General features: G+C 66.9%; 49 protein-coding genes and 14 pseudogenes (1 of these 63 only partly in view). 46 read left to right on the top strand and 17 right to left on the bottom strand.

Annotated elements, in window-relative coordinates; all coding sequences use genetic code 11:
- From IPG65_RS04010 to IPG65_RS03995, 4 genes and pseudogenes are all read left to right on the top strand, one after another.
- A protein-coding gene (locus IPG65_RS04010; RefSeq protein WP_293189934.1) for a polyamine aminopropyltransferase crosses the window boundary here: on the top strand, positions 1-1,251 show its 3' portion. 237 nt of this gene lie to the left of the window's left edge; 1,251 of the gene's 1,488 nt are visible here — the last part of the coding sequence; its start codon lies off the left edge, out of view; the stop codon is at positions 1,249-1,251.
- The gene (locus IPG65_RS04005; RefSeq protein WP_293187993.1) at positions 1,248-2,822 is read left to right on the top strand and encodes an FAD-dependent oxidoreductase; all 1,575 of its coding nucleotides are present in this window, start codon (positions 1,248-1,250) and stop codon (positions 2,820-2,822) included. The genes IPG65_RS04010 and IPG65_RS04005 overlap by 4 nt, the downstream gene beginning before the upstream one ends.
- Positions 2,823-2,843: 21 nt before the next feature.
- Positions 2,844-3,200, top strand: coding sequence for a hypothetical protein (locus IPG65_RS04000; RefSeq protein WP_293187992.1), 357 nt, complete (start codon positions 2,844-2,846; stop codon positions 3,198-3,200).
- A 6-nt stretch (positions 3,201-3,206) separates the two neighbouring features.
- Positions 3,207-3,620 (top strand): annotated as a pseudogene (locus IPG65_RS03995) (AAA family ATPase); the annotation flags it as partial.
- A 156-nt stretch (positions 3,621-3,776) separates the two neighbouring features.
- On the opposite strand, the pseudogene IPG65_RS03990 reads toward IPG65_RS03995, so the two are convergent.
- The 3 genes and pseudogenes from IPG65_RS03990 to speD all read right to left on the bottom strand — a co-directional run.
- A pseudogene (locus tag IPG65_RS03990) lies at positions 3,777-5,155 on the bottom strand (aminopeptidase P N-terminal domain-containing protein); the annotation flags it as partial.
- The gene (locus tag IPG65_RS03985) at positions 5,152-5,844 is read right to left on the bottom strand and encodes a nucleotidyltransferase family protein (protein ID WP_293189932.1); all 693 of its coding nucleotides are present in this window, start codon (positions 5,842-5,844) and stop codon (positions 5,152-5,154) included. The gene IPG65_RS03985 and the pseudogene IPG65_RS03990, both read right to left, overlap by 4 nt.
- Positions 5,845-5,867: 23 nt before the next feature.
- Positions 5,868-6,245 (bottom strand): adenosylmethionine decarboxylase, encoded by a 378-nt coding sequence (gene speD, locus IPG65_RS03980; RefSeq protein WP_293187991.1) that lies wholly within the window; start codon positions 6,243-6,245, stop codon positions 5,868-5,870.
- Between the two features lie 111 nt (positions 6,246-6,356).
- On the opposite strand from speD, the gene tkt reads away from it, so the two are divergent.
- The 3 genes from tkt (at position 6,357) to IPG65_RS03965 (ending at position 10,761) form a co-directional block, all read left to right on the top strand.
- The gene (gene tkt, locus IPG65_RS03975; protein ID WP_293187990.1) at positions 6,357-8,387 is read left to right on the top strand and encodes a transketolase; all 2,031 of its coding nucleotides are present in this window, start codon (positions 6,357-6,359) and stop codon (positions 8,385-8,387) included.
- Positions 8,388-8,428: 41 nt separating this feature from the next.
- Positions 8,429-9,427 (top strand): type I glyceraldehyde-3-phosphate dehydrogenase, encoded by a 999-nt coding sequence (gene gap / locus IPG65_RS03970; RefSeq protein WP_293187989.1) that lies wholly within the window; start codon positions 8,429-8,431, stop codon positions 9,425-9,427.
- A gap of 98 nt (positions 9,428-9,525) precedes the next feature.
- The gene (locus tag IPG65_RS03965) at positions 9,526-10,761 is read left to right on the top strand and encodes an adenylate/guanylate cyclase domain-containing protein (RefSeq protein ID WP_293187988.1); all 1,236 of its coding nucleotides are present in this window, start codon (positions 9,526-9,528) and stop codon (positions 10,759-10,761) included.
- Here the strand turns inward: IPG65_RS03965 and IPG65_RS03960 are convergent.
- The gene (locus tag IPG65_RS03960) at positions 10,694-11,266 is read right to left on the bottom strand and encodes a restriction endonuclease (RefSeq protein ID WP_293187987.1); all 573 of its coding nucleotides are present in this window, start codon (positions 11,264-11,266) and stop codon (positions 10,694-10,696) included. The two genes, IPG65_RS03965 and IPG65_RS03960, sit on opposite strands and share 68 nt — an antisense overlap.
- Before the next feature lie 346 nt (positions 11,267-11,612).
- Here IPG65_RS03960 and IPG65_RS03955 point away from each other — a divergent pair, with 346 nt between their 5' ends.
- Positions 11,613-12,989, top strand: coding sequence for an alkaline phosphatase PhoX (locus IPG65_RS03955; RefSeq protein ID WP_293187986.1), 1,377 nt, complete (start codon positions 11,613-11,615; stop codon positions 12,987-12,989).
- Here IPG65_RS03955 and IPG65_RS03950 read toward each other — a convergent pair whose 3' ends face one another.
- Positions 12,990-13,466, bottom strand: a complete 477-nt coding sequence (locus IPG65_RS03950) for a peptidylprolyl isomerase (RefSeq protein WP_293187985.1) — start codon at positions 13,464-13,466, stop codon at positions 12,990-12,992.
- Between the two features lie 73 nt (positions 13,467-13,539).
- Here IPG65_RS03950 and IPG65_RS03945 point away from each other — a divergent pair, with 73 nt between their 5' ends.
- Positions 13,540-14,235: a ProQ/FINO family protein gene (locus IPG65_RS03945; protein WP_293187984.1), complete on the top strand. Its 696-nt coding sequence runs from the start codon at positions 13,540-13,542 to the stop codon at positions 14,233-14,235.
- On the opposite strand, the gene IPG65_RS03940 is transcribed toward IPG65_RS03945, so the two are convergent.
- From IPG65_RS03940 to IPG65_RS03905, 8 genes are read right to left on the bottom strand one after another with little or no spacing between them, the layout of a single operon-like run.
- A complete protein-coding gene (locus tag IPG65_RS03940) occupies positions 14,232-15,002 on the bottom strand; it encodes a fumarylacetoacetate hydrolase family protein (RefSeq protein WP_293187983.1) in 771 nt (256 codons plus the stop codon). The genes IPG65_RS03945 and IPG65_RS03940 overlap by 4 nt on opposite strands.
- Before the next feature lie 5 nt (positions 15,003-15,007).
- Complete coding sequence (locus IPG65_RS03935) at positions 15,008-17,416, bottom strand: FAD-dependent oxidoreductase (RefSeq protein ID WP_293187982.1); 2,409 nt, start codon at positions 17,414-17,416, stop codon at positions 15,008-15,010.
- Between the two features lie 4 nt (positions 17,417-17,420).
- Entirely contained in the window at positions 17,421-18,263 is an 843-nt protein-coding gene (locus IPG65_RS03930) for an EamA family transporter (RefSeq protein WP_293187981.1), read from the bottom strand.
- Complete coding sequence (locus tag IPG65_RS03925; RefSeq protein WP_293187980.1) at positions 18,260-18,811, bottom strand: phosphonate degradation HD-domain oxygenase; 552 nt, start codon at positions 18,809-18,811, stop codon at positions 18,260-18,262. Before IPG65_RS03925 ends, IPG65_RS03930 begins: the two co-directional genes overlap by 4 nt.
- Entirely contained in the window at positions 18,802-20,256 is a 1,455-nt protein-coding gene (phnY, locus tag IPG65_RS03920; protein WP_293187979.1) for a phosphonoacetaldehyde dehydrogenase, read from the bottom strand. Before phnY ends, IPG65_RS03925 begins: the two co-directional genes overlap by 10 nt.
- Positions 20,253-21,491 carry a phosphonoacetate hydrolase gene (phnA, locus tag IPG65_RS03915; RefSeq protein WP_293187978.1) on the bottom strand — a complete coding sequence of 413 codons (1,239 nt, stop codon included), beginning with the start codon at positions 21,489-21,491 and terminating at the stop codon, positions 20,253-20,255. Before phnA ends, phnY begins: the two co-directional genes overlap by 4 nt.
- Positions 21,478-21,990: an FCD domain-containing protein gene (locus IPG65_RS03910; RefSeq protein WP_293187977.1), complete on the bottom strand. Its 513-nt coding sequence runs from the start codon at positions 21,988-21,990 to the stop codon at positions 21,478-21,480. Before IPG65_RS03910 ends, phnA begins: the two co-directional genes overlap by 14 nt.
- Positions 21,965-22,219, bottom strand: coding sequence for a GntR family transcriptional regulator (locus tag IPG65_RS03905; RefSeq protein ID WP_293187976.1), 255 nt, complete (start codon positions 22,217-22,219; stop codon positions 21,965-21,967). Before IPG65_RS03905 ends, IPG65_RS03910 begins: the two co-directional genes overlap by 26 nt.
- A gap of 185 nt (positions 22,220-22,404) precedes the next feature.
- On the opposite strand from IPG65_RS03905, the pseudogene IPG65_RS03900 reads away from it, so the two are divergent.
- From IPG65_RS03900 to IPG65_RS03845, 12 genes and pseudogenes are all read left to right on the top strand, one after another.
- Positions 22,405-23,494, top strand: a pseudogene (locus tag IPG65_RS03900) (putative 2-aminoethylphosphonate ABC transporter substrate-binding protein).
- A gap of 7 nt (positions 23,495-23,501) precedes the next feature.
- On the top strand, positions 23,502-24,554 hold the full coding sequence (locus tag IPG65_RS03895; RefSeq protein WP_293187975.1) for a putative 2-aminoethylphosphonate ABC transporter ATP-binding protein: 1,053 nt from the start codon (positions 23,502-23,504) through the stop codon (positions 24,552-24,554).
- Positions 24,555-24,556: 2 nt separating this feature from the next.
- Complete coding sequence (locus IPG65_RS03890; protein ID WP_293187974.1) at positions 24,557-26,272, top strand: putative 2-aminoethylphosphonate ABC transporter permease subunit; 1,716 nt, start codon at positions 24,557-24,559, stop codon at positions 26,270-26,272.
- Between the two features lie 17 nt (positions 26,273-26,289).
- Positions 26,290-27,416 (top strand): annotated as a pseudogene (locus IPG65_RS03885) (2-aminoethylphosphonate--pyruvate transaminase).
- A 3-nt stretch (positions 27,417-27,419) separates the two neighbouring features.
- Positions 27,420-28,787, top strand: coding sequence for a glutamine synthetase (locus tag IPG65_RS03880; protein WP_293187973.1), 1,368 nt, complete (start codon positions 27,420-27,422; stop codon positions 28,785-28,787).
- A gap of 586 nt (positions 28,788-29,373) precedes the next feature.
- Positions 29,374-30,507 carry an iron-containing alcohol dehydrogenase gene (locus IPG65_RS03875; protein WP_293187972.1) on the top strand — a complete coding sequence of 378 codons (1,134 nt, stop codon included), beginning with the start codon at positions 29,374-29,376 and terminating at the stop codon, positions 30,505-30,507.
- A gap of 4 nt (positions 30,508-30,511) precedes the next feature.
- The gene (locus tag IPG65_RS03870) at positions 30,512-31,288 is read left to right on the top strand and encodes a gamma-glutamyl-gamma-aminobutyrate hydrolase family protein (protein WP_293187971.1); all 777 of its coding nucleotides are present in this window, start codon (positions 30,512-30,514) and stop codon (positions 31,286-31,288) included.
- A gap of 5 nt (positions 31,289-31,293) precedes the next feature.
- Positions 31,294-32,217: pseudogene (locus tag IPG65_RS03865) on the top strand (aldehyde dehydrogenase family protein); the annotation flags it as partial.
- 34 nt (positions 32,218-32,251) lie between these two features.
- Positions 32,252-32,362 (top strand): annotated as a pseudogene (locus IPG65_RS03860) (hypothetical protein); the annotation flags it as partial.
- Positions 32,363-32,435: 73 nt separating this feature from the next.
- Positions 32,436-32,669, top strand: a complete 234-nt coding sequence (locus IPG65_RS03855; RefSeq protein ID WP_293189930.1) for an aldehyde dehydrogenase family protein — start codon at positions 32,436-32,438, stop codon at positions 32,667-32,669.
- Positions 32,648-33,343, top strand: coding sequence for an HAD-IB family hydrolase (locus IPG65_RS03850; RefSeq protein WP_293189928.1), 696 nt, complete (start codon positions 32,648-32,650; stop codon positions 33,341-33,343). Before IPG65_RS03855 ends, IPG65_RS03850 begins: the two co-directional genes overlap by 22 nt.
- Positions 33,344-33,400: 57 nt before the next feature.
- A pseudogene (locus IPG65_RS03845) lies at positions 33,401-34,292 on the top strand (type 1 glutamine amidotransferase).
- Positions 34,293-34,295: 3 nt separating this feature from the next.
- Here the strand turns inward: IPG65_RS03845 and IPG65_RS03840 are convergent.
- Positions 34,296-34,628 (bottom strand): metalloregulator ArsR/SmtB family transcription factor, encoded by a 333-nt coding sequence (locus tag IPG65_RS03840; RefSeq protein ID WP_293189926.1) that lies wholly within the window; start codon positions 34,626-34,628, stop codon positions 34,296-34,298.
- A 148-nt stretch (positions 34,629-34,776) separates the two neighbouring features.
- On the opposite strand from IPG65_RS03840, the gene IPG65_RS03835 reads away from it, so the two are divergent.
- The 9 genes and pseudogenes from IPG65_RS03835 (at position 34,777) to trxC (ending at position 43,343) form a co-directional block, all read left to right on the top strand.
- Positions 34,777-35,292 (top strand): biotin/lipoyl-binding protein, encoded by a 516-nt coding sequence (locus tag IPG65_RS03835; protein ID WP_293187970.1) that lies wholly within the window; start codon positions 34,777-34,779, stop codon positions 35,290-35,292.
- Positions 35,289-35,843, top strand: a complete 555-nt coding sequence (locus IPG65_RS03830; protein WP_293187969.1) for an efflux RND transporter periplasmic adaptor subunit — start codon at positions 35,289-35,291, stop codon at positions 35,841-35,843. The genes IPG65_RS03835 and IPG65_RS03830 overlap by 4 nt, the downstream gene beginning before the upstream one ends.
- A 17-nt stretch (positions 35,844-35,860) precedes the next feature.
- Positions 35,861-39,099 (top strand): annotated as a pseudogene (locus tag IPG65_RS03825) (efflux RND transporter permease subunit).
- Between the two features lie 57 nt (positions 39,100-39,156).
- Positions 39,157-39,365, top strand: a pseudogene (locus tag IPG65_RS03820) (DUF2892 domain-containing protein).
- Between the two features lie 20 nt (positions 39,366-39,385).
- Positions 39,386-40,933, top strand: a complete 1,548-nt coding sequence (locus IPG65_RS03815) for a TolC family protein (RefSeq protein ID WP_293187968.1) — start codon at positions 39,386-39,388, stop codon at positions 40,931-40,933.
- Positions 40,934-40,977: 44 nt separating this feature from the next.
- On the top strand, positions 40,978-41,217 hold the full coding sequence (locus IPG65_RS03810) for a rhodanese-like domain-containing protein (RefSeq protein ID WP_293187967.1): 240 nt from the start codon (positions 40,978-40,980) through the stop codon (positions 41,215-41,217).
- A 21-nt stretch (positions 41,218-41,238) separates the two neighbouring features.
- The gene (locus tag IPG65_RS03805) at positions 41,239-42,549 is read left to right on the top strand and encodes an FAD/NAD(P)-binding oxidoreductase (RefSeq protein ID WP_293187966.1); all 1,311 of its coding nucleotides are present in this window, start codon (positions 41,239-41,241) and stop codon (positions 42,547-42,549) included.
- A 15-nt stretch (positions 42,550-42,564) separates the two neighbouring features.
- Positions 42,565-42,903: a hypothetical protein gene (locus IPG65_RS03800; RefSeq protein ID WP_293187965.1), complete on the top strand. Its 339-nt coding sequence runs from the start codon at positions 42,565-42,567 to the stop codon at positions 42,901-42,903.
- A complete protein-coding gene (gene trxC / locus IPG65_RS03795; RefSeq protein ID WP_293187964.1) occupies positions 42,900-43,343 on the top strand; it encodes a thioredoxin TrxC in 444 nt (147 codons plus the stop codon). The genes IPG65_RS03800 and trxC overlap by 4 nt, the downstream gene beginning before the upstream one ends.
- Positions 43,344-43,400: 57 nt before the next feature.
- Here trxC and yjjJ read toward each other — a convergent pair.
- Together yjjJ and IPG65_RS03785 are read right to left on the bottom strand one after the other, a co-directional pair.
- Positions 43,401-44,687: pseudogene (yjjJ, locus tag IPG65_RS03790) on the bottom strand (type II toxin-antitoxin system HipA family toxin YjjJ); the annotation flags it as partial.
- A gap of 88 nt (positions 44,688-44,775) precedes the next feature.
- Positions 44,776-45,111, bottom strand: coding sequence for an NIPSNAP family protein (locus IPG65_RS03785; RefSeq protein WP_293189924.1), 336 nt, complete (start codon positions 45,109-45,111; stop codon positions 44,776-44,778).
- 83 nt (positions 45,112-45,194) lie between these two features.
- Here IPG65_RS03785 and IPG65_RS03780 point away from each other — a divergent pair.
- Positions 45,195-45,769, top strand: a pseudogene (locus tag IPG65_RS03780) (helix-turn-helix transcriptional regulator).
- A 3-nt stretch (positions 45,770-45,772) separates the two neighbouring features.
- On the opposite strand, the gene IPG65_RS03775 reads toward IPG65_RS03780, so the two are convergent.
- Positions 45,773-46,063 (bottom strand): zf-TFIIB domain-containing protein, encoded by a 291-nt coding sequence (locus IPG65_RS03775; RefSeq protein WP_293187963.1) that lies wholly within the window; start codon positions 46,061-46,063, stop codon positions 45,773-45,775.
- A 73-nt stretch (positions 46,064-46,136) separates the two neighbouring features.
- Here IPG65_RS03775 and IPG65_RS03770 point away from each other — a divergent pair, with 73 nt between their 5' ends.
- From IPG65_RS03770 to IPG65_RS03700, 15 genes and pseudogenes are all read left to right on the top strand, one after another.
- Entirely contained in the window at positions 46,137-46,712 is a 576-nt protein-coding gene (locus tag IPG65_RS03770) for an ATP-binding cassette domain-containing protein (protein ID WP_293187962.1), read from the top strand.
- A gap of 128 nt (positions 46,713-46,840) precedes the next feature.
- Positions 46,841-48,568, top strand: a pseudogene (gene atzF, locus IPG65_RS03765) (allophanate hydrolase).
- Between the two features lie 41 nt (positions 48,569-48,609).
- Positions 48,610-49,608, top strand: coding sequence for an ABC transporter substrate-binding protein (locus IPG65_RS03760; protein WP_293187961.1), 999 nt, complete (start codon positions 48,610-48,612; stop codon positions 49,606-49,608).
- A gap of 25 nt (positions 49,609-49,633) precedes the next feature.
- Positions 49,634-50,479 carry an ABC transporter permease gene (locus IPG65_RS03755; protein WP_293189922.1) on the top strand — a complete coding sequence of 282 codons (846 nt, stop codon included), beginning with the start codon at positions 49,634-49,636 and terminating at the stop codon, positions 50,477-50,479.
- Positions 50,476-51,297 (top strand): ABC transporter ATP-binding protein, encoded by an 822-nt coding sequence (locus IPG65_RS03750; protein ID WP_293187960.1) that lies wholly within the window; start codon positions 50,476-50,478, stop codon positions 51,295-51,297. Before IPG65_RS03755 ends, IPG65_RS03750 begins: the two co-directional genes overlap by 4 nt.
- A 78-nt stretch (positions 51,298-51,375) precedes the next feature.
- Positions 51,376-51,498, top strand: a complete 123-nt coding sequence (locus tag IPG65_RS03745; RefSeq protein ID WP_293187959.1) for an AtzG-like protein — start codon at positions 51,376-51,378, stop codon at positions 51,496-51,498.
- Positions 51,495-52,649, top strand: coding sequence for an AtzE family amidohydrolase (locus tag IPG65_RS03740; protein WP_293187958.1), 1,155 nt, complete (start codon positions 51,495-51,497; stop codon positions 52,647-52,649). The genes IPG65_RS03745 and IPG65_RS03740 overlap by 4 nt, the downstream gene beginning before the upstream one ends.
- 185 nt (positions 52,650-52,834) lie before the next feature.
- A pseudogene (gene hpxZ, locus IPG65_RS03735) lies at positions 52,835-53,228 on the top strand (oxalurate catabolism protein HpxZ).
- Between the two features lie 124 nt (positions 53,229-53,352).
- Positions 53,353-53,550, top strand: a complete 198-nt coding sequence (locus IPG65_RS03730) for a hypothetical protein (protein ID WP_293187957.1) — start codon at positions 53,353-53,355, stop codon at positions 53,548-53,550.
- A 258-nt stretch (positions 53,551-53,808) separates the two neighbouring features.
- A complete protein-coding gene (locus IPG65_RS03725) occupies positions 53,809-54,099 on the top strand; it encodes a hypothetical protein (RefSeq protein WP_293187956.1) in 291 nt (96 codons plus the stop codon).
- Entirely contained in the window at positions 54,096-54,383 is a 288-nt protein-coding gene (locus IPG65_RS03720) for a hypothetical protein (RefSeq protein ID WP_293187955.1), read from the top strand. The genes IPG65_RS03725 and IPG65_RS03720 overlap by 4 nt, the downstream gene beginning before the upstream one ends.
- 106 nt (positions 54,384-54,489) lie before the next feature.
- A complete protein-coding gene (locus IPG65_RS03715) occupies positions 54,490-54,621 on the top strand; it encodes a hypothetical protein (RefSeq protein WP_293187954.1) in 132 nt (43 codons plus the stop codon).
- Positions 54,618-54,863 (top strand): annotated as a pseudogene (locus IPG65_RS03710) (hypothetical protein); the annotation flags it as partial. The gene IPG65_RS03715 and the pseudogene IPG65_RS03710, both read left to right, overlap by 4 nt.
- A 496-nt stretch (positions 54,864-55,359) precedes the next feature.
- The gene (locus tag IPG65_RS03705; protein WP_366932119.1) at positions 55,360-55,548 is read left to right on the top strand and encodes a hypothetical protein; all 189 of its coding nucleotides are present in this window, start codon (positions 55,360-55,362) and stop codon (positions 55,546-55,548) included.
- Between the two features lie 14 nt (positions 55,549-55,562).
- Positions 55,563-55,727 (top strand): hypothetical protein, encoded by a 165-nt coding sequence (locus IPG65_RS03700; protein WP_293187953.1) that lies wholly within the window; start codon positions 55,563-55,565, stop codon positions 55,725-55,727.
- The last annotated feature ends 91 nt before the right edge of the window (positions 55,728-55,818 follow it).

The following is a 55,818-nucleotide window of genomic DNA, read 5'->3' as shown; positions in this document are numbered from 1 at the left end:
CTGCTGTTCATTGCCAATGCGTGGGCGCCCGGTGCATTCCGCCTGCTGCTGTACGGGCTGGTGCTGGTGGTGGGCACACTGGTGGGGCTGGAGATACCGCTGGTCATGCGCATCCTCAAGCGCAATGTGGCGCTGCGCGACCTGGTGTCGCAGGTGCTGACGTTTGACTACCTGGGGGCGCTGGCCGTGTCGGTGGCGTTCCCGCTGGTGCTGGTGCCGCAGCTGGGGCTGATCCGCACCGGGCTGCTGTTTGGCCTGATGAATGCGGCCGTGGCACTGTGGGCGCTGTGGTTGTTTCGCCATGAGCTGCGCCAGTGGCGCGCACACGCCGCCGCCTGCGTGGGTGTGCTGGCCTTGCTGGGCGCGGGCTTTGCCGGGGCTGATCACATCACCACGCTGGCCGAAGACCGCTTCTATCAAGACCGCATCGTCGCCAGTGAACGGTCCCCCTGGCAGCGCATCGTGGTCACGCAGGGGCGCAACGGCCATCGCCTGTTCCTCAACGGCAACCTGCAGTTTGCGCAGCGTGACGAATACCGTTACCACGAGGCCCTGGTCCACCCCGCCATGGCCGCGCACGGCGCGCCGAAGAAAGTGGCCGTGCTGGGCGGCGGCGACGGTTTGGCCGTGCGCGAGGTGCTCAAGTACCCGTCAGTGCAAAGTGTGACGCTGGTGGAGCTGGACCCGGCCATGACGCGGCTGTTTGCACAGCAACCCGCGCTGGCGCAGCTGAACGCCAATGCGCTGGCGTCGCCCAAGGTCAGCATTGTCAATACCGACGCCTTCAAATGGCTGGAGCACGACAAAGGCAGCTACGACGTGATCGTGGTGGACTTCCCCGACCCGACCAACTTTGCCATCGGCAAGCTGTACACCAACTCGTTCTATGCGCTGCTGGACCAGCGGCTTTCCGCGGGCGGCTATGCCGTGGTGCAGACCACGTCGCCGCTGGTGGCGCGCAAAAGCTTCTGGACGGTGGTGACCACGATTGAATCGGTGGGCCTGCGCGCGGCGCCCTACCACGCCCATGTGCCCAGCTTTGGCGAATGGGGCTTTGTCCTCGCCAGCCGCAGGCCCTGGCGCATGCCCGATGCATTGCCCGCGGGCCTGCGCTTTCTGGACCTGCCGGCGCTGGCGCCGATGTTTGACTTTCCGCGCGACATGGCCCGCGTACCGGCAGACGTCAACCGCCTGTCCAACCAGGCGCTGGTGACCACCTACGAGCGCGAATGGGGCAAGGTGCACGAATGATCGGCCGCCGTGCTGTGCTGGCTGCCACAGGCGCAGGGGCCGTGCTGCCGCTGCTGGGCTGCGAACGCGCGGCAGACATCACGGGCGGCTTCACCGGCATCAGCCACGAGCGCGGCCACCTCCTGCACGAGCCGCCGCGCAACCTGACGCCTGGCGTCACCCGTCGCGTGCACACGCTCATCGCAGGCGGTGGCGTGGCCGGGCTGGCGGCAGCGCGCGCGCTGCGGCTGCAGGGCCGCGACGACTTTGCCTTGCTGGAGCTGGAAGACACAGCTGGCGGCAACAGCCGCGCAGGCAGTGTGCAGGGCATGGCCTGCCCGCTGGGCGCGCATTACCTGCCCGTGCCGGGCGACGATGCGCGCGAGGTGCAGGACCTGCTGGAAGAACTGGGCCTGCGCCGCCGCGTGGCCGGGCGCTGGGTGTACGACGAACGCCACCTGTGCCACAGCCCGCAGGAGCGCCTGTTTTTTAACGGCAGTTGGCAAGAAGGCTTGCTGCCCTTGCAGGGGGTGGGCGCGGTCACGCTGGGCCAGTACACGCGGTTCGCGCAACGAATTGCAGCTATCCAGCGCACGTCGCGCTTTGCGTTGCCGTCGTTTCGCGCACCCTTCACACCGCAACACGCTGCGCTTGACAGCATGACGTTTGCCCGCTGGCTGGACGAAGAGAAGCTGGACGACCCGCACCTGCGCTGGTACCTGGACTACTGCTGCCGCGACGACTACGGCGCAGGCATCGCCACCGTGTCGGCCTGGGCGGGCGTGCATTATTTCGCCAGCCGACACGGCTTTCAGGCGCCGGGCGGTGACGATGGACCCCGAGACGCCGTGTTGACCTGGCCCGAAGGCAACGGCTGGCTCACGCAGCGCCTGGCCGCGCCGCTGGGCAAGCGCCTGCATGCGGGGCGCACCGTGCTGCGCATTGCCCAGGTGCGACAGGGTGTAGAGGTGGATGCGTTTGACCACGCCACCCGCACGCTGGAGCGCTGGCAGGCGCGCGAGTGCATCGTGGCGCTGCCGGTGTTGGTGGCCGCGCGCGTGGTGCACGACCCGCCCCCCATGCTGCGCGCAGCCGCGGCCCGCATACAGTACGCCCCCTGGCTGGTGGCCAACATTCACCTGCGCTCGCCGCTGCACGACCGCCCCGGCGCGCCGCCTAGTTGGGACAACGTGCTGTACGGCTCCACCGGCCTGGGCTATGTGGATGCGCGCCACCAGGCGCTGGACCCGCGCCCCGGCCCCACGGTTCTCACCTGGTACCACGCGCCGGGTCTGTCGCCCACCGCGCGGGCGCACTTGCTGGATGCGCCCTGGACCCATTGGCGCGATATGGTGCTGGGCGAGCTGTCGCAGGCCCATGCCGATCTGCCGGAAGTAGCCACGCAGGTGGACATCACGCGCTACGGCCATGCCATGGCGGTGCCGCTGCCCGGTGCACGCAGCGCAGCTGCAGCCAGGGTATCCAACGGCGGCCCGCTGCGCTTTGCCCACAGCGACTGGTCAGGCTACTCTGTATTTGAAGAAGCCTTCACACGCGGTCATCTCGCCGGCATGGCGCGTTATGGCGCATAATGCGCCAAAAAGGAGGACGCCGTGGCCGAGAACCCCGCATTCGTTTCCGTCAAGCTGCCGGCAGAGCTGGTCAAACACGCACGCGAAGCCTCGCAGACCATGCGCCGCTCCGTGGCCAGCCAGGTTGAATACTGGGCCACGCTGGGCCGGGCGCTGGAGCACGCCGGCCTGACCACCAGCGACAGCCACGCGCTGATCGCCCGCCAGGAACGCGCCCCCTACACCCTGTCACCGCCCACCAGCGGCCTGTCGCCCGACCTGGACGACCTGCACGGCCATGTGGTGGCGCTGGCCAAATCCGGCGCGCTGGCCGACCGCACCCAGCAAGCCGTGGCCACCAACCGGGGCAAGCGCGGCAAGGACCCCAAAGCAGCCTGACGGCGCATGCCGGTTCTGCACCTGATCGCCGGGCCCAATGGCGCCGGCAAGTCCACGCTTTACCGCTGCCTGCTTGCGCCGCGCTACCCGGCCCTGCCTTTCGTCAACCCGCAGGCCTACGAACAGGAGCACCTCCAACACCTGCCCACCCCGGAGGCCCGGGCGCTGGCCGCGCGCGAATGGGCCGACGCCCAGCGTCAGGCGCTGCTGCGCGCCAGCCGCCCGTTTGTGACGGAAACGGCGCTGTCCCACCCATCGCGCCTGGCCCTCATTGCGCAGGCCCGCGCGCTGGGCTACGAGGTGGTGCTGTACGCCATGTGCCTGGACGAGCCGCGCCGCCTGCTGCAGCGCGTGAGCCAGCGCCAGCGCGAAGGCGGCCACGGCGTGCCGTCGCACAAGGTGCTGGAGCGCTACCCGCGCAGCGTGGACAACCTGCGCCGCGCCGTGCACATGGCCGACCTGGCGCTGCTGATGGACGCCAGCGAAGCCAGCCAGGGCGGCCCGCGGCTGATTGCCACGATCGCCGCAGGGCAGATGCAGCTGCACGCGGTGCTGCGCCCCCGCCGCCGCGCTCCAGCGCATCAGCGCCTCGATCTCGTCCGCTTCACCGGCACCCCGCGCGAGATCAGCTCGCAGCCCGACGGCGTCACGATCGCATCGTCTTCGATGCGAATGCCAATGTTGTGAAACTGCTCCGGCACCCCCTCACCCGGGCGCACATAAATGCCGGGCTCGATGGTCAGCACCATGCCGGGCTGCAGCACGCGGCTGGGGCGGTTCTTGATGAGCTCGTTGCTCAGCGGGTCGCGCCGCTCGCTCACCTCACCGACCTGGACGGGCTCGACATAGCTGCCGCAGTCGTGCACGTCCATGCCCAGCCAGTGGCCGGTGCGGTGCATGTAAAACTTGAAGTACGCACGGCTGTCGATCACGTCGTCCACCGTGCCCACCTTGTTCTTGTCCAGCAGGCCCACGTCCAGCATGCCCTGGGCCAGCACGCGCACCGTGGCGTCGTGCGGGTCGTTGAAGCGGTTGCCGGGCTTGGTGGCGGCCACGGCCGCTTCTTGTGACGCCAGCACCAGGTCGTACAGCACGCGCTGCGGGCCTGTGAATTGGCCGTTGGCGGGGAAGGTGCGCGTGATGTCGCTGGCATAGCCGTCCAGCTCGCAGCCTGCGTCAATCAGCACCAGCTCGCCGGTGCGCACCGGCGCGGCGTCGGCGCGGTAATGCAGCACGCAGGCGTTGGCGCCCGCCGCCACGATGGAGCCGTACGCCGGGTACTGCGAGCCGCCCAGGCGGAATTCATGCAGCAGCTCGGCGTCCAGGTGGTATTCGCGCACGTCTTTGCCTTCGCGCAGCATGCGGGCGCTCAGTTGCATGGCGCGGATGTGCGCGCGTGCGCTGATGGCTGCCGCGCGGCGCATCACGTCTTGCTCATGGGCGTCCTTGATCAGGCGCATTTCGTCCCGCACGCCGCACAGGTCGCGCTGCTGCTCCGGGCAGAGCGCGCCGTAGCGCACGCGCGCGCGCACCTGGTTCAGCCAGCCGGCCACGCGCTGTTCCAGCCCGCTGTGGATGGCGAACGGGTACCACACGGCGTCGCGGTTCTCCATGAGTTTGGGCAGCTGTGCGTCCAGCTCGCCCACGGCATGGGCGGCGTCCACACCCAACGTGGCGAGCGCGGCGTCGGGGCCCAGGCGAAAGCCGTCCCAGATCTCGCGCTCCAGGTCCTTGGGCTGGCAAAACAGCGTGCTGCGTCCGTCACCCGTGATCACCAGCCAGGCGTTGGGCTCGGTAAAGCCGCTCAGGTAATAAAAGTAGCTGTCGTGCCGGTACAGAAAGTCGCTGTCGCGGTTGCGCGGGTGTTCGGCCGCGGTGGGGATGATGGCAATGCCGTCGCGGCCGATGGCGGCGGCCACGCGGGCGCGGCGCTGGGCGTACAGGGTGGTGGTCATGGCGTGGTCACTTGTGGGGTGTTCAGTTGGGCCAGCCGCTCGGGCGTGCCTACGTCGGTCCAGGGCCCGGTGTACAGCTCGGCGGTGATCTGCCCATTGTCCATCGCGGCGCGCAGCAACGGGGCCAGCGGGGCTTTGATGCCGGCCGGGTTGCCGGCAGGGATGCTGCAGTACGGCGGTTCAAACAGCGCGCGCCGGTACAGGCCGATGGTGGAGAAGGTGTATTTCAGTTCCGCCTGGTTCAGCGCCAGCCCGTCAGATGACAGGCCAAAGTCGCCCTTGAGGTTGTGCGGCGGGTTGGGCACCAGCCAGATGTGGCCCAGCTTGCCGCTGGCGGCAAAGCGGTCCATCGCGGCCTGGTTAAACGCAAAGCCCGGCACATACACGTCGCCGGCCAGCACCCAGAACACGTCGTCCAGCTGCGGCAGCGCACGAACAATGCCGCCGGCTGTTTCCAGCGCACCGCCAAAGTCGCGACCTTCGTGGGAATAGACCAGACGGTCGCCATAGCGCTGCTCGATCTGTTCCCCCAGCCACGCGGTGTTGGCCAGTTGACGGGTAAAGCCGCCCGCAGCCAGGGCCTCCATGGGCCACTGCATCAGCGGCTTGCCCTGCACTTGCAGCAGGGGTTTGGGCGCCACATCCGTTAAGGGGCGCATGCGTTCGCCGCGCCCCGCGGCCAAAATCATCGCCTGCGCCGTCATGCGGCCCATCACGCGGCATCCCCCCGGTCCAGCGACCGTTGCTCGGTCCATTCGGGCGCAAACCGGTCCACCAGCGCGTCCATCAGCGCGCGCGCCTTGGCCGAATGGTCGGCGCCAAAGTTGCACACGTACACGTCCAGCGTCACGGCGCGGTCCTCGGGCCAGGTGTGCACGCACAGGTGCGATTCGGCCAGCAGCACCGTGGCGGTGATGCCACCGGGGCCCCGCGGCGTGGCGGGAAAGGTATGGAACAGCTGGTTGACCGGCTGCAGCCCCGCGGCCTGCACCGCCTGCACGCACCAGGGTCCCAGGCGGGCCGCGTCGGTCAGCCAGGCCGCGTCGCAGCGGCACTGGTAAAGGTCGGCGGTCAAATGGAGGCCATGCATGGGCGTCACTGTAGAGCATTGGCCGTCCGTAACCCGGACAACCCCGCCTCCCGGAACAGCCCGGTAAAATGCCGGGTTTCCCCCCAGTCTTTCCCTCCCGGAGCCCCCCTGATGGCCAATACCCCAATGATGGCAAACGCGATCCGCGCGCTCGCCATGGACGCCGTGCAACAAGCCAATTCCGGGCACCCCGGCGCCCCCATGGGCATGGCCGACATGGCCACAGCCCTGTGGGGCCGGCACCTGCGCCACAACCCCACCAACCCCCAGTGGGCCGACCGCGACCGCTTTGTGCTGTCCAACGGCCACGGCTCCATGCTGATCTATGCGCTGCTGCACCTCACGGGCTACAAGCTGCCGATCGGCGAACTGAAGAACTTCCGCCAGCTGCACAGCAAGACCGCCGGCCACCCCGAGGTCGGCATCACCCCCGGCGTGGAGACCACCACCGGCCCGCTGGGCCAGGGCATCACCAACGCGGTGGGCATGGCGCTGGCCGAAAAGCTGCTGGCCAAAGAGTTCAACCGCGACGGCCATGCCATCGTGGACCACCACACCTATGTGTTCATGGGCGACGGCTGCCTGATGGAAGGCATCAGCCACGAAGCCTGCGCGCTGGCCGGCGCCTGGAAGCTCAACAAGCTGATCGCGCTGTACGACGACAACGGCATCTCCATCGACGGCCAGGTCCAGCCCTGGTTCATCGACAACACCGCTTTGCGCTTTGCGGCCTACGGCTGGAACGTGATCGGCCCCATCGACGGCCACGACGTGGACGCGGTGGACCGCGCCATTGCGGACGCCAAGAACAAGGCCGATGCGCCCACGCTGGTCATCTGCAAGACGCACATCGGCAAGGGCAGCCCCAACCGCGCCAACACGGCCAAGGCCCACGGCGAGCCGCTGGGCGCGGAGGAAATAAAGCTCACCCGCGAATCTCTGGGCTGGAGCCATGCCCCGTTTGAAGTGCCGAGCAGCGTGTACGCCGACTGGGACGCCAAGGCCGCGGGCCAGAAGGCCGAAGCCGCGTGGGACGCCAAATTTGCCGCTTACAAGGCAGCGCACCCCGAGCTGGCCGCTGAATTTGTGCGCCGCATGAAGGGCGACCTGCCCAAGACCTTTGCCCAGGTGGCGGTGGACACGGCCGTGGGCGCGCATGCCAAGGCTGAAACGGTGGCCTCGCGCAAGGCGTCGCAGCTGGCGCTGGAATCCTTTACCGCAGCATTGCCCGAGATGCTGGGCGGCAGCGCCGACCTGACGGGCTCCAACCTGACCAACACCAAGGCCACGCCGGCCTTGCGCGTAGACCTGGCCGGTGAAGTCAAGCTGAATGAGGAAGGCAAGATCGGCCGCCACATCAACTACGGCGTGCGCGAATTCGGCATGGCCGCCATCATGAACGGCGTGGCGCTGCACGGCGGCTTCATCCCCTACGGCGGCACCTTCCTGACCTTCAGCGACTACAGCCGCAACGCGCTCCGCATGGCGGCGCTGATGAAGCTGCGCGTGGTGCATGTGTTCACGCACGACTCCATCGGCCTGGGCGAAGACGGCCCCACGCACCAGTCCATCGAGCACGCGGCCAGCCTGCGCCTGATCCCCAACCTGGACGTCTGGCGCCCCGGTGACACGGCCGAGACCGCCGTGGCCTGGGCCGTGGCCCTGCAGAACAAGGCCAAGCCCACTGCGCTGCTGCTCAGCCGCCAGAACCTGCCCTACGCGCCCAAGCGCGACCTGGGCGACATCAGCCGCGGCGCCTATGTGCTGTCCGAGCCCGCCGACCTGGGCCTGAAGAAGAAAACCCAGGCCGTGATCATTGCCACCGGCTCTGAAGTGCAGCTGGCCCTGAAAGCACAAGAGCTGCTGGCCGCGCAAAAGATCGCGGTGCGCGTCGTGTCCATGCCCTCCACCACCACGTTCGACAAACAGACCGTGGCCTACAAGGCCAGCGTGCTGCCCGCAGGCGTGCCGCGCGTGGCGGTGGAAATGGGCGTGACCGACGGCTGGTGGAAATACGGCTGCGCGGCCGTGGTGGGCATCGACACCTACGGCGAATCGGCCCCCGCGCCGGTGCTGTTCAAGCACTTCGGCTTCACGCCCGAGAACGTGGCCGACACGGTGCGTGCCGCGCTGCGCAAATAAACAAGAGACCCGGTTTCATCATCCCCCTGAGAAAGCAAATCATGACGATCAAGATTGGCATCAACGGCTTCGGCCGCATCGGCCGCAACGTGCTGCGCTCGGCGCTGCAGAACTTCCCCGACATTGAAATCGTGGGCATCAACGACCTGCTGGAGCCCGACTACCTGGCCTACATGCTGCAATACGACAGCGTGCACGGCCGCTTCAAGGGTCAAGTCAGCGTGGAAGGCAACACCCTGATCGTCAATGGCAAGAAGATCCGCCTGACGCAGGAGCGCGACCCCGCCAACCTGAAGTGGGGCGACGTGGGCGCCGACGTGGTGATCGAGTCCACCGGCCTGTTCCTGGACAAAGTCACCGCGCAAAAGCACCTGGACGCCGGCGCCAAAAAGGTGATCCTGTCAGCCCCGTCGAAAGACGACACGCCCATGTTCGTGTTCGGCGTGAACGACAAGACCTACAAGGGTGAAGCCATCATCTCCAACGCCTCGTGCACCACCAACTGCCTGGCCCCGCTGGCCAAGGTGCTCAACGACAAGTGGGGCATCAAGCGCGGCCTGATGACCACCGTGCACGCCGCCACCGCCACGCAAAAGACCGTGGACGGCCCCAGCAACAAGGACTGGCGCGGCGGCCGCGGCATCCTGGAAAACATCATCCCGTCCAGCACCGGTGCGGCCAAGGCCGTGGGCGTGGTGATCCCCGAGCTGAACAAGAAGCTCACGGGCATGTCGTTCCGCGTGCCCACCAGCGACGTGTCGGTGGTGGACCTGACGGTGGAGCTGCTCAAGGAAGCCACCTACAAGGAAATCTGCGCCGAATTCAAGGCGCAATCCGAAGGCGCCCTCAAGGGCGTGCTGGGCTACACCGAAGACAAGGTGGTTGCCACCGACTTCCGCGGCGACACCCGCACCAGCATTTTTGACGCCGACGCCGGCATCGCGCTGGACGGCACCTTCGTCAAGCTGGTGAGCTGGTACGACAACGAGTGGGGTTATTCCAACAAGTGCCTGGAGATGGTGCGCGTCGTCGCCAAGTAGGTTGCGCCCCCCCCCCCTCGGAACGCGCCTTCGCGCGTTTTTTATTGCCCGCACAACCCTATACTCCCAAAGTACACAAAGACACCAGGGAGGTGACGATGCAGGAATGGGCATTCCGTGAATGGCTTGCGGCCCGCAGCTGGGGCCTGGCCGTGCGCTACTGCCGGGCCGTGGCCTGGCTTTTGCCGCCGGCGGCGCTGGCGGCCAATGCGCCCTACTTTCAGGGTGATGGCTGGCCCGACGACCCGGGCTTTCTCTGGTTGCTGGCCTGGCAGGTCACGGCCGAGGCGGTCTGCATCGCCACCGTGCTCGCGAACCGCTGGCTGCCCCAGCTGCGCGGGCGCGAATGGCCGCTGTACCTGTTTTGCGCTGTGTTCATGGCCATGACCACCTGGATCGGCCTGGCCGACGGCGCGCTGCGCGGCGACCTGTCGCTGTACGCCACGGGCAGCACCTTCATCGCCGCGGTCATTTGCACACCCCGGCCCATGCGCCGGCCCTTGTATGCACTGAGTTTTGCCGCGCTGTGCGTGGCAGCGTGGCTGGGCGCCCACGGCAGCGTGGCGACCACGGTGGCCATGCTGGTCAACCCGTTTTGCGTGGTGGTGCTGTGCATGGAGCTGGACCGGCTCACGCTGTCACGCGCCCGGGCCCTGTACGGCGAAACCCGCCGGGCCGAAGCCGAGCGCGAGCGCGCCGACAGCGTGCTGTACGACCTGCTGCCGGTGCATGTGGCCGAGCAGCTCAAGCAGGACGGCCGCGCCCCCGCGGTGAAGTACGCCAACATGGGCGTGCTGTTTGCCGACATCGTCGGCTTCACACGCTACGCACGCCGCCTGCCGCCCGATGCGCTGGTGATGATGCTCAACCAGGTGTTCAGCGGCTTTGACGGCCTGGTGCGCGAGCATGGCGTGGAAAAGATCAAGACCCTGGGCGACGGCTACATGGCGGTGGCGCACGAAGGCGCCAGCAGCCTGTGTGGCCTGGCACTGGCCATGCACAACGCCATGGCGGCCTACAACCAGGCCAACGGCACCGACCTGCATCTGCGCATCGGTATCCATGCCGGGCCGGCCGTGGCCGGTGTCATTGGCACGCAGCGCCCGCTGTACGACGTCTGGGGCGAGACCGTCAATGTGGCCAGCCGGCTGGAATCGGCCGCGCCGTCGGGTGCCACCCTGGTCAGCGCCGCGGTGTACGCGCAGGCTGCCGCCAGCTTTGCGTTTGAGGTGGTGCCCTGCGTGCCGCTGCGCGACTGCGGCAGCGTCAAGGGGTGGCTGTTGCAGGCCAGTGCCGCAGCAGCAGCACCAGCGCCTGTGGCTGCACGAGCTTGACCTGGTGCGTGCGCGCAAAGCGCTGGGCGTTGTCGCTCAGCGTGCCCAGCGTGACGTACTGGCATTCGCTGGCGCCGCGCGCCTGCATCGCGGCGTGCAATTCCTGCAGCGCGTCAACCCCCGGCTTGGCTGCCTTCCAGCGCTTGGCGGCAACCACTGCCGTTTTGCCCTGGCGCGTGAGCACGAAGTCGGCCGCGCCTTCGATTCGCTGCACCGCGTAACCATCGCGCTGCCAGGCCTGCTCCAGCGCAAGGGCAAAGTCGCGCCACGACATGGCCGATACAGCGGCAAGGATGGCGTCGGTCTTTTTGGCACTGGGCGCCTGCAGCTGCTGCCACAGCGCAATGCAGCCAATGGCCAGCATCGGAAAGCCGCCCATCGCGCCAAAGATCCAGTAGTCGTCGGGTAGCAGGGCTTTGGACGCACCGGCGAACACGATGGCAATCAGGATGCTGATCCACCACGGCGAACGCAGCAGCACGGCGAACAGGGAATTGGGGGCCATTCGGAATTTCATGAGACCGCGATGTTACCGGGTGATGGGCTGTGGCCCGCCGGCCGGGCCTACTGCGTCAAACAATGTCACAAGTGCTGCGAGCATGGCGGTGCCCGCCGCAGGCGGCTTCACTAAGGTAACCCCCATGCAAGACTTCAAGCATGGAAGACAGCACCGCTCTTCCACCGCATCGGTTGCCGTCCGCCGCACGTCTGCGCGGCGGCTGGGCTGACGTGACCGGCCTGCTGGCGCCCTGGCCGCACGCTGCCGGGCTGCGCCACAGGCGCGGGCCCGCTGGGCTTCAAGGCGTGCCGGCTCCACCGCCGACGCGATGCCTGCCAGGCTACATCGCCAAGTGATCGCCGCCTGGGGCGAACCCGTGGGGCTGTCGGGCGAGATGCCCGCCTTCAAGGACGACGCTGCCAACACGGCCGCCGACCAGGAAGCCCAGATGGGCATGCACCATGACGGCATCCACTTTTTTGCCCAGGACGGCAGCAAGTCCGGCCTGCTGGTGATGAACCACGAGTATGTGGACGACGGCCTGCTGCACACCGATGGCCTGAAGACCTGGACGGCCGAGAAAGTGCGCAAGGCCCAGGCCGCGCACGGTGTGGCTGTGATCGAGGTGGAGCAAAAAGACGGCAAGTGGCAGATGGTGCGCCCCTCGCCCTGGGCCCCATACCGCGCCCCTGTCGGGCCCCCCGCCCCACCCGACCCCGCTGAACAACTGCGGCAGCGGGTCCCCTGGGGCACCTACCTGACCTGTGAAGAAAACTCATCTTCTACTTCAAGGGCCCACGGCCCAACGCCCACCCGGCAGGGGACCCGCTCCTCAGAGCATGATGCGCTGCGCCCCCCCGCGGTCAGACACCCCGACCCCCCCCCTGGCCCCCCCAGGGGCCCCCCTCCTGGTATTCGGGCGAAGACGCGCGCTGAATACATCTACAAGTTCGTCAGCCGCGACGCCATTCAGCCCGGCGGTGCGCGCGCCAACACCGAGCTGCTGGACCACGCCACGCTGTACGTGGCGAAGCTTGACGCCGACGGCAAAGGCCGCTGGCTGGCACTGACGCACGGCCAGGGCCCGCTGACGGCGGCCAACGGTTTTGCCGACCAGGGCGAGGTGCTGATCAAGACCCGCCAGGCCAGCGACCTGCTGGGCGCCACCAAGATGGACCGCCCCGAGTGGATCGACATCGACAAGCAGGGCTGGGTCTATTGCACGCTGACCAACAACAGCAACCGTGGCGCAGACAAGCAGCCCGGCGTGGACGCCATGAACCCGCGCGCCAACAACACCATGGGCAACATCATCCGCTGGAAGGAAGACGGCGACTTTGACGGCGCCACCTTCCAGTGGAACCATTTCGTTCTGGCCGGCGACCCGGCCAACGAACGCGCCGACGCCAAAGGCAATGTCAAGGGCGATGCATTCGGCTGCCCCGACGGCCTGTGGACCGATGCGCCGCGGTGTGTTGTGGATCCAGACCGACATGTCCACCTCGGCCATGGGCAAGGGCGATTTGAAGGGCCTGGGCAACAACCGCTGCCCAGAGCGGCGCTCCCCGGTGGGGCCGGCGTGAAGGACGGGCGCACGGCGCCGGCCCGTATCGCACCCGGGAAGCCCGTCAGCGCAGCGACCCGGCGGCGTCCAACTGGCCGACCAGCGCCCCCGGCCCGCGGCCACGTGGTGATCCGCAAGGCCGACGGCGGTGTGATCGGTACCTGATCAGTGGTGATGCCCGCCCGTGCCATGCACGTGGCGGTGCGCAATCTCTTCAGCCGTGCCGGCACGTGTGCCCACCACCTTGAGCGTGAAGCGCAGTGCCTTGCCGGCCAGCGGGTGGTTGCCGTCCAGGTGCACTTCGGCGCCCTTGATCTTCATCACGGTAAAGGCTACAGCTGAGCCGTCTTCGCCCCGGCCCTCCAGCTGGCCGCCGACCTTCACGCCCGGGGGGAACTGGGTTTTGGGGATGACCTGCACCAGTGATTCATCGCGCAGGCCAAAGGCGTCTTCGGGCCCCAGGTCCAGCACGACCTGGTAGCCCGGCTCCTGGCCGTCCAGGGCTTCTTCAATCTTCGGCAGCGTGTTTTCATAGCCGCCGTGCAGGTAAACCATGGGTTCCTTGCTCTCTTCGATCAGTTTGCCCGTGGGCTCGGCGATCTTGAACTGGAGGGACACAACCGTGTCTTTGGTGATTTTCATGCCCCCGATTTTGCCGTGACTTGCATCCCCATTTGGGCAGTACAGTCTGGGGTCCCCGTTTTGACAGCCCCTGATGACCGACACTGAAGCCTCTACCAGCGCCCCACAGCCCCAAGCCGAAGCCAGCAAGCCCCAGGGCTTGCGTGCCGGCAAGCCAGCCCGCAAGCCCGAGGGCAAGCCCGCAGGCGCCCGGCCGCAACGCAAGCCCAGCCCTGTGCTGGAGCAGCTGTTTGCGCTGTACCCCAAAATGTTCGGCGCGCGCTTTTTGCCGCTGAAGCTGGGGGTGTACCAGGAGCTGTTGGCCCTGCACCCAGACGAATTCAAGAAGGAAGACCTCAAGATCGCGCTGGGCCAGCATGCGCGCTCCACCCGCTACCTGGAGGCCGTGGCCATGGGCGAGCAGCGCCATGACCTGAACGCCCAGCCCGTGGAGCCCGTGGCACCCGAGCATGTGCACCACGCCATCCTGGAAGTGTTCCGCCGCCGCCAGGCGCGTGGGCCGCAGGCCGCGGCGATCTGGTTGCGCGCGCGCTTTGTGGCGGCCATTGAATCGTCAGGCCTGGCGCGCGACGCCTACATGGAACGCATGCCCACGCCCGACCCGGTGGCCGCCGCGGTGCTGGACGAAGCCTTTGCCCAACTGGGTGAGCGCGCCGCCAAAACCGAAGCCTTGCGCCGCGCTTATGCGGCCAGTGGCAAGACCGTGGAAGAGTTCGCCGAGATGTACGGCATGGACGAGGCCGCCGTGAAAGCAGCGGTCGAAGGTTAGAGCTGAACCTGCGCTTCGCCCACACCGGCAAAGCGCGCCGTCACCACATCGCCCGCCTGGGCTTTCAGCATGCCGCACCAGGTGCCGGTGGTGACCACAGTGCCCGCGGGCACGGTCTGGCCGTCGCGGGTGGCATGGCTCAGCCAGATGGGCAGCAGCCAGGCCGGGTCGCGCAGCGAATGCGTGCCGGCAAAGTGCTGCGGGGCCTGCGTGCCAATCGTGACCTCACAGGTTTGCGCCGCCCAGTCGCGTGCCACAAACGGCACCCAGGCGCCCAGCGCCAGCGCGCCATGGACCTGCATGTCGGCCAGCTTGAGCAGGGCTGGTACCTGGGGCAGGTCTTGCCAGCGCGAATCCACCACTTCAATCGACACCGTCATGCCGTCCAGCAGGTTGCTGGCTGCCTCGGGCGTCAGCGTGGCGGCCTGCGCGGGCGTGACGTCCTGGCCCAGCCGCAGGGCCACCTCGGCTTCGATCAGGCGCAGGTTGAAGTGCAGGTCGCGCATGTCGGCGGGGCTGGCGTGCACGCCGGCGGATGGCAGCGGTGCGTGCGTCAAGGTGGCTTCGCGCGAGGGGCCGCCGGATTTCCAGTGGCGGGCGATGACGGGGCCGGCGCCGTCCAGCACTTGGACCACGGCAGCCTGTACGGCGTAGGCTTCCTGTGAGGTTTGCAGCGTGTCGGCAAAGGGCTGTGCGTTGCAGGGGGTGCGGTCGCGGCGCGCGGTGATCAACGCACCGGCGACGGTCTGGATGGCGGCTGTATTCATTGAAATCAGGGTTGTGGCCAGCGGTCATGCAGTGTGACAGCAACGCGCTGACCCCACAGCTCGATATGGGCGGGTGTGCCCGCATGGGGCTGGTTGGCGCCCGCGCCGCGCACATAACCCAGCGCTACACAAGCCCCGGCCAGCGGGCTCCAGCCGATGGACGAAATCTCGCCCACCGTTTCGCCATTCAGCACGATGGGCTCGCCGCCCCAGCCAAAGGCCTGCGCGTCGTCAAACACCAGCGTCACCAGCTTCTTGCGCAGCGGTTGGCCTTGCGCCGCCAGCAGCGCCTCCTTGCCGATGAAGTGCGCGGGCTTGTCCAGCTTGACGCTGAATGCCAGGCCGGCCTCCCACGGCGTTTCGTCGGGCCCCAGTTCGGCCCCCCAGGCCCGGCGACCCTGCTCGATGCGCAGGGCGTCCAGCGCGTAGTAGCCGGCGTCTTTCAGGCCCAGCTCGCGGCCTGCCTCGTGCAGCGCGAGGTAGACATGGCGCGTCATCTCGACCGGCACGTAGAGCTCGAAGCCCGGCCCGCCGACATAGCTCATGCGCGCCGCGCGCACGCGCGCATGGCCGACGTCGATCTCCTTGGTCCAAGAGAACTTCAGGCCTTCGGGCGACAGGTCATCCGGGCTCACACGGGCCAGCAGCTCGCGCGCCTTCGGGCCCATGACGGACAGCACGCTGTACAGGGCCGATACATCGGTCAGCACCGCATGGTCATCGGGCTGGATGTGGCGGCTGATCCAGTCAAAGTCGCGCACGGTCTGGGCCGAGCCGGTGATGATCAGGAACTTGTCTTGCGCCTGGCGCATCACGGTCAGGTCGCTTTCAATGCCGCCGCGCGTATTGAGCATGGGCGTGTAGACCATCTTGCCCGCGGGCACGTCCATCTCGTTGGCGCACAGGCGTTGCAGCAGCGCCAGTGCATCGCGGCCCTGCAGCAAAAGCTTGCTGAACGAGGTCTGGTCGTAGATCGCCACGGCTTCGCGTGTGGCCTGTTGCTCCGCCTGCATCCAGGGGAGCCAGCCGGGGCTACCCAGCGTGTAGTCCGGCCGCGATACGCCCGCAGGCTTGAAATAATTGGCGCGCTCCCAGCCATTCTTGCTGCCGAACTCCGCGCCCTTGCCCAGCAGCGTGTCGTACAGCGGCGACGTGCGCAGCGGCCGCGCTGTTTCCAGCTCCTGGCGGGGCCAGCGCATGGCGTAGTGCAGGCCCAGTGTTTCGCCGGTGCGCTCTGACAAGGCGCGCCGGTTGCCGGTGAAGGCGCCAAAGCGGCGGATGTCCACCTCCCACAAGTCCATGCTCGGCTCGCCGCCCACAATCCACTCGGCCATCAGGCGGCCCGCGCCGCCGCTGTTGGCAATGCCGGCGGAATTGAAGCCGGCGCAGACGAAGTAGTTGCGCAGCTCGGGCGCTTCACCCAGGATGAAGTTGCCGTCAGGCGTGAAGCTCTCGGGCCCGTTGAGCAGCATCTTGATTTCTGCGGTCTCCAGGCACGGTGTGCGGTGCATGGCGTTCGTCATCAGTATTTCAAACTGGTCCCAGTCTTCACCCAGCAGCTCAAACTGGAAGGTGCTGGGGATCGGGTCCATGGCCCAGGGTTTGGCCTGGGGCTCAAAGCCGCCCATCACCAGGCCGCCCACTTCTTCCTTGTAGTAGATGTAGCCGTCGGGGTCGCGCATGACCGGCAGCATGGGGTGCACGCCGGGGATCTTGCCGGTGACGATGTAGAAATGCTCGGCCGAATACAGCGGCACGTTCACGCCCGCCAGCCGGCCAAACTGCCGCGCCCACTGGCCGGCGCAGTTGACCAGGGTTTCGCAACGCACATCGCCCTGGGCGGTGCGCACGCCCACGGCGCGGTCGTTCTCGGTGATCACGCCCGTGACTTCCACGCCTTCGACGATCTTCACGCCGCGGTTGCGCGCGCCCTTGGCCAGCGACATGCACAGGTCGGCCGGATTGGCCTTGCCGTCGCCCGGCAGCCAGATGGCGCCGGCCAGGTCGTCGGTGCGCATCACGGGGTATTTGTCGCCGGCTTCGGCGGGCGTGATCTCGTGGCATTCCACGCCAAAGCTGTGGGCCAGCGCCACCTGTTTTTTCAGCACCTTCAGGCGCTCGGGCGTGCGCGCCACGTTGACGCTGCCGCATTGCTTCCAGCCGGTGGCCAGCCCTGTTTCCTGTTCCAGCGTGGAGTACAGCTCGATGCCGTACTTGCTCATGGCCGTCATGCTGCGGTTGGGCCGCATCTGGCCCACCAGGCCGGCCGCGTGCCAGGTGGTGCCGCTGGTCAGCTTGCCCTGCTCCAGCAGCAGCACGTCGGTGATACCGAGTTTGGCCAGGTGGTATGCCACCGAGCAGCCGGCAATGCCGCCGCCGACGATGACGACTTGTGCATGTGAAGGAAGTGTCATGGTTTCATCCCAGTCTCAAGGCCATCACGCCGCAGACGATGACGGCCGTGCCAATGGCGCGGCGCAAGGTGAAGGCCTCTTTCAAAAACCAGCTGCCAAGCAATGCCGCGAACAGCACCGATGTTTCGCGCAAAGCGGCTACTGTCGCTACCGGCGCACGCGTCATGGCCCACAGCGCAATGCCGTACGAGCCAAACGACGCCAGCGCGCCGCCCATGGCCAGTGGCCAGCGCTTTTGGGCATAGGGCCACACGGCACCGCGCCGTTGCGCCAGCACGATCAGCGCAAACGGCCAGCCGTCCAGCACGAACAGCGTCACCACGTACTGCAGCGCATTGCCCGACAGGCGCGCGCCGATCGCGTCCACCACGGTGTAGATCGCAATGATCACGGCATTGGTCAGCGCAAAGCGCACGGCGCGTGGCGACTCCATGGCATGGCGGCTCAGCCCCAGCGTCAGCACGCCGCAGCTCACGCCCAGCACACCGGCCCAGGCGATGGGCGACAGGCTTTCGCCCACCGTGAAGGTGGCAGACAGGGCCACCAGCAGCGGCGCCGTGCCGCGCATCAGCGGGTAAGTCAGGCCCAGATCGCCATGCTTGTAGGCACCGGTCAACGCGATGTAATACCCGATGTGGATGACCGTGGACGCAAGGATGTACGGCCACGCCGCCGCCGGCGGCCAGCCCATGACCATGACGGCCGGCACGGCCAACAGGGAGCCGATCAGGTGGATCAGCGCCGTGTCCATGGCCTTGTCGGTGCTGGACTTGACAAGCGCGTTCCAGCTGGCGTGCAGCAGGGCGCCGAACAGCACAAGCCCCACCACACCCCAGGTCAGGGTCATGGCGCGATGGCGCAGCGGCGTGCACGCTCCATGAAATGCGCCAGGGGCGGTGTCGCGAGCCCATCGGCCTTGGCCAGGTCGTCCCAGATGCGCAGGCGCACAGCGGCTTCGGCCCCCGGCTGACGGATGAAGACATCGGCCTGGCCGGGGCTGAAGATGCCGCCCTGCAAGGCAAGGGACCGCTTGGAGTCGTCCGACAGTGCTGCGAAGTACTCCGCACGCGTCGCACACAGGTAGCGCTTGGCGTCCACATGCAGCTTGATGGGGTCCAGCACATCGTCGCCATACAGCCCGCGCAGGAACGGCAGCGCGCGGTACTGGTGCACGTCGTCCACGCCCTGCAGCGTGGGTGTGGCACCCAGGTCGTGCAACAAATGTCCAAGGTCGTGCAGCAGCGCGGCGGTCACCAGCGCGTCGCTGGCGCCTTCGTCTTCGGCCAGCATGGCACTTTGCAATGCATGCTCCAGCTGAGTCACCGGCTCGCCCGTGTACTGTTCGCCGCCTTTGGTGGCAAACAGCTGTTCGATGTCGCTCAGGCTCAGACCCATGGCAGCGAGTAGGTCTTCAAATTAGTGAAGCTCTTGATGGCCTCCTGCACACCCTCTTTGTACCCAAGTCCGGAATCCTTGATGCCGCCAAACGGCGTCAGCTCCAGACGGTAGCCCGGCACCTCGCGCACATTGACCGAGCCCACATGCAGCTCGTTCACAAAACGCGTGATGTAGTCCAGCCGGTTGGTGCACACCGAGCTGCTCAGACCATAAGCCGTGCCGTTGGAAATGCGGATGGCGTCGTCAATGTCCTTGAAGCGGATGATGGGCGACACCGGGCCAAAGGTTTCTTCCAGCGCCACCGTCATGCGCGGATCCACGTTGTCCAGCACCGTGGGAGCGTACAGCGCGCCTTGGCGCTGGTTGCCCACCAGCAGCTTCGCGCCCTGGGCCACGGCCTCGTTCACGCGCGACTCAAACAACATGGCCGCTTGCTCGTCAATCACAGTGCCCATGTCGTTGGCCTTGTCCATGGGGTCGCCGTATTTCCAGGCGCGGGTCTTCTCGGCCACCTGCTCCACAAAACGCGCCGCCACCGCTTCATGCACCAGCATGCGCTTGATGGCGGTGCAGCGCTGGCCCGAATTCTTGTAGCTGCCCTGCACCGCCAGGGTGGAGGCTTCGTCAAGGTCGGCGTCTTCCATCACGATGATCGGGTCGTTGCCGCCCAGCTCCAGCACCATGCGGCGGTAGCCCGCCTTGTGGGCGATGTACTTGCCGATGGACACGCCGCCGGTGAAGGTGACCAGGTCCACGTGCTCGTTGGTGATCAGCTCGTCGGCGATCTCGCGCGGGTCGCCTGTGATGACGCTGAGCATCTCGGGCGGCAAGCCGGCTTCATACAGGATGTCGGCGAACAGGATGGCCGAGAACGGCACCTTCTCGGACGGCTTGAGCACCATGCGGTTGTTGGTGGCAATGCTGGGCACCACCTTGTGCGCCACCTGGTTCATCGGGTGGTTGAAGGGCGTGATGGCGGTGATCACGCCCAAAAGCGGTGCGCGCTGCGTGTACACGCGCCGCTTCTTGCCGTGGTGCGTCAGGTCGCAGCTGAAGATCTGGCCGTCGTCTTTCAAAACCTCATTGGCGCCGAACAGCAGCACGTCGCTCACGCGGCCGGCTTCGTAGATGGCGTCTTTCTGGCACAGGCCCGCTTCGGCGGTGATCAGGTTGGCAATCTCGGCAATGCGCGTGCTGATGATGGCTGCCGCTTTGTTCAGGATGGCGGCGCGCTCAAAGCGCGTGAGTTTGGGCTGACAGGCATGGGCGGTGGCAAATACCGCGCGCACCTCTTCCAGCGTGGCTTTGGGCACCGTGCCGATGGGTTGGCCGGTGTAGGGGTTGCTCACCACGATGTGGCGCTCGCGCCCGGCGCCCACCTTGGCGCCGGCGATGCGCATGGCGTCCAGTGCGTGGTCGCGGATGTATTGCTGGATGCTCATTGGGCGTAGTTCAGCGCCAGGTCAAAGGCGTCGAAGTTGCGCAGGCGGCGGTTGGCGTCCAGCCCCGGCAGCTTGCGGTTGATGATGAGCGGTACGCGCTGCTCGCTGATGCCGCCGTGCGAACGCAGCGGCGCATCCAGCCCCGACAGGTCGTGCCGGCTGGCAGAGGTGCCTATGACGGTAAAGCGTTCTGACACACACACGATGTCGCCAATGCGGTCGGCCGGCAGCTCAAAGCGTTCTGCAGCCTGCTCACGCGTGAGCACGGCCTCCATGCCCTGGCGTTGCGCCAGCGTGGCGCACAGGCCTGCCACGTCGCTGCCCGCCGGCAGGTACACCGTGGCAAAAGAACCCAGCGCGCCGTGGTGCACCACATACGGATCGGTGATGGGCAGGATCACGCGCGCCACACCGGTGCCCAGCTGCGCGTCAAACCAGTCCTGCAAATAGATCACATCGGGCATGCCGTCCATCGCCACCTTGGCGTTCATGCCGTGGTCGGCCGTGAGCGCGATCACGCAACCCATGGCGTCCAGCTGCGCCAGGTAGCCATCCATCATGGTGTAGAACCGGTTGGCGCCGTCGGTGCCCGGTGCGTGCTTGTGCTGCACGTAGTCGGTGGTGGACAGGTACATCACGTCAGGCCGGCGTGTTTCCATCAGCTTCACGCCGGCGGCGAACACAAACTCCGACAGGTCGGCGCTGTACACGCTGGGCACCGGTTTGCCCACCAGGCCCAGCACGTCGGTGATGCCGTTTTCTTCCAGAGTGACCTGGTCGGCTTTTTCAGATGAGAAGCAGATGCCTCTCATCTTGTGGCCCAGCAGGCGGCGCAGCTTGTCCTTGGCCGTGATCACCGCCACGGTTTTGCCCGCGTCCGCCAGCGCGGCCAGCAGCGTGGGCGCACGCAGCCACTTGGGGTCGTTCATCATGACCTCGGTGTTGGTGGCCATGTCGTATAGGTAATTGCCGCAGATGCCGTGCACGCTGGGCGGTGCGCCCGTCACGATGGACAGGTTGTTGGGGTTGGTGAAGCTGGGCACCACGCAATCAGCCACCAGGCCTTGGCCCAGCGCCAGCGCCTGCTTGAGCCAGGGCATCTTGCCGGTGGCCACGGCCTGGGCCAGGTAGTCGGGCTCGCAGCCGTCCACGCACACCACCACGGTGGGGGCGGTGGGCAGCTTGTAGGTTCGGGCGTTAACGGTGAGGGTTGCGGTGGGTTCAGCGTTCGGCACGGGAAGACTTTCCTTGTTTGGTGGGGGCGGCCTGCTCCTGCAGGCGGGCCTGGCGGCGCAGGTCGTTGGCGATCGTGCGGTCCTTGCTTTCCATCACATGGTCAGACATGGCGCGGCCTGCGGCGTCGGGGTCGCCTGAGGCAATGGCCTTGACGATCTGGCGGTGCTCGCTGGCCGAGATGGGCATGAGCCAGCCGTCGGCCAGGTTGAGCCGGCGAAACAGCGACAGCTCCTTGATGAGCTTGCGGTAGATGGCGGTGAGCTTGCGGTTGCCCGCCATCTCCACCAGCCGGTCATGAAACTTGAGGTTCTGCAGGTGGTAGTTGTAGGTGTCGCCGGCCTTGACGGTCTTTTCCATCAGGTCCACCAGGCCCTTGATTTCCTTCAACTGCGCGGGCGTGATGTTTTGCGCCAGCTGGCGGCCCACCAGCTCGTCCATGGCGGCGCGCAGGTCAAAGATCTCAACCGCCTCGTCAATCGGGATGTCGCGCACAAACACGCCGCGGTTCTTTCTCGTTGCGCACCAGGCCGGCTTCTTCCAGCATGCGAAAGGCTTCACGCACCGGCCCGCGCGACACACCCAGCTTGTCGGCCAGTGTGGCCTCGATCAGCTTGCTGCCCGGCGCGTATTCACCCACCAGGATGGCGCGCTCGATTTCCTGCTGCACCACGTTGGTGAGCGAGCTGCTTTGCAGCAGCGCGATGGTGGGGTGCATCAGCGCGTTCATAACGGGCATTGGAGCATAAACACGTAGATTGTCAACAATCTACAAATAACAATTGACAACATATTTGGACCGAAGTTAAATGAAGACAAGGTGCGGGGTGCAGGGGAATGAAGTTTGCTTGTCTGTCATCACGCCGTCACCGTCGGGTCACAGCATTGCAACCTTTTGCCTTCAGAGGAGTTCACATGCGTCTTTCCAGCGTCTTCAAATCCCTTGCCGTCACCGGCCTTGTCGCGTTCGCCGCGGCGGCCTCGGCCCAGAAAACCCAGCTGCTTGTCTATACGGCCCTGGAGACCGACCAGCTCAAGGCCTATCAAGAGGGCTTCAACCGCGTCAACCCCGACATTGAAATCAAGTGGGTGCGCGACAGCACGGGCGTCATCACCGCCAAGCTGCTGGCTGAAAAGGGCAACCCCCAGGCTGACGCCGTGATGGGCGTAGCCGCATCCAGCCTGGCGCTGCTCGACAAGAACGGCATGCTGGTGCCGTATGCCCCGCTGAACCTGGACGCCATCATGAGCCAGTACCGCGACAAGAAAAAGGTGCCGGCCTGGTTTGGCATGGACGTGTGGGGCGCCACCGTGTGCTTCAATACCGTGGAAGCGAAAAAGCGCAACATCCCCAAGCCCGAGACCTGGAAAGACCTGACCAAGCCCGCCTACAAGGGCCAGATGGTCATGCCCAACCCCGCGTCCAGCGGCACCGGCTTCTTTGATGTGACCGCTTGGCTCACGCTGTGGGGCGACGACAACGGCAAAGGGCGGCGGCTGGAAGTACATGGACGCCCTGCACGAAAACATTGCGCAGTACACGCACTCGGGTTCCAAGCCCTGCAACATGGCCGCGTCCGGCGAATTTGTGGTGGGCATTTCGTTTGAATACCGTGCCAACGCCAACAAGGCCAAGGGCGCGCCGATTGACCTGGTGTTCCCGAAAGAAGGCCTGGGCTGGGACCTGGAAGCTTTTGCCATCCACAAGGGCACCAAGAAGCTGGACGCCGCCAAGAAGCTGGCCGACTGGGCATCGAGCAAGGACGCCATGCTGCTGTACGGCAAGAACTTCGCCATCACCGCGCAGCCGGGCGTGGCCGCACCGCTGGCCAACGTGCCCAAGGACTACGAGGCACGCCTGGTGAAGATGGACTTTGCCACCACGGCCGCGAATCGCGAGCGCGTGTTCGCTGAATGGACCAAACGCTACAACAGCAAGACCGAGAAAGCGCTGATCCCCGCCAAACCGGGCCGCATGGTGGACACACCCTGCGGCCCTTTTTGATTCGCCCATGACCCACGATCTGTTTCTTGAGCTGCGCAACATCCGCAAGGCGTTTGGTGGATTCACCGCGCTGCACGACATCAACCTGCAGATCCGCAAGGGCGAATTCGTCTGCTTTCTGGGCCCGTCGGGATGCGGCAAGACCACGCTCTTGCGCATCATCGCGGGTCTGGAGGTGCAGACCTCGGGCGAGGTGTTCCAGGCCGGGCGCGACATTTCGCGGCTGCCGCCCGCGCAGCGCGACTACGGCATCGTGTTCCAGAGCTATGCGCTGTTTCCCAACCTGAGCGTGGCCGACAACGTGGCCTATGGCCTGGTCAACCGCAAGGCGCCACGTGCCGAGATCAACCAGCGCGTGAGCGAGCTGGTCAAGCTCGTGGGCCTGCCGGGCAGCGAGGGCAAGTACCCCAGCCAGCTCTCGGGCGGGCAGCAGCAACGCATTGCACTGGCGCGGGCGCTGGCCACACGCCCGGGCCTGCTGCTGCTGGACGAGCCGCTGTCGGCGCTGGACGCGCTGGAGCGCGTGCGCCTGCGCTCGGAAATCCGCGCGCTGCAGCAGCAGCTGGGTGTGACCACCATCATGGTCACGCACGACCAGGAAGAAGCCCTGAGCGTGGCCGACCGCATCGTGGTCATGAACCATGGCGTGATCGAGCAGGTGGGCACGCCGTATGACATCTACCGCGAACCGGCGTCGCCCTTCGTGGCCGACTTTGTGGGCAAGGTCAATGTGCTGCCCGTGCGTGTGACCGCCGGCGAGCTGCGCGTGGGCGAGCTGTGCATCCCCTGCGGCGGTGCCGACCGCGACGCACGCATCTACCTGCGCCCCGAAGACGTGCTGGCACGCCCCATCAGTGAGGGCGACGCGCACGTGTTTGACGCCGTCATCGAGAAGATTGAATTCCTGGGCTCTTACTGCCACGTGCATGTGGCTTCGCCCGCGCTGCAGCCGCACAAGCTCACGGTGTACCTGTCGCTGAATTTCCTGTCCGAGCAATCGATGGTGGTTGGTTCTACCGTCAAGCTGCGGCTGCTGCCCGAGCGGCTCAAGGTGTTCTGATCATGACTGCCGCTGCAGCCGCCACCGGCGCGCCCGTCGCGCAAAAGGCGCACTGGACCGACCGCATCGCCCACGCTGCGCTGGCCGTCGTGGCGCTGGCGCTCATTGCGTTCCTGGCGTTTCCGCTGCTGGCCATCCTGCAGCAGGCGGTGGAAGGCAAAGAGGGTGAATTTGTCGGCCTGTCCAACTTCATTGCCTACGCGCAGACGCCCGCCTTGCTGGAAAGTTTGTGGAACAGCATCTGGGTGTCGGCCCTGGTCACGGCCATCACCATTCCGCTGGCGTTTGGTTTTGCCTATGCGCTCACGCGCTCGTGCATGGCGTACAAGCCGCTGTTTCGCGGCATCACGCTGGTGCCGCTGCTGGCGCCGTCGCTGCTGGCCGCCATCTCGCTGATCTACTGGTTTGGTAACCAGGGCGTGTTGAAAGCGTGGCTCACCAGCATTGGCATATCTGAAATCTATGGCGCACCGGGCATCGTGGTGGCGGAATGTTTTGCGGTGTTCCCGCATGCGCTGATGATTCTGGTGACGGCGCTGAGCCTGTCGGACGCGCGTCTGTATGAAGCTGCCGACGCCATGGGCACCACGGCCGCGCGCAAGTTCTTCACCATCACGCTGCCGGGCGCCAAGTACGGCCTGATCTCGGCCGCGCTCGTGACCTTCACGCTCGTCATCACCGACTTCGGCATCCCCAAGGTGATCGGCGGCAACTTCAACGTGCTGGCCACCGATGTGTTCAAGCTGGTGATCGGCCAGCAGGACTTTGCCCGTGGCGCGGTCGTGGCCATTCTGCTTCTGGCGCCTGCTGTGCTGACCTTTGGCGTGGACAGCTATGTGAGCCGCCGCCAGACCGCCATGCTCACGGCGCGTGCCGTGCCCTACCGGCCCAAGCCGTCGCGCGGCTATGACATCGTGATGACGCTGTACTGCTGCGTGATCGCCTTCCTGGTGCTGGCCATGCTGGGCATGGCGGTGTTCGCGTCGTTTGCCAGCTTCTGGCCCTACAACCTGTCGCCCAGCCTGCGCCACTACACCATGGGACTGGTGGACGCCGAGGTGGGCGTGGGCTTTGTCAACAGCCTGAAGATGGCGGCGGGCACGGCGGTGTTTGGCACGGCGCTGGTGTTCTGCGGCGCCTACCTGCTGGAGAAAACCAAGGGCATGGACGGCCTGCGCGGGCTGGTGCGCCTGCTGGCCATGCTGCCCATGGCCGTGCCGGGGCTGGTGCTGGGCCTGGGCTACATCTTCTTCTTCAACGAGCCCAAGAACCCGCTCAACGGCCTGTACCACACGCTCACGCTGCTGACGCTGTGCACCATCGTGCACTTCTACACCACGGGCCACCTCACGGCGGTGACGGCGCTCAAGAGCCTGGACGGCGAATTTGAAGCGGTGAGCGCGTCGCTCAAGGTGCCGTTCTTCAAGACCTTCTGGCGCGTCACGCTGCCCATCTGCACGCCCGCGCTGGTGGACATTGCGCGCTACTTCTTCATCAACGCCATGACCACGATCTCGGCCGTGGTGTTTTTGTATTCGCCTGAAACCAAGGTAGCGTCGATTGCCATCCTGAACCTGGATGAAGCGGGCGAGATGGGCGCCGCCGCCGCCATGGCGGTGCTGATCGGGCTGGTGTCCACGGCAGCAACCTTGCTGTTCATGGCACTGGCTTGGTGGGTCAACCGCCGCACCCAGGCCTGGCGCACCACAGACAGATAACGACGAGAGACACACACATGGACCGCGACAAGATCCTGCTGACCCCCGGCCCGCTGACCACCACGCTGCGCACCAAGCTGGCCATGCTGCGCGACTGGGGCTCGTGGGACAGCGACTTCAACGCCGTGACGGCGCGTGTGCGCAAAAGCCTGCTGGCCATCGTGCACGGGCAAGACAGCCACGTGGTGGTGCCCCTGCAGGGCAGCGGCACCTTCAGCGTGGAGGCGGCAGTGGCCACCGTGGTGCCGCGCGATGGCCATGTGCTGGTGCTGGACAACGGTGCCTACTGCAAGCGCGCGGCCAAGCTGACGAGCCTGATGGGGCGGCGCTGCACCGTGCTGGACTTTGGCGACCATGAACAGGTCGCGCCCATCGAGCTGGACAGCAAGCTCAAGGCCGACCCCAGCATCACCCATGTGATCGTCATCCACTGCGAAACCGGCGCCGGCGTGCTCAACCCGCTGCAAGAGATAGCGGATATCTGTGCGGTGCACGGCAAGGGCCTGATCGTGGACGCCATGAGCTCATTTGCCGCGCTGCCGATTGATGCGCGCAAGATCCGCTTTGACGCGCTGATCGCTGCCAGCGGCAAATGCCTGGAAGGCGTGCCCGGCATGGGCTTTGTGTTCATCCGCAAAGCCATTCTGGACGGCTGCGCGGGCCGCAGCCAGAGCCTGGCCATGGACCTGCACGACCAGTACACCTACATGGAAAAGACCAGCCAGTGGCGCTTCACGCCGCCCACGCACGTGGTGGTGGCGCTGGCCGAGGCCATTGAACAATTCGAAGCCGAAGGCGGGCAACCCGCACGCCTGGCGCGCTACACGGAAAACTACCGCACGCTGATCGACGGCATGGGCCGACTGGGCTTCATGCCCTTTCTGGACCCCGCCATCCAGGCGCCCATCATCGTGACCTTTCATGCGCCTGGGGACCCGCGTTACGACTTCAAGGCGTTCTACAACGCGGCGCGCCCCATGGCTTCATCCTGTATCCGGGCAAGCTCACGCAGGTGGAGACATTTCGCGTAGGCTGCATTGGTGCCATCGGCCCGGATGAAATCAGCCAGGCCGTGCACGCGGTGGAGCTTGCCCTGCAGGATCTGGGTATTGCTTCTGGAGAACCCGCAATCCAAGGAGATTGACACATGGCCAAAGTCCATCCGGCAGTCGCCGCCGTGCAGAAATCCGGCGCACAAAAGGTCAAGGTCGCCGTCAGCGACATCGACGGCATCCTGCGCGGCAAGTACTTGCATGTGAACAAGTTCCTGGGCGCGGCCGAGCCTTACCCCGACGGCGGCTTTGGCTTTTGCGACGTGGTGCTGGGCTGGGACATGATGGACACCTGCTACGACAACACCACGGTCACCGGGTGGCAGCACGGATTCCCGGATGCGCTGGCGCGGCTGGACCTGGACACGGCGCGCCATGTGCCTTGGGACAGCAACGTTCCGTTTTTCCTGGGCGAGTTCGTCAATGCCGACGGCACGCCGCACCTGGCCTGTCCGCGCCAGACCTTGAAGCGCGTGCTCCAGCGTGCCGAGAAGCTGGGCTTCAAGGTCATGACGGGCATGGAGTTTGAGTGGTACAACTTTCTGGAGACGCCGCAGAGCTGGGCCGCCAAGAAGGGCGTGGCACCTGAGGTGCTGACGCCCGGCATGTTTGGCTATTCGCTGCTGCGCGCCAACCAGAACGGTGAATTCTTCAACGCCATCATGGACCAGATGCTGGCGTTCAATGTGCCGGTCGAAGGCCTGCACACCGAGACAGGCCCCGGTGTGTATGAGGCCGCCATCGGCTTCAGCGAAGCACTGGAGCAGGCCGACCGCGCCATCCTGTTCAAGACCGGCACCAAGGAAATCGGCGCGCGCTTTGGCATCATGCCCAGCTTCATGGCCAAGCCGCACCAGCCGCTGCCGGGTTGCTCGGGCCATATCCACCAAAGCCTGAGTGACGGCAAGAAGAACCTGTTCTTCGACGCGAAGTCGCCGCGCAAGATGAGCAAGCTGTTCGAGAGCTATCTGGCCGGCCAGGTAGCCTGCCTGATGGAGTTCGGCCCCATGATCTGGCCCACCATCAACAGCTACAAGCGCCTGGTGGACGGCTTCTGGGCACCCGTCAAACCCACCTGGGGCATGGACAACCGCACGGCCAGCTTCCGCGTGATTGCGGGCTCACCCAAGGCGACGCGTCTGGAGACGCGCTGCCCGGGGGCGGACGTCAACCCGTACCTGGCGCATGCAGCCCTGATCGCGGCCGGTATGTACGGTGTGGAAAAGGGCCTGAAGCTCACCACGCCGCCCATCACCGGCACCAATGGTGGTGCTGAGAACATTCCCCGCGCGCCGCGTACGTTGATCGAGACGACGCGCATCTTCCGAGAATCCAAGGTCGCGCGTGACATGCTGGGGGACACCTTCGTCGATCACTTTGCAGCGACCCGTGAATGGGAATGGCGCCAGTGGCTGGATGCGGTGACGGACTGGGAAATGAAGCGGTATTTCGAGATCATCTGAAATGTGTTCTGCTCTTGCGCTTCTTCTCTCGCGGCTTCGCGGCAGGCGGTGCCCGGCGGGGGCTCACACTTCGGCGGTCTGCGCGTTGCGCAGACTCCGCTGTGGTGCTCGTCGCAGGGTCGCGCCGCAGAACTCGCTACGCGCTGCGCGCTGCGCTCGAACAGCCGCGGCGAGCTAGAAACGAAGCGCGCTGCGCGCGCCGACCCTGCGCCTGCGCTCCTCGCCGCCACAGAGATCGCCCCCGCCGGGCACCGCCTGCCGCGAAGCCGGGTGCAGGTACGCCACCGGTGGCGCGCCAACATCGGTTCTGCAAAGCCTGCCTGCCGGGCACACCGCCCTGGGGGCGCCTCTGGGACGCCGAGCAGCGCAAGGGTGAGTGTCGGCGCGCGCAGCGCGCGTGCCTGACTCGCCGGGCTGTCTGAGCGGGCGCGCAGCGCGCGCAGCGAGTTCTTCGGCGCGACCGAACCCTGAGCAGGACAGGGAAGTCGCCGCAGGCGACCGTTCCAGTGAAGCCCCAGGCGGTGTGCCCGGCAGGTAGGCTTTGCCGCGAGGTACATCGAACGAAACACAAAGCAAGCAAAAACATATGACCATCACAGGCTTCTCCTTCCCCACAGCCATCAAGTTCGGCGCCGGCGCGCGCAAGCTCGTTGCGGACCATTTGAAAGAACAAGGTCTCAAGCGCCCGCTGATCGTGACCGACAAGGCGCTGGCCGCACTGCCCGTGCTGGCCGAATTCAAAACACATCTCAATGGGCTGGACGTTGCCGTATTCAACGGCGTGTTCGGCAACCCCACCTGCAGCCAGGTCATGGACGGCGCAGCCGCGTACAAGGCCCACAACGCCGACTGCGTGGTCGGCTTTGGCGGCGGTGCGGCGCTGGATGTGGCCAAGGTCGTGGGCATTGCCGCCACGCATGAAGGCGACATCCTGGAATACGTGTGGGACCACCCCAATGTGCGCCCCATCGTCAATCCGCTGCCTTACTTTGTCGCCTTGCCCACCACCTCGGGCACGGGCTCGGAAGTGGGGCGGTCTTCGGTGGTGAGCGAGAACGACACCCACCTCAAGCGCGTGGTGTTCAGCCCCAAGATTCTGGCCAAGTGTGTATTTGCCGATCCCGAGCTGACGCTGGGCCTGCCCCCGCACGTGACGGCCGCCACCGGCATGGACGCGCTCACGCACAACATCGAAAGCTACCTGTCGCCGGCCTACCACCCGCTGTGCGACGGCATTGCGCTGGAGGGCACGCGCATTGCCGCCGCCGCGCTGCTGACGGCGGTGAACGAGCCGTCCAACCTCAAGGCGCGCAGCGACATGATGATGTCGTCCATGATGGGCGCCATTGCCTTCCAGAAAGACCTGGGCGCGGTGCACTCGTGCGCGCATGCGCTGGGGGCCGTGTGCGACCTGCACCACGGTCTGGCCAACGCGCTGATGATCGACACCGTGATGGCGTGGAACTACGAAGCCGCGCCTGCGAAGTTTGACGAGCTGGCCCATGTGTGTGGCGTGTCGGGCGGCGGCAGTGAATTTGTGCCCTGGCTGCGCGCGCTCAAAGCGCGTGTGGGCATCACCGGGCCGCTGTCTGCGCACGGCGTGAAGGCAGAACACATCCCGCGCCTGGTGGAGATTGCCACGGCCGACATCTGCCACCAGACCAACCCGCGGCCCTGCACGGCAGCGGACTTCAAGGCGCTGTTCGAGGCTGCGCTCTGATCGTATGGACCGCCTGAAGATCGGCATCAGCGCCTGCTTCTTTCACCCCGACCCTTACCGCAAGGTCGCGGCCAGCAAGACGCTGCAGTTCATTGAACAGTCCACCGCGCACTGGGTCATGTCGCTGGGCGCGCTGCCTTTCATGGTGCCCGCGCCCAGCGGCGATACATTCCGGGGCGACGTGGCGGTGGCGGACTATGCCCGCGCGCTGGACGGCATCGTCATGCACGGCGGCGCGGATGTGTGGCCCGGCAGCTATGGCGAAGAACCCCTGCGCCCCGAATGGACCGGCGACCGCGTGCGCGACGAGTACGAGATGGCGCTGGTGCGTGCCTTCAGTGCCGCAGGCAAGCCGGTGTTCGGCATCTGCCGCGGGCTGCAGCTCATCAACGTGGCGCACGGCGGCACGCTGTACCAGGACATCGCCACACAAAAGCCCGGGTCGCGCACGCACCGCGACGCTGATACGTATGACCTGAACTTTCACGACGTCAACGTCCTGCCCGGCACGCGCCTGGCCGACCTGCTGGGCGGCTCAGGAAACCACACCATCAACAGCGTGCATCACCAGGGCATCAAGGACCTGGCGCCGGGCTTCAAGATCGAGGCGACCTCGCCCGATGACGGCGTGATCGAGGCCATCCGCGCCACGGGCAGCGCCTGGATCCATGCGGTGCAGTGGCACCCCGAATTCCACCGCGCAGGGCTGGGCGTGGTGGACGACACGCCCTTGCTGCAAGACTTTCTGGACGCCGCACAAGCGGCACGCCGTACTTCGTAAACACCATGACCACCCTAGCCATCCACAACCCCGCCACCGGCGACAAGATCGCTGACCTCCCCGTCGACACGGCACAAAGCGTGGCCACCAAAGCCGCTGCCGCACGCGCCGCGCAACCCGTCTGGGCCGCCACGCCGTTGACAACGCGCAAGGCCTGCATCGAAAAATTCCGCGCAGGTGTGGTGCGCGACCTGGCGTCATTGGCCGCCACCATGACGCGCGAGACGGGCAAGCCCATCAAGATGTCGCGCAATGAGCTGAACGGCCTGCTGGGCCGCATCGACTTCTTCCTGGAGGAAATCGAGCTGTCGGTCGCCACCGAAACCGTCTACGACGAAGGCGGCATGACCGAGCAGATCCAGCACACGCCGCTGGGCGTGGTGGCCAACATCTCGGCCTGGAACTACCCCTGGTTCGTGGGCTGCAACGTGATTGTTCCCGCGCTGCTCACGGGCAACGCGGTGCTGTACAAGCCGTCGGAATACGCGGCCATGACGGGCCTGGAGATCGCCCGCCTGCTGCACGAGGCCGGCGTGCCGCGTGACGTGATGGTGTGCCTGGTGGGTGCGGGCGAGGTGGGCACGGCGCTTTTGGCGCAGCAGATCGATGGTGTGTTCTTCACCGGGTCTGTGGCCACAGGCCAGCGCATCGCGCAGGCTGTGGGGGGAAGGTTCATCAAGCTGCAGCTGGAACTGGGCGGCAAGGACCCGACCTATGTGGCTGATGATGCAGACCGCAAAGCCGCGGCCGAATCGCTGGCCGACGGCGCCATGTACAACACCGGCCAAAGCTGCTGCAGCGTGGAGCGCATCTACGTGCACGAAAAAATCCACGACGACTTCGTCAAGCACTTTGTCGAGACGGTCAAGGGCTTCAAGGCCGGCGATCCCATGAGCGACGACACCTACATTGGCGCCATCACCCGCGCGCCGCAGCTGGACGTGCTGGACGCGCAAGTGGCCGATGCCCAGGGCCAAGGGCGCCACGTTGCTGGCCGGTGGTGCGCGCAAGCCCGGCCCCGGCAACTGGTACCAACCCACGGTGTTCAGCAACGTGAACCACACCATGGAGCTGATGCGCGAAGAAAGCTTCGGCCCCATCATCGGCATCCAGAAAGTGTCGGGCGACGCAGAAGGCCGTCAAGCTGATGAACGACACGCGCTACGGCCTGACGGCCGGTGTCTACACACGCAACGAGGCGCGTGCACAGCGCCTGCTGGAGCAGGTGAACGCCGGCAGCGTCTACTGGAACTGCTGCGACCGCGTGAGCCCGCGCCTGCCCTGGAGCGGTGTGGGCGACAGCGGCGTGGGCCTGACGCTGTCCACCTACGGCATCGACACCTTCACGCGGACCAAGGCGTGGCATTTGAAGCAGGCGTGAAGAAGCTCAAGACGAAACTGACGTTGTTCGACCTGGACCACACGCTGCTGTCGGGCGACAGCGACGTGCTGTGGGTCGACTTCCTGATGGACCGGGGCGTGGTGGACCGCGCGGCATTTGCGGCGCGCAACGCTGATGTGGAGGCGCGCTACAAGGCCGGTACCGTCAATGCGCAGGAGTTTGCTGATTTTTACGTGGGCACGCTGGGCGGGCGCGCGCCGGCCCAATGGGAGCCGTTGCGCCAGGAATTCCTGGCCACACAGATCGTGCCGCGCATCCCGCCGGCGGCCATCGCGCTGGTCAACCAGCACCTGGACGCGGGCGACCTGGTGGTGCTGACCACGGCCACCAACCGCTTCATCACCGAATTGACCGCGCTGTACCTGGACATAGAGCACCTGATCGCCACGGATTGCGAGCTGGCAGACGGCAGCTTCACCGGCCGCACGCAGGGCACGCTCAACATGCGCGAAGGCAAGGTCACGCGCCTGCATGAATGGCTGCGCGCGCGCGGCCATGCGCTGGACCAGTTTGACAGCACGGCTTACAGCGACAGCATCAATGATTTGCCGCTGCTGTCGGTGGCGAACCACCCGGTGGCGGTGGACCCGGACCCCCGGCTGGCCGAACAAGCGCGCGAGCGCGGGTGGCCAGTGGTAACGCTGGACCGCTGACCTCGGCAGCGTTCAAGCGGTGCCGTCCGACACACGCGCCGCGCTACCCGGCCCACAATGGCCGTACACATGCCCGATAACCGCCTCAAGATCGGCCTGTCCGCCTGCTTTTCGCATGCGGACCCCACGCGCTCGCTGTTCACCAACAAGACGCTGCAGTACGTGGAGCAGTCCATCGCGCACTGGCTCATGTCGGCCGGCGCCATGGTGGTCATGGTGCCCTGCCCCACGGGCGAGACGGCGCGCGGGGACGTGAAGCTGTCGCACTACGCGGGCTGGCTGGACGGCGTGGTGATGCACGGCGGCGCCGATGTGGCCCGGCAGCTATGGCGAAGAGCCCCTGAAGGACGCCTGGATCGGCGACCGCATCCGCGACCTGTACGACATGGCGCTGGTAGAGGCCTTCGAGCAGGCGGGCAAACCCATCTTTGGCGTGTGCCGCGGCCTGCAGCTGATCAACGTGGCCTTTGGCGGCACGCTGTACCAGGACATTGAAACCCAGCACGACCACCCCGCAACGCTGCGCCACCGTGACCCGGTCACCTACGACCAGAACTTTCATGAGATCGAGCTGGTGCAAGCGTCGCGCCTGGCCGGCCTGTACCCCGGCGTGCTGCGGGCGCGGGTCAACAGCATCCACCACCAGGCGGTCAAGGACCTGGCGCCCAATTTCGTGGTGGAAGCCTGGAGCGCGCCGGACCGCATACCCGAGGCGATCCGCCGCCCGGCTACCGGCAGCCGGGGCTACATTGCCGCCACCCAGTGGCACCCCGAATTCCACAAGCTCGGCGGCAGCACGCTGGACGACACACCCATCCTGATGGACTTCCTTTCGGCCTGTGCGAACGCGCGCGAGCGCAGGCGGGCGCCCCCGCGCAGCCTGCCTGGCCACATCCGCGACCGGGCGGCGCGCATGCTGCGCCAGGCGCTGTTGTCGCGCGGCGAATAGCCCTCAGCGCAAAAAGGCGTGCCTGCGCGTCTGGTTGCGCTCCAGGTGGCGCGAGATGTTGCCGCACACCAGGTCGCACAGCGCATACACGGCGGGGTCTGCAATGCGGTAGTAAACATTGGCGCCGCGGCCTTCGCGGTCCACCAGGCCGTGCTTGCTCAGCAGCGCCAGGTGGCGCGACACATTGGCCACGCTGCACTCGCAGGTGGTAGCCAGCTCCCCCACATTGGCTTCGCCTTCACGCAGGCGGTTCAGGATCTGCAGCCGGGTGGGCTCGGACAGCGTCTGGAAATACGCCGCCACGTCGCGCAGGGCTTCCAGCGGCATGGAGTGCATTTCGGGTGCAGGTGGCTTGGGCATGGCGTCGTCGCAGGCAATGGGCGCGAGTGGCGCGGTGCGCAGATGGTAAGGTATATCAATCATTTGCGCAATTGCGCAAATGATGGAATAATCCGCTTCATTCCATTTCCAGCTGCTTGTTGCCATGAACGCCCTTCCCATTGTTTTCAAGCCTGCCCTGGTGGCCCTGGCCCTGGCCACGGCTACGGCCTTTGCCCAGCAGCCAGCCCCGGCGGCCCCTGCGCCCGCGCTGTCCTTCATGACCGTGCGGGTGTCGGACGGCCCGCGATCGGTGGCGCTGGACGCCGTGGTGGAGGCGGTGCGCCAGACCACGCTGTCGGCCCAGGTCAGCGGCGCCATCGTGGCGCTGTCGGTCAAGGCCGGCGACACGGTGCGCGCGGGCCAGCCGCTGCTGCGCATTGACGCGCAATCGGCCCAGCAGGGCGTGGCGGCCAGCGTGGCCCAGGTGGAGGCTGCCCAGGCCCAGCTGAACATCGCCGTGCGCGAGCTGGACCGGCAAAAGCAGCTGTTTGCCCAGCAATACATCAGCCAGGCCGCGCTGGACCGCACCGCCGCCCAGGTGGACGCAGCGCAGGCGCAGGTTCGCGCGCTACAGGCACAGACCCGCGCCAGCCAGGCGCAAACCGGCTTTTTACCGTGAGCGCGCCCTATGCCGGGGTGGTGAGCGAAGTGCCGGTCACGCAGGGCGACATGGTCATGCCCGGGCGCCCGCTGGTGGTGCTGCATGACCCCGCCGCGCTGCGTGTGAGCGCCGCCGTGCCGCAGGCGCTGATGGGCGCCGCGGCCAACCCCGCCGCTGTGCAATACGAAGTGCCCGGCGTGGCCGAAGGCGCGCGCAAGCGGCCCACCACGGTGCAGGTGCTGCCCGCGGTGGACGCCGCCACCCACACGGCCCAGCTGCGTGTGCCCTTGCCCCTGGGCACCCAGGGCGCCGTGCCCGGCATGTTTGCCCGCATCTGGCTGGACGCACCGGCCGCGGCCGGCGCGCCTGGCCGCGTGTTCGTGCCGCGCACCGCCGTGGTCCGGCGCAGCGAACTGGTGGCCGTGTACGTAATTGACGCCGCCGGCCTGGCGCGCCTGCGCCAGGTGCGCCTGGGCGCGGTGGCGGGCGACCAGGTAGAGGTGCTGGCCGGCCTGATGGACGGTGAGCGCGTGGCGCTGGACCCGCAGCAGGCCGCGCGCACGCGCTGAAGGCAAAGGAAGCGACCATGAGCCAACCCGATACCGCAGCCCCCAACCTGGGTGTGTCCGGCCGCATCGCGGCGCTGTTCCAGTCGGCGCAGATCACGCCGCTGCTGGCGCTGGTAGCCATGCTGCTGGGCCTGTTTGCCGTGCTGGTCACGCCGCGCGAGGAAGAGCCGCAGATTGACGTGACCATGGCCAACGTGATCGTGCCGTTCCCCGGCGCGTCGGTGCAGGACGTGGAGCAGATGGTGGCCACGCCGGCCGAGCAGGTGCTGTCACAGATGGCCGGCATCGAGCATGTGATGTCGGTCTCGCGCCCCGGCATGGCGGTGCTCACGGTGCAGTTCAAGGTGGGTGTGCCGCAGGCGCTGGCCCTGGTGCGGCTGCACGACACCTTGCGCGACAACACCGACTGGCTGCCGCGCAACCTGGGCGTGCTGGAGCCCATCGTCAAGCCCAAGGGCATTGACGACGTGCCCATCGTCAGCCTGACGCTGTTCAACCGCAGCCGCGAGGCTAGCGCGCAGGACCTGGAGCGTGTGGCCCACAGCATGGAAGTCGAACTCAAGCGCGTGCGCGGCACCAAGGAGGTCCGCACCATCGGCGGCCCCGGCCGCGCCATCCTGGTGCAGCTGGACCCGGCCCGCATGGCGGGTGCCGGCGTGGCCGCCGCCGACGTGGGCCGCATGCTGGCCGGCGCCAACGCGGGCGGCGTGGCGGGCGACATCATCACCGGCAACCGCGCCATCCAGGTGGAGGCCGGGCCGTACCTGGCGGACGCGCAGGACGTGGGCGGCGTGGTGGTGGCCGTGCGCGGCGGCCGCCCAGTCTACCTGCGCGACATCGCCGGCGTGAGCGACGGCACGCCGCCTGCGCAGACCTATGTCTGGCATGGCCTGTCGGCGCGCGATGGGGCGGGTGAATTCCCGGCGGTGACGCTGACTGTTACCAAGAAAGCCGGCGAAAACGCCATTGATGTGGCCAACGCGGTGGGCGCGCGGGTGCAGGCTTTGCGCAATACCGTGATCCCCGCCGACACTGAAGTGGCCACCACGCGCAATTACGGCGCCACGGCCAACGACAAGGCACAGAAGCTGATCCAGAAGCTGCTGTTTGCCACCGTCTCCGTCGTGGCCCTGGTGTACCTGGCCCTGGGCCGGCGCGAGGCCGCCATCGTGGGCAGTGCGGTGCTGCTCACGCTCACGGTCACGCTGTTTGCCTCCTGGGCCTGGGGCTTCACGCTCAACCGCGTGTCGCTGTTCGCGCTGATCTTCTCCATCGGCATCCTGGTGGACGACGCCATCGTGGTGGTGGAAAACATCCACCGCCACCAGGCCCTGTACCCGGGGCGCACGCTGGCGCAGATCATCCCGGCGGCCGTGGACGAAGTAGGCGGCCCCACCATCCTGGCCACGCTCACGGTGATCGCCGCGCTGCTGCCCATGGCCTTTGTCTCGGGGCTGATGGGACCCTACATGAGCCCCATCCCCATCAATGCGAGCATGGGCATGGTGCTGTCGCTGGCCATTGCCTTCGTGGTCACGCCCTGGCTGGCGCGCCTGTGGATGAAGCCGGTGCCCGCCCATGGCGCTGTCCCTGCCCAGGCCCACGGCATGGCCGCCCGGCTGGAGCCGCTGTTTCGCCGCATCTACGGCCCGCTGCTGCACACGAGCCGCGGTGCGCGCAACCGGCTCAAGCTGGCCGCGGCCATCCTGGCGCTGATCGGGCTGTCGGTGCTGCTGCCTGTGCTGGGCCTGGTGCAGCTGAAGATGCTGCCGTTTGACAACAAGTCCGAGCTGCAGGTGATCGTGGACATGCCCGCGGGCACGCCGCTGGAAAAAACCGCCGCCGTGCTGCGCTAGCTGGGCGCACACCTGCAGCAGGTGCCCGAGGTGCAGGACTACCAGGCCTATGCGGGCACGGCCTCGCCGATCAACTTCAATGGCCTGGTGCGCCAGTACTACCTGCGCAGCGGGGGTGAATACGGCGACCTGCAGGTCAACCTGGCGGGCCAGGCCCACCGCAGCGACAAGAGCCATGTGATCGCCATGCGGCTGCGCCCTGCGCTGCAGCGCATCGGCGCGCGCCATGGCGCCAACGTCAAGGTGGTGGAGGTGCCGCCTGGCCCGCCGGTGCTGGCCCCCATCGTGGCCGAGATCTATGGGCCCGACGCTGACGGGCGCCGCACAGTGGCGCGCCAGGTGCGCGAAGCCCTGGCGGCCACCGAGGGCGTGGTGGACACGGACGACAGCGCCATTGCCGATGCGCCGCGCAAGCTGCTGCTGGTCGAGCGGGGCAAGGCCGCCGCCGCCGGCGTGGCCCAGGCTGATATCGTGGCGGCGCTGCGCGCCGGCCTGTCGGGCGAGTCCGTCACCTGGTTGCGCGACGCCAGCAAATACCCCACGCCGGTGATCATGCAGCTGCCGCCCGAGCGCCTGGGCGAGCTGGACACGCTGCTGCAGATGCCGGTGCGCTCGGCCTCGGGCAAGCTGGTGGCCGTGCGCGAGCTCACCCGCGTGAGTGATTCGCTGCGCGAGCAGCCGATCTATCACAAGGACCTGCTGCCCGTGAACTTCGTGGTGGCCGACATGGCCGGCAAGCTGGACAGCCCGCTGTACGGCATGTTTGCCGCGCGCGCCGCCGTGCAGCGCATTGCCCCGCCCAATGGCGCCGCGCTGCAGGAATATTTCATCTCGCAGCCGCAGGACACGCTGCGCGCCTACGCCATCAAGTGGGACGGCGAGTGGCAGATCACCTACGAAACCTTCCGCGACATGGGCACGGCCTATGCGGTGGGTCTGGTGCTGATCTATCTGCTGGTGGTGGCGCAGTTCGGCTCGTATCTCACGCCGCTGATCATCATGGCGCCGATCCGCTGACCATCATCGGCGTCATGCCAGGCCATGCCTTGCTGGGCGCCCAGTTCACCGCCACCAGCATGATCGGCATGATCGCGCTGGCCGGCATCATCGTGCGCAACTCCATCCTGCTGGTGGACTACATCCGCCTGCGCGTGGCCCAGGGCGTGCCGCTGGCCGAGGCCGTGGTGCAGTCGGCCATCACGCGGGCGCAGCCCATCGTGCTGACCGGGGCGGCGGCCATGGCGGGCGCCTTCTTCATCCTGGACGACCCGATCTTCAATGGCCTGGCCATTGCGCTGATCTTCGGCATCCTGGTGTCCACCGTGCTCACGCTGGTGGTGATCCCCACGCTGTACTACGCGGCCTACCGGCGCCAGCACGAGCGCGCGGGCACCGCATAGCCCGCCAAACCAGTTCCCCGTTTTTTTTCAACCTCGCCAACCTCAAGGAGAACCTTCATGACCACCTGGCAAATCGTGCGTGTCGTCGCCGGCACCTTCATCCTGCTGTCCCTCGCCCTGGGCGTGCCCGGCAGCCCGCTGTTCGTCAGCCCGTGGTGGCTGGCGTTCACGGCCTCGTGGGCGCCAACCTGCTGCAAAGCGGCCTGACGCGCTGGTGCCTGATGGAAACCATCCTGCGCAAGCTGGGCATCCAGCCCGGCGCCTGATACCCGCACCCGGACCCGTCATGCGAGCCGCGACCCTGAAACCCACCACCGTTGCCCGCTCCACGCTTCACGCCCTTGCGGCGGCGGCGCTGGCGCTGGCCGCGGGGGCAGCCCATGCCACCGGCCTGCTGGAGGCCTGGCAGGCGGCCAGCCGCCACGACCCCCAGGGTCAGGTGCTGGACGCCACCCGCGATGCGGGCGCCGCCCGGCGCGAACAGGCCGCGGCGCTGTGGCGGCCCAGCGTGGGCCTGGGCGTGACGGCCGGCGTGGGCAACGCCGTGAGCGATGTGCGCGGTGCCCAGTTCGCCGCGCCTGGCTTTGGCCAGTCTGGGGGCGTGTCGTTCAGCACATCGCAGCACGGTGGCGCGGCCACCCGGCTGAGCCTGCTGGCCCGCCAGCCGCTGCTCAACCCCGAGCGCGCGGCGCAGCAGCGCCAGCTGGAGCTGTCGGGCGACGCCGCGCAGCTGGAATGGCAGGCCGCGCGCCAGGACTGGATGCTGCAGCTGGGCCAGCGCTACTTTGACCTGATGCTGGCCGCGCAGCGCCTGGACCTGGCGCAGCGCCAGCATACGGCAGTGCAGCGCGCGCTGGCCGAGGTGCGCGAGCGCTTCGCGCTGGGCGACGCGCCCATCACCGACACCCACGAAGCCACGGCGCACGAGCGTGCGCTGGCCGCGCGGGTGACGGCGCTGCGCCATGAGCTGGAACAGGCGCGCCTGGTGCTGGCCGACAGCACCGGCGCGGACGCCGCCACGCTGTCGCCCCGGTCGCCGCATACGGATCCGGCCCCGGTGCAGGGTACGTTGCAGGACTGGCTGGCGCGCGCCGGTCGCGACAACCCCGCCTTGCGGCTGCAGCAAACGCAGGCCGACATGGCCGCGCAGGAGGTGCGCAAACAGGCCGCTGCCGGCGCGCCCACGCTGGACCTGGTGGCCCAGGCCCAGCAGGACCGCCTGAACGGCGGCGGTGACCATGGCGCGGCCGGCAATGTGCAGCGCCAGCAGATGATTGGCATCAGCCTGCAGCTGCCGCTGTACACCGGCGGCATGCACCAGGCGCGCGAAACCGAAGCCGCGCGCATGCACGACCGTGCGCTTGCCGCGCTGTCGCTGGCCCGGGTGCAACTGGCCCAGCGCACCCGCGCGGCCTGGCAGGCCCAGCAGTCCGCAGCCGCGCGCCTGGCCGCGCTCGGTGATGCGCGCACGGCCGCCCTGGCCCGCCTGGACGCCACGCGCCTGGGCCGCCAGGTGGGCGACCGCACCACGCTGGACCTGCTGCGCGCCGAAAAGCCGCCGACAGCGCGCAGCTGTCGCTGCTGCAGGCCCGCGTGGACTGGTTGCTGGGCACGCTGGCGCTGCACGCGCTGGCCGGCGCGCTGGACGAGGCGCAACTCGCGGCGGTGGACCGCCTGCTGGCACCATGAACGCGCCCGCCCTGCCAAGCCCGTCCCGCCAGCGCCGCGCGGCCTGCCTCGCGTTGTTGCTGGGCGCCGCCCCCTTCGCCGCCCTTGCCCAGGGCCTGCACGGCGCCGACGCCGTGAGCCTGGACGAAGCGCGCGCCGCCCATGAAGCGGGCCGTGTGATCCTGATTGACATCCGCGAGCCTGACGAGCATGCGCGCGGCGTCGCCGCCGGTGCGCGGCTGCTGCCCATGTCACAGCTGCCGGCGGCTGGCGGAAATCCCGCTGGACACCGGGCGGCCCGTGCTGCTCATCTGCAACACGCAAAACCGCTCTTCGGCCACCTTGCGCGCCCTGCGCCAGCACGGCTACGGGCATGTGCGCTACGTCCATGGCGGCATGTCGGAGGGGGCGCGCCGCGGCTGGCCGGTCGTTGCGCCGCAAAGTCCCTGAACTTTTCCTGGAGACATTGACATGAAACATTCACCGGGTCGCCGCACGCTGCTGGGCGTGGCCGCGCTGAGCTGTGTGGCGGGCGCATCCGCGCCGGTGCAGGCAAGCGTGCGCACGGGCGCGCGCATTGTCATTGCCGGCGCCGGCCTGGGCGGCATCGCCGTGGCCAACCGCCTGGCCCGCGCGCTGGACGGCGCGAAGATCATCATCGTGGACAGCAAGGAGGAGCACAACTACCAGCCCGGCTACACCCTGGTGGCCACGGGTGTGTGGCCGGTGGACAAGGTGCGCGACCGCAACGCCGACTTCATGCCGCCGGGCATTGAATGGATCAAGGACAGCGTGAGCGGCTTTGAACCGGCGGCCAACACCGTGGTCACCACGCTCGGCCAACGCATCCGCTACGACTACCTGGTGGTCGCCACCGGCGTGCACCTGGACTTCGCGCAAGATCCAGGGCATGGACGTGTCGGCCATCGGCACGGCCCGCGCGCCGGGCCTGGCCAGCGTCTACCCCGGGCCGCAGGCCGCGCAGGCCACCTGGAAGGTCATGAGCGAGTTTGCCGCGCGGGCGGCAACGCCGTCATGACGCTGCCGGCCACGCCGCTCAAATGCGCGGGCGCGCCGCTGAAGATGACCTTCATGTTGCGCGACCGCCTGCAGCAGGCCGGCACGCTGGCACGCAGCAAGGTGCAGTTCATGTCGGCCCTGGGCAATGTTTTTGGCGTGCCGGTGGTCAATGCCAACGTGCTGCAGCGCTGGCAGGACCTGGGCATCGCGGTGGAGTTCACCCACAAGCTGGCGGCCGTGGACATCGGCGCGCGCCGGGCCACCTTTGTCACGCCCGAGGGCGAGCGGATTGAAAAGCCGTATGACTTCCTGCATGTGGTGCCGCCCATGCGCGCACCCGACGCGGTGAAGAACAGCGATCTGGCCTGGAAGGACGGCCCGTTTGCCGCCGGGGGCTGGCTGGAAGTGGACAAGGCCACGCTGCAGCACCGGCGCTTTCCCAATGTGTTCGGCATTGGCGACATCAACGGCACACCGCGCGGCAAGACTGCGGCCACCATCAAGAAAAGCGCGCCCATCGTGGCGGGCAACCTGGTCGCGCTGATCGCGGGCCAGGCCCTGCCCGGGCAGTTTGACGGCTACACGTCCTGCCCGCTGATCACGCGCGAAGGCTCGGCCATGCTTATCGAGTTTGACTACGAAGGCCGGCTCACGCCCAGCCTGCCCATGGTGCAGCCGCTGCAGGACAGCTACTTTGCCTGGCTCATGAAATACCGCATGCTCAAGCCCGCCTACCAGGCGGTGCTCAAGGGCCGCGTGTGAACGGAGGAACCTGACATGTATGAAATCTGGCTGGTGCTGAATATCGTCTGGGAGATCGCGCTGGGCATCTGGCCCTGGCTGGCGGCGGCCGCGCTGCTGTGGGCCGCGCTGCTGGCCCGCAGCCTGCGACAGCGCGGCGCCCGCTGGCGCGCCACGCTGCCGGTGGCCGCTGCGCTGGCCGGCGCGGCGGCGGTGGCGGCGTTCGTGGCCCTTCCCGGGCTGACGCTGTCGTCGCTGTCCCAGCTGGACTACTGGGTGGACTGGGCGAATGTGGCCGCCATTGCCGCGGCTGCGGGTGGCGCTGTGCTGGCATTCACCTGGCCCGTGCTGGCTGCGCGCAGGAGCGCACCATGATCGGCACCCCTGTACAACCCGTGCAGACCGTCGCCTGCCCGCAATGCCACACCTTGAACCGGGTGGCGGATGCCGACCGGCCCAACGCCCATTGCGGCAAGTGCGCCACGCTGCTGTTTGGCGGCCAGCCGGTTGAGCTGGATGAGGCGTCATTTGACCGCCACCTGCGCGCAGACACGCCGCTGCTCGTGGACTTCTGGGCACCCTGGTGCGGGCCCTGCCGCATGATGGCGCCGGCCTATGCGCGCGCGGCCGCCGTGCTGGAGCCGCAGATGCGCGTGGCCAAGGTTGACACCGACGCGCAGCAGGCGCTGGCCGTGCGCTACAACATCCGCAGCATCCCCACCCTGGCACTGTTCAAGGGCGGGCGTGAAGTGGCAAGGCACAGCGGGGCGATGGATCTGGCGCGCCTGACGGCCTGGGTGCGCGCCCAGTTCTGAATCAACCCAGCCGCGCCAATGTGTCGCGCGCAGCCGTCTGGTGCCGCGCCAGCGCTGCAGACCGGGCGCAAAGCGCCGGCTGAAGCCGCGCTCGGCCTGTGCCCGTGCCAGAAAGCGTGCCGCCAGCGCATCGGCTTGCCGCCAGGTGCCATGGGCGATGGCCGGGTGCAGGTTCGCCGGGCTCAGTGTGTCGGGCAGGCCGCCGCCTGACCGCGGGGCAAAGCCCATGGGGCTCATGTCATAGGCCGGCGCCAGCGCCCAGGGGCTGCCTTGCTCCGTCATGAACGACAGGTTGCCGCCATGCATGTCGGTGTTGCCTGTCAGCGTGCCAAAGGCCCACAGCAGCGCAGCGCCCTGCACAGCGTCGAAGCGCACATGGCCGGCATCGGCCAGGCGCTGCACCACCACCGGCCAGGGCACGGGCCCGGCGCCAACGAACTCGGCGTCCATGGCCGCCAGCGACACGATGCCCCGGCGGCCCAGCGGGCCCTCGCGGTCAAACCGCTGCACCTCCAGAAAGCGTTGCGCGCCAGCGTCCAGCACGCCGGTGCGGGTGGCGCTCACGCCGGCTTCGGCCAGCGTTTGCAGTGCCAGGTGCTCGGCCAGCAGCAGGTCGCGCCAGCGCTGTGACACGGGCCCGGGCTCGGCCTCGCTGAATTTCACGAGCACATGGCGCGGGCCATCCGCTGTGGCGGCCCAGGCGCTGAACTTGGGTTGCTCGCCGCCGGCGGATGAGCCGGGCGACTCGCCCCGCGCTGCTTCACGCGCCAGGCGGGCATAGGTGGCGGGCTTGCCGGCCATGGGGATGGGTGCGCCAGCCGCCATGGCCAGGAACTGGCCGCGCGCCGTGTCACCCAGCAGCAGGTTGCCCACGGCGTCGTGCCCATGGACCAGCAGCGCCTGCAATGCGTGGGTGTCAGACCAGTCGCCCAGGCGCGCGGGCAGCCCCAGCGCCGCGCCGTGGCGCGCCACATAGGCCCGGCCCAGGTAGCCCTGGGGCCGCATGTCCAGCAGCCACCAGGGCAGGCCGGGGCTGTACAGGGTGTCGCCTGCTTCAGCATGCATCACAAAACCATCGGACCGTACCGGCACCAGCAGGCCCAGGCGGCTTAACTGGCCGGCGGTGTCTACACGATAAACCGGTATATCAGGCAGACCGCGCAGCGTGTCACGCAGCGCATACTGAATGGATCGCGCCGCACCCAGGCGCACCACCTGGGGCCCCAAGGCGGCCAGCCGGCGCGACAGCGTGGGCTGGCTCAGGCCCAGCGCTTCCATCAGGGCCCGCGCGGGTTGCGGCCCGCCAGCCAGGCGCAAGCGCAATAGGTCCAGGTCGGCATTCATGGCGGATTTTGAATGGATTTGTGAATAGATAAATGAATGGATATTCTAGACGCTATCCATGCACGCCGCGCGAATCGCTGGGCGCTGACTAGGGGGTAGTGGGCAATCCATTGAACGTGCCGTTCACCAGCTCGCAGAACGTGCGCTCTTCACGCAGGATGAAGCGCAGGCGTTGCGCCATCAGGAAATTCTCGCGCCCCTGGGCATCGGTCTTCAGCCTCGCCCGGTAGGCCTCATATGCAGCCAGGCTGTCAAAGCTGATCAGGCCCCAGGCCACGTCGTTTGTGCCTTCATGCGGCAAAAAGTAACCCAGCAGGTGCCCCCCGCAACGCGGGATGATGCGCCCCCAGTTTTCGGCATAGGTTTTGAACGCGTCGCGCTGGAACGGATCGATCTGGTAGCGGATGAAGCAGGTGACCGTCATAGTGTGTGTCATGGGGTTCTCCTTGCAAAGTGCGCCCATCTTGAGCCGCCGGAGTGCCAGAATGCTTTGCTCCAGAACGAAGCATGGGCCGCGCCCACGGCTGTACCGTCACGCTCGCGAACACCAACCAGATTGCCCACGTCGCGTCCCTTGTCGGCGAGCCGGCGCGCACCGCCATGCTGCTGGCGTTGATGGACGGCCGCGCGCTGACGGCCCATGAGCTGGCCGCTGTGGGCAACATCGGCGCGGCCACGGCCAGCCGGCACCTGGCCTTGTTGATAGAAGCCGGCCTGTTGGCCATGGAGCGCCAGGGTCGCCACCGTTACCACCGCCTCGCGTCGCCCGAGGTCGCCCGCGTGCTGGAGGGCATCACCCAACTGGCCGCGCAGCGCTCTTGAAAGGACTGGGTGTGAACGCAGCCGCATTGCCGGGCGCCGAAGGCAAGCGAGCGCATTGCCGCCCTTGCCTGGACTGGAGCGAGCGGCGCGCCCATGTGGCCGGCCGCCTGGGCGCGCTGATCTGCAGCCAGTGCCTGGACAGCGGCTGGCTCGTGCGGCGCAAGGATTCGCGCGCGCTGGAGGTTACGCCCAAAGGCGCCGTGGCCCTGCGCAACGGGCTGGGTCATGCACGCTGGAACGCGCTGACCCAGGACGCCTGAAGCTCAATCGAAGTCGAACAGCTCGCCCAGAAAGCCTTCGCGCTTTTTCTTGCGGTAGTAGCCGCGCTCGTCGTAGTGGGGCGGGGGTGGCTGGCGGTAAGCCTGTTGGGGTTGCTGCACAGGTGCCGCTTGCGGCGCAGGTTGCTGAGCGGCGGCAGGCGCGGCCCGCTCGATGATCTTGTCCAGCTCGCCGCGGTCCAGCCAGACACCGCGGCATTGCGGGCAGTAGTCAATCTCGATGCCGCTGCGCTCGGACATCACCAGGTTCACACCATCACAGGTCGGGCACTTCATGGTTGGGAGCTTTCAAGGGTTGCAAGCGGGTATTGTTCAGCGTTCTGATGCGCGGCAGTGCAGGAAGTTTCCGATGCAAATTCAAGACCTCAGCTTTGCCTGGCCCGGCCAGCCACCGTTGTTCAGCGGCCTGTCATTCACCGTGCCTTCCGGCGTCACCTGGCTGGGTGGCGACGAGGGCACTGGCAAGACCACGCTGCTGCGCCTGATGGCCGGCGAACTCCAGCCGCAGGCAGGCACCCTGCGCACGAGCGGCACTGTGTTCTGGGTCAACCCCCGCGCAGACGGCTGCGACGCCTTGACACCCGGCCAGTGCTTTGACCGCGTGGCGCAGCAGCACCCGGCGCTGGACCGGGCTGTGCTGGACGATCTGGTGCATGAGCTGGACCTCGCGCAGCACATGGCCAAGCGGCTGGACATGCTGTCCACCGGCTCGCGGCGAAAGGTCTGGCTGGCGGCGGCCTTTGCGTCAGGCGCCGCGCTGACATTGCTGGACCAGCCGTTTGCCGCGCTGGACAAGGCGTCCATGGGCGTCATCACCGAGCAGCTGCAAGAGGCTGCGGGCCATCCAGAGCGGGCATGGGTCGTGGCGGACTATGTGGCGCCACCGGGTGTGCCGCTGGCGGGTCAGGCGGAACTGGGCGGCTGACGGACAAGCTGGCGGCCAGCCATGAGTCGTATTTCGAAAAATGCGGCTCATAACGTGAGCCGTAGAGGGCGGCACAAGGTGGCACAGTCTTTGCATCTCATCTTGGATACAAGATTGGATGCTCAGATATGGTGCACACCGTCCTTCCTGCTGAAACTGCTGCCGCCGCCCCCGTGGGCGCTGCGCCGGCCAGTGCGCCGCAGGCCTGGATTTCCCGATTCGACACGCCGCTTGCTCTAACTGACAGGGGGCCGCTGGCCGGCCTGCGCTTTGCGGCCAAGGACAACATCGACGCCGCCGGGCTGCCCACCACGGCCGCCTGCGCGCCCTTTGCCTATGACCCCACCGCGCACGCCACGGTGGTGGCCAGGCTGCTCAATGCTGGTGCATCGCTGGTCGGCAAAACCAATCTGGACCAGTTTGCCTGCGGGCTGAACGGCACGCGCTCGCCGTATGGCGCGGTGCCCAATGCTTTCAACGCTGCCTATGTGTCAGGCGGCTCCAGTTCGGGCTCCGCCCATGTGGTGGCCTCAGGCGAGGTGGACTTTTCACTGGGCACCGACACCGCCGGTTCGGGCAGGGTGCCTGCGGGGCTGAACAACATCGTGGGCTTGAAGCCCAGCAAGGGGCTGATCAGCGCACGTGGCGTGGTGCCTGCAGCGCAGAGCGTGGACTGTGTGTCCATCTTTGCTCGCACGGTGGGCCTTGCCGCGCAGGTGTTGCACGCAGCCATGGGGCATGACGCGCTGGATCCGTTCTCGCGCAAGCTGCACATGGCCGGTGCACCGCTGCCTGCCGCCTTTCGCTTTGGTGTGCCGACCGAGCTGCCCTTTTTTGGGGATGCCGCCGCCGAAGCTGCATTCGGCCAGGCCGTCACGCGGCTGCGTGCACTGGGCGGCACACCGGTGGCGGTGGACTTCACACCGCTGGCGCAGGCCGCCGCGCTGCTTTATGAAAGCGCCCTGGTGGCCGAGCGTTATGCGGCCATCCGTCCCTTCTTCGATGCGCATGAAGCCGATGTGATGGAGCCGGTGCGCGGCATCATCGCCAGCGGCCGCGCCTACAGCGCGGCCGACCTGGTGGATGCGCAGGTGCAGTTGCGCGCTTTGGGCCAGCGCGCTGCCGCCATGTGGGGCGACATTGACGTGCTGCTGGTGCCCACGGCCCCACGCACTACACCATCGCCGCGATGCAGGCCGATCCGGTGGCGCTTAACCGCAACCTGGGCGCGTACACCAATTTTGTGAACCTGCTGGACTACGCCGCGCTGTCGGTGCCCAGCAGTATCCGCGCCGGACGGCCTGCCGTTTGGCATCACGCTCATCGGCCCCTGCGCCAGCGACTGGCAGCTGGCCGAGCTGGGCCAGCGCTTTCACCACAGCACGGGGTTGACGCAGGGCGCCACGGGGCAGCCGCTGCCCCCGCCCATCGCCATCCCCGGCCTGCAGGCGCAAGCCATGGTCAAGCTGGCCGTGGTGGGTGCGCATTTGTCGGGCATGCCGCTGAACAGCCAACTGACTGAGCGTGGCGCTTGCCTGGTCGGTACCGCCAGCACCGCACCGCACTACCGCTTTTTCGCACTGCCCGGCACCACGCCGCCCAAGCCCGGCTTGCTGCGCGTGGCCGACGGCACGGGGGGTGCCATTGCGCTGGAAATCTGGGAAATACCCGTGGCGCATTACGGCAGCTTTGTCGCGCTGATTCCGGCGCCGCTGGGCATCGGCACGCTCACATTGACCGACGGTACCAGCGTGCAGGGCTTTGTGTGCGAAGCCCTGGCAACGCAGGGTGCGCAGGACATCACCCACCTGGGCGGCTGGCGCGCGTACATCGCATCGCTGAAGGCTGCCGCCTGATCTTCAACCCCTTCATTCATCCAACCCAGCAGGAGCATTCCATGAGCCAACACCGTCAAGCCAACCGCCGTACCCTGATCAAGGCCGGCGTCGCCTCCGCAGCCCTGGGCCTGCTGGGCGCACCCGCCATCGTGCGGGCACAAGCCGGCCCCAAGATCCGCATCGGCTACTGGCCCATTGCGGCCGGGCTGCCGTTCTATTCAGCCATCGAGCTGGGCTACTTCAAGGAAGCCGGCCTGGACGTGGAGCCGCTGAAATTTGCAGGCGCCCAACAGGTGATGGAAGCCGTGCTGTCAGGCCGCGCTGACGGCACCGCCAACGGCACGGGCTCGGCCAACATCGCCATCGGCGAAATCGCCGCGCCGGGTACCTTCAAGATTTTCTGTTCCAACCCCAGCAACGTGAAGAACGTGCTGGACGAAGTGATCGTGCCCGTGGCCAGCCCCGCCAAGGTCATGGCCGACCTGAAGGGCAAGCGCGTCGCCTCGGGCCCCGGTATCCAGAACGTGACGTTGGCCAAGACCGTGCTGGAGCGCGGCGGCGCCACCGGAGCCACTGTGGTGGAACTGCCCATCGGCCAGCATGTGGCCGCGCTGGCCGCGGGGCAGATCGACGCCGCTTACACGCTGGAGCCCACCGGCACCATCGGCCGCATGAACGGCACCACCCGTGTGCTGGAGCCGGGCGTGATCGCCAGGTACGTGCTGGGCGACCCCATGGCACCGTGGTTCGGCGGATCGGCGTCGCTGGCATCGGCTTTCATCCAGAAGAACCCCGACGTGGCCAAGAAGTTCATCGCGGCCTATGGCAAGGGCGTGAACTATGTGCGAACCAAGCCGGTGGAAGCGCGCCAGTACATGAAGGGTTACACCGCCATCGAAGGCCCGCTGACCAGCGAGGTGCCGCTGGCCGCCTACACCATGTACAACGAGTTCACACCGGCCGACGTGGCGCACTTTCAGAAGTTCTTCGACCTGTTCAGCGAGAAGGGCATTTTCACCAAGCGGCTGATGGTCGACAGCATGCTCTACAAGGGGTAAAACCATGCGCGCCACCCCAGACGCCATGCCCGGTGCGCCGGTGCCGCCCGCCGCGGCGGCCACGCCCAAACCCTGGACACCGCCGGCCGCCAACGCACCGGCCGCCCCGCCGCGCGCGCCGCAGTGGGAACGGTTGCTGCCTTTCATCGGCCCCATCGTGCTGTTCATCCTCTGGGACCTGGCGGTGCGCACCGGCTTCATCAAGGCCATCTTGCTGCCGCCGCCCATGGACGCCCTGGGCACGCTGATCAGCGGCCTGTGGGGCGGCCCGCTTCTGAAAGACTTTGGCGTCACGGTCATGCGCACGGTGCAGGCGTTTCTGATTGCCGCAGCCGTGGGCATGCCGCTGGGTGTGCTGCTGGGCAGCAACGAGCGGGCCTATCGCAGCGTGGAGTTTTTGATTGATTTCTTCCGCTCTACGCCGTCGTCGGCGCTGATCCCGCTGTTTCTCATGATCTTTGGCGTGTCAGACGTCAACAAGGTGGCGATTGCCGCGTTTGGCGCGTTCCTGATCGTGGTGTTCAACAGTGCCTACGGCGTGATCAACGCGCGCAAGCAGCGCGTGATGGCAGCCAAGGTGATGGGTGCCACGCGCTGGCAGATCTTCAAGGACGTTCTGGTCTGGGAAAGCCTGCAACCCAGCTTTGTGGGGCTGCGCTCGGCCGTGTCCATGGCTCTGGTGATCGTGATCGTGGCCGAGATGTTCATTGGCGCTGACAGCGGCCTGGGCAACCGGATCATCAATTCGCAACAGGTCATGAATGTGCGCGACATGTACGCGTCCATCCTGGCGGCCGGTGCTTTGGGATATGCCCTGAACATCCTTTTCCTCATCGCCGAACGCAAGATTGTTCACTGGAGCGGAAGATGAGCACCGTATTGAATGCACCGGTCTATGCAGACGTCCCCGTGCCGGAGTTCAAGCCCGGCCCGGCCGGCACGCACATCACCATCCGTGGCCTGACCAAGTACTTCGCGGGTTGGCCGCTGTACGAAAACTTCGACCTGGACATACCGAAACACAAGATTGTTTCGGTCTTCGGCCCCAACGGCTGCGGCAAGAGCACGCTGATCAACATGATCGCGGGGCTCATCCCCATCGACAGCGGCGAGATCCTGTTTGACGGCAAGAGCCTGAAGGACACCAAGATCGGCTACGTGTTCCAGAACTACCGCGAGGCCATGTTCCCGTGGATGCGCACCATCGACAACATCGCCTACCCGCTCAAGCTGGAAGGCAAGTCCAAGGCCGAGGTGGACCGCCGCATGGCCGAGCTGGTGGCGTCGTTTGACGTCAAGTTCGACCTCAACCGCTACCCCTACGAGCTGTCGGGCGGCCAGCAGCAGACGGCGTCCATCATGCGGGCGCTGGCCAACAACCCAGAGGTGCTGTTCCTGGACGAACCGTTCTCTGCGCTGGACTTCGAGATGACGCTGTTCATCCGCGAAAAGCTGCAGGAGGTGTTCGTGAAAACTGGCACCACCATGCTGCTGGTGTCGCACGACCTGGAAGAAGCTGTGTACCTTGCCGACCAGGTGCTGCTCTTGACCAAGCGGCCGACCAAGGTGGCGGAAATCCTGGCGTATGACGACGCGCGGCCGCGCACGGTGGATACGCTGAGCGAGCCCAGCTTCATCGCCACCAAGAAACTCAGCCTGGAGATTTTCCAGCGCGAGGTACGCCGGTGAACGAGGTTGAAACGCTCGCCTACGTGAAGGCCAGCGCTGCGGCTTTGGGCGTGCCCCTGGACGCCGCGCGCGCGCGCCGTGGCGGGCCACCTCGAGCGCACCGCCGCCATGGCTGCGCTGCTGGAGCGCGTGCCGCTGGCGCCCGAAGACGAGCTGGCCGACATTTTCAACCCCTGCCCCCGGGACCGCGCACCCACATGAACGCCACAGAAGCCCTGGAAGCCTGCATCGCCCGCATCGAGGCGACCGATGGGCAAGTGAATGCCTTCACCGGCAAGAGCTATGCGCGGGCGCGCGCCGAAGCGGCTGACATCGACGCGCGCCGCGCGCGCGGCGAGGCGCTGGGCCCATTGGCCGGTGTGCCCTATGCGGTCAAGAACCTGTTTGACATCGAAGGAGAGGTCACGCTGGCAGGCTCCAAAGTCAACCGGGGCCATCCGGCGGCAAGCGCAGACGCCTTTTTGGTCCAGCGCATGAAAGCAGCTGGTGCGGTGCTGATCGGCTCGCTGAACATGGACGAATACGCCTATGGCTTCACAACGGAGAACACCCATTACGGCCCCTGCCACAACCCGCACGACCTGACGCGCATTGCAGGCGGATCGTCGGGCGGCTCGGGCGCGGCGGTGGCCGCCGGCCAGGTGCCCGTCACGCTGGGCTCAGACACCAACGGATCCATCCGTGTGCCGTCGTCGCTGTGCGGTGTGTGGGGCCTCAAGCCCACGTTTGGGCGCCTGTCGCGCCGCGGCAGCTATCCGTTTGTGCACAGCGTGGACCATCTGGGCCCGTTTGCGGATTCGGTGGAACGGCTGGCGGCCACCTACGATGTGCTGCAGTCGCCCGACCCGCTGGATGCGGGCTGCCACACGACGCAGATCGAGCCGGTGATGCCGTCGCTGGTGCAGGGCGTCGGCGGCCTTCGCATTGGTCTTCTGGGCGGCTACTTTCATGACAACGCCACGCCACCCGCACGTGAAGTGGCCCGCACGGCGGCGCGCGCGCTGGACGTGATCGAAATGGTGGAGTGGCCGGACCCGGCCATGGCCCGCGCGGCGGCCTTCATCACCAGCGCCAGCGAAGGCGGCGCGTTGCACCTGGACGATTTGCGCACGCGCGCAGATGACTTCGAGCCACTGTCGGTGGACCGGTTCATCTCGGGCGCGCTGCAGCCGGCCGCCTGGTACCTGCGCGCGCAGCGCTTTCGCCGCGTGTACCGCGACCGCGTCAACGCGCTGTTCCAGCACTGGGACGTGCTGATCGCACCCGCCACGCCCGTGGCGCCGCCAGTGATCGGCACCGGTGGCTGGACATCAGCGGCCAGCGCCAGCCCTGCGCCCGTCGCCGCCTGCTGACGCGCAACCCATCTCGTTTGCCGGCTGCCCCCGTGGTGGCGGCGCCGATGTCAGCCGTCGGGCACCGACGGCTTGCCCATAGGCGTGCAAGTGATTGCCGCGCCCTGGCGCAGACCTGGCGCTGCGCGCCCGCCAGTAGTGCTGCAGCAAATGGGCGTGGCGCACCTCAAACCGGCGGTCATCTGATGGACATCAACCTGCCTGACATCGTGGCTGAAGTCACAGCCGCCTTCGGCGCGCCGCGAAAAGGCGCTTGTCACCAACGACGTGGCTGTGCTGGACGAGCTGTTCTGGGACAGCCCGCACACGCTGCGCTACGGCGGCACCGAAAACCTGTACGGCTACGACGCCATCCGCGCTTTCCGCGCGGGCCGCTCATCGCAGGGCCTGGCGCGTGAGCTCATGCACATGGTGATCACCACTTACGGCCGCGACTTTGCTACCGCCAACACCGAGTTCCGCCGCACCGGCGCCGCGCGCACCGGCCGCCAAAGCCAGACCTGGCTGCGCACACCGGCGGGCTGGCGTGTGGTGAGCGCGCACGTGAGCCTGCTGGACGCGCCGCCACCGCTTTCCTGACCGTCTTTCACCAACCCCTTGCACGAATCCTGCTATTAACCCCCTTTCAACCCTGGAGAAGACCGAGGACCGCAACACACCAACCGGTGACTCCTCAAAACCTGGCCGCTTTGGGCGCCGTGGCTTGCCAGCCCGCTGGCCTTTGCGCAAAGCCGCTGACCGTGGGCGTGATTTACGTCGCCCGCGCGACGACTTTGGCTACCAGGCGCAGGCTTCCCGGGCTGCCGCCGAGCTGAAGAAGATGCCCGGCATCAAGGTGGTGGAAGAAGAAAATGTGCCCGGGGACCGCCGCCGTGCAAAGACCATGACCGTGCATGATTAGGCAGGACGGCGCCAGCGTATTGTTCCCCACGTCGTTCGGCTACTTTGACCCGCACATGCTGGCGGCCGCCTGGTACCCCGACGTGCGCTTTTCCCCATTGCGGCATGTGGACCGAAGCCAGGCACCCCAAGAACACGACAGTCACTTTGGCTACATCGACGAATGCCAGTACCGAACGGCGTGGTGGCCGCCGGCACATGAGCAAGAGCGGCAAGATCTGCTACGTCGCGTCCGCCATCCCTGTAAGTTAAGACATCAGTGCGTTCTGATGGGCGCGCGTTCGGTCAAGCCCGCCACACCTGCAGCGTGATCTTCACCGGCGACTGGTCCCTGGCCGCGAAGGAGGCCGAAGCCACCAACAGCCTGGCCGACCGGGGCGTGGACGTGTTCACCATGCACGTGGACGTCCCCAAGGTCGTTGTGGAGACCGCCGCCAAGCGGGGCAAGATGGTCTGCGGCTACCACGCGTCCCGGGCCAAGCCGGCACCGCAGGCCTACCTGACAGGCGCCGAATTGGAACTGGCTGACTGCGTACCAGACCGTCATTGACGGCTGCCAAGGCCGGCAAGCCGCACCCCAACTTCATCCGCGGCGGCCTGAAAGACGGCTACGTGAAGATGTCCGCCTACGGCCCGGCCGTGACCGACGCGGCCAAGAAAAACGCCGACGACATCAAGGGCAAGATGATCGCTGGCACGTTCGACATCTTCAAGGGTCCGCTGAAGGACAACAAGGGCAACACGATCATTGCAGCGGGCAAGACGCTGAAGCAGACGGACCTGGAGCTGGAGAAGATGAACTACCTGGTTGAAGGGGTTGTGGGCTCCATCTGACAACCCCCCGTCATTCCCGCGGAGGCGGGAATCCAGCGCGTCCGTACCCAAAGCCGGATGCCCTGGATCCCCGCCTTCGCGGGGATGACCACCCCAAGAAGCCAGCATGAAAGACACCCTCACCGACATCGCCCTGCCCGTTGCCGCCATCGCGGCGGCGCTGTTGTTGTTCGGCGTGTTCGTGTGGTTTGCGGGTGTGAGCCCACTGGAGGTGTGGTTCCTGCTGTTCAAGGGTTGATCCCGGTGGCCATCCTGTTCGGAGGCTTTGGCGCGGCCGGCAGCCTGTTGCAGCGCCGCCTGGGGCTGCCTGATGCATCGGTCATGGTGCTGCAGGGCATTGCGTTTGTGCTGATCCTGGCGAGCGAGGCGCTGCGGGATGTGGACTGGAAGGCCTTGCGGGCGGTGGCAAGGCTGCGGGCCCAGCGGTGCGCAGGCGGTCGATGGGGGGGGAGCAGCCGCAGATCGCATGACAGCAGATGACTAACTTCTGACTTTCTTCGCAGGCATCCTGGGCGGTACTTGCGCGTGGGCGTTCCGTTTCTGTTCGTCAGCCTGCAGTGAATGCCTGACCGAAAAATCCGGCCGCATCAACCTGGGGCTGGAGGGCGTGGTATTTTTATCAGCCGGCGGCGTTTGGCGGCGCGTACCTCAACTGGCTCGGCCTGGACGGGGCGTGCTGATGAGCGCCGCCGCGGGCTAGTTCGCCGCGACGCTGCGCATGGCGTGCTCCGCTCGCTGCCGCGTGTGAACGAGCGTGGCCCACGGGTATTGCGCTCGTGCTGCTGGGCACGGGCCTGGCGTTCTGTCTGGGTGACCGCTGAAATCCGGCCACGGGCGCCGCGGATCCCGGCCATTGCCCTGAGCAACTGGAGCCGACAACGCCTCCCTGCGCAACGCGCTGCGGGTCAACGCTGCTGTTGCCGGTGGGGCTGGTGATTGCCGGGGGGCACTGTGGTGGGCCCGGGCGCGCACGCGCATGGGCCTCCTGGTGCGCATGGCAGGCGGTCCAGCCAATGCCACGCGAGCGCTTGGCTATTCGGTGTCGGGCATCCGCATCGCGGCCACGGCAGCAGGCAGCGCCATTGCCGGGCTGGGCGGTGCATCGCTCACGCTATTTTACCCCGGCAGCTGGAACCCGAGGGCATCTCCAGCGGCCGGGGCCTGATTGCCGTAGCGCTGATGATCTTTGCGCGCTGGAGCCCGCTGCGCTGCATTGGCGCAGCGGCGCTGTTCGGCGGCATGGGCGCCATCGGCCCGGCGTTGCAGTCCATCGGTATCAGCTGGGGACACCTGCCTGGCTTCAACACATTGCCCTATGTGCTGACGCTGCTGATCCTGGTATGATCACCTGCAAGCCCAGCGGTGTGGCCGCCGGGCAGCCCAGGGTGAACTCTCACCAACACGTTAAGGGACTGCGCATGTCTCTGGACTCGGC

The organism is Ottowia sp., from assembly GCF_016703145.1.
GTDB lineage: Bacteria > Pseudomonadota > Gammaproteobacteria > Burkholderiales > Burkholderiaceae_C > Ottowia.
The sequence above is the reverse complement of the archived record's forward strand: the minus strand, read 5'-3'. Positions and strand labels throughout refer to the sequence as shown.

Excerpts from the sequence above, each read along its gene's own strand:
- IPG65_RS04005 (WP_293187993.1), top strand. The coding sequence starts at position 1,248 with ATGATCGGCCGCCGTGCTGTGCTGGCTGCCACAGGCGCAGGGGCCGTG.
- IPG65_RS03985 (WP_293189932.1), bottom strand. The coding sequence starts at position 5,844 with ATGATTTTGGCCGCGGGGCGCGGCGAACGCATGCGCCCCTTAACGGAT.
- speD (WP_293187991.1), bottom strand. The coding sequence starts at position 6,245 with ATGCATGGCCTCCATTTGACCGCCGACCTTTACCAGTGCCGCTGCGAC.
- tkt (WP_293187990.1), top strand. The coding sequence starts at position 6,357 with ATGGCCAATACCCCAATGATGGCAAACGCGATCCGCGCGCTCGCCATG.
- gap (WP_293187989.1), top strand. The coding sequence starts at position 8,429 with ATGACGATCAAGATTGGCATCAACGGCTTCGGCCGCATCGGCCGCAAC.
- IPG65_RS03965 (WP_293187988.1), top strand. The coding sequence starts at position 9,526 with ATGCAGGAATGGGCATTCCGTGAATGGCTTGCGGCCCGCAGCTGGGGC.
- IPG65_RS03960 (WP_293187987.1), bottom strand. The coding sequence starts at position 11,266 with ATGGCCCCCAATTCCCTGTTCGCCGTGCTGCTGCGTTCGCCGTGGTGG.
- IPG65_RS03950 (WP_293187985.1), bottom strand. The coding sequence starts at position 13,466 with ATGAAAATCACCAAAGACACGGTTGTGTCCCTCCAGTTCAAGATCGCC.
- IPG65_RS03945 (WP_293187984.1), top strand. The coding sequence starts at position 13,540 with ATGACCGACACTGAAGCCTCTACCAGCGCCCCACAGCCCCAAGCCGAA.
- IPG65_RS03940 (WP_293187983.1), bottom strand. The coding sequence starts at position 15,002 with ATGAATACAGCCGCCATCCAGACCGTCGCCGGTGCGTTGATCACCGCG.
- IPG65_RS03935 (WP_293187982.1), bottom strand. The coding sequence starts at position 17,416 with ATGACACTTCCTTCACATGCACAAGTCGTCATCGTCGGCGGCGGCATT.
- IPG65_RS03930 (WP_293187981.1), bottom strand. The coding sequence starts at position 18,263 with ATGACCCTGACCTGGGGTGTGGTGGGGCTTGTGCTGTTCGGCGCCCTG.
- IPG65_RS03925 (WP_293187980.1), bottom strand. The coding sequence starts at position 18,811 with ATGGGTCTGAGCCTGAGCGACATCGAACAGCTGTTTGCCACCAAAGGC.
- phnY (WP_293187979.1), bottom strand. The coding sequence starts at position 20,256 with ATGAGCATCCAGCAATACATCCGCGACCACGCACTGGACGCCATGCGC.
- IPG65_RS03905 (WP_293187976.1), bottom strand. The coding sequence starts at position 22,219 with ATGAACGCGCTGATGCACCCCACCATCGCGCTGCTGCAAAGCAGCTCG.
- IPG65_RS03895 (WP_293187975.1), top strand. The coding sequence starts at position 23,502 with ATGACCCACGATCTGTTTCTTGAGCTGCGCAACATCCGCAAGGCGTTT.
- IPG65_RS03890 (WP_293187974.1), top strand. The coding sequence starts at position 24,557 with ATGACTGCCGCTGCAGCCGCCACCGGCGCGCCCGTCGCGCAAAAGGCG.
- IPG65_RS03880 (WP_293187973.1), top strand. The coding sequence starts at position 27,420 with ATGGCCAAAGTCCATCCGGCAGTCGCCGCCGTGCAGAAATCCGGCGCA.
- IPG65_RS03875 (WP_293187972.1), top strand. The coding sequence starts at position 29,374 with ATGACCATCACAGGCTTCTCCTTCCCCACAGCCATCAAGTTCGGCGCC.
- IPG65_RS03870 (WP_293187971.1), top strand. The coding sequence starts at position 30,512 with ATGGACCGCCTGAAGATCGGCATCAGCGCCTGCTTCTTTCACCCCGAC.
- IPG65_RS03855 (WP_293189930.1), top strand. The coding sequence starts at position 32,436 with ATGAACGACACGCGCTACGGCCTGACGGCCGGTGTCTACACACGCAAC.
- IPG65_RS03840 (WP_293189926.1), bottom strand. The coding sequence starts at position 34,628 with ATGCACTCCATGCCGCTGGAAGCCCTGCGCGACGTGGCGGCGTATTTC.
- IPG65_RS03835 (WP_293187970.1), top strand. The coding sequence starts at position 34,777 with ATGAACGCCCTTCCCATTGTTTTCAAGCCTGCCCTGGTGGCCCTGGCC.
- IPG65_RS03815 (WP_293187968.1), top strand. The coding sequence starts at position 39,386 with ATGCGAGCCGCGACCCTGAAACCCACCACCGTTGCCCGCTCCACGCTT.
- IPG65_RS03810 (WP_293187967.1), top strand. The coding sequence starts at position 40,978 with ATGCGCGCGGCGTCGCCGCCGGTGCGCGGCTGCTGCCCATGTCACAGC.
- IPG65_RS03805 (WP_293187966.1), top strand. The coding sequence starts at position 41,239 with ATGAAACATTCACCGGGTCGCCGCACGCTGCTGGGCGTGGCCGCGCTG.
- IPG65_RS03800 (WP_293187965.1), top strand. The coding sequence starts at position 42,565 with ATGTATGAAATCTGGCTGGTGCTGAATATCGTCTGGGAGATCGCGCTG.
- trxC (WP_293187964.1), top strand. The coding sequence starts at position 42,900 with ATGATCGGCACCCCTGTACAACCCGTGCAGACCGTCGCCTGCCCGCAA.
- IPG65_RS03785 (WP_293189924.1), bottom strand. The coding sequence starts at position 45,111 with ATGACGGTCACCTGCTTCATCCGCTACCAGATCGATCCGTTCCAGCGC.
- IPG65_RS03775 (WP_293187963.1), bottom strand. The coding sequence starts at position 46,063 with ATGAAGTGCCCGACCTGTGATGGTGTGAACCTGGTGATGTCCGAGCGC.
- IPG65_RS03770 (WP_293187962.1), top strand. The coding sequence starts at position 46,137 with ATGCAAATTCAAGACCTCAGCTTTGCCTGGCCCGGCCAGCCACCGTTG.
- IPG65_RS03760 (WP_293187961.1), top strand. The coding sequence starts at position 48,610 with ATGAGCCAACACCGTCAAGCCAACCGCCGTACCCTGATCAAGGCCGGC.
- IPG65_RS03755 (WP_293189922.1), top strand. The coding sequence starts at position 49,634 with ATGCCCGGTGCGCCGGTGCCGCCCGCCGCGGCGGCCACGCCCAAACCC.
- IPG65_RS03750 (WP_293187960.1), top strand. The coding sequence starts at position 50,476 with ATGAGCACCGTATTGAATGCACCGGTCTATGCAGACGTCCCCGTGCCG.
- IPG65_RS03740 (WP_293187958.1), top strand. The coding sequence starts at position 51,495 with ATGAACGCCACAGAAGCCCTGGAAGCCTGCATCGCCCGCATCGAGGCG.
- IPG65_RS03715 (WP_293187954.1), top strand. The coding sequence starts at position 54,490 with ATGAAAGACACCCTCACCGACATCGCCCTGCCCGTTGCCGCCATCGCG.
- IPG65_RS03705 (WP_366932119.1), top strand. The coding sequence starts at position 55,360 with ATGGGCCTCCTGGTGCGCATGGCAGGCGGTCCAGCCAATGCCACGCGA.
- IPG65_RS03700 (WP_293187953.1), top strand. The coding sequence starts at position 55,563 with ATGATCTTTGCGCGCTGGAGCCCGCTGCGCTGCATTGGCGCAGCGGCG.